The sequence below is a fragment of the Undibacterium sp. SXout20W genome (assembly GCF_049340285.1).
Lineage (GTDB): Bacteria > Pseudomonadota > Gammaproteobacteria > Burkholderiales > Burkholderiaceae_D > Undibacterium.
In genome coordinates this window covers 1-57,671 of the sequence record NZ_JBMPPH010000014.1, presented here as the reverse complement: position 1 = coordinate 57,671, position 57,671 = coordinate 1, and the positions used below count along the sequence as shown (strand labels likewise).

Sequence of the window (57,671 nt, the reverse complement as noted above, 5' to 3'; positions counted from 1 at the left end):
GCCTATTATCGGTATGACGATATTGTTTGGTTTGAAAAAAAATGGTGATGAATATACGGGTGGCAAAATTCTTGACCCCGCCAACGGCAAACTCTACAGTAGCAAAATCACTCCTGTAGAAAATTACAAAAAACTCAACGTTCGGGGCTATATCGGCACCCCATTTTTGGGACGTTCGCAAGTTTGGGTTCGTGAGCAATAAATATTGCTCATTGCTAATGCCTTGGTTTATATCCCAGGTCATCCGCTTTAACTTTTCTCCCGCGAGCGGGAGAAAAGCTGGGATGAGCGCGTTTGATAAACTGTGATAACACAATCCCGCAATCTCGCAATCTCGCAATCTCGCAATCTCATATTAAGATTGCAAAAGAATGTCGTTCAACATCCAAGACGTTATTAGACTGATTAATCCAAGTCTCTTTACGCACAGCCTTGATGCGCAACAGGATTCTTCGGCGTCAGACATAGTGTCCTTATTGTCTATATGTAATACGCCGTCGTTGTCATGATCTTTGCCATGCATTGCATACCTACCCGTACGGGTAACGGTAGTTTGCTGGCGCCAAGTGCCTGCGCTGCCGCACCGTGAGCGATTTCATCGACGCGCATTTGCTCGACGATTGCTCGTGACTTACTGTCATTCAAAGGCAGTGCTTGCAAATGACTGGCGAGGTGCGCTTCCACCTGACGTTCGGTTTCAACCACAAAGCCGAGACTTGCTGCGTCGCCGCATTTTGCTGCAATGACGCCACAAGCATAGGCACCTGCATACCAAAGAGGATTCATGAAGCTGGTGTGCGAGTTGAGTTCCTTTAGCCTATGGGCTGTCCAGGCCAGATGGTCTTCTTCCTCGATGCACGAATGCTGTAGCTGATGTGTGACCACGGGCGTGTGCGAAAAGCTGCTTTGCGCATCGTATAGTGCCTGTGCGCAAATTTCGCCAACATGATTCACACGCATGAGACCTGCACTGTGCTGCTGCTCTTTTTCAGTCAAATTTTCAGTCGTGATGTGCGCAGCGGGATTCGGGCGTGAACTTTTTGCCTGTGCAGAAACGGTACGCAGAGCACGATCAAATGCCAATAGCAGGCGATCAGGATGAGGTAAAGGCATAGTGAGACTTGAAATGGCTGTAATTCTTGCTATTGTAGAACAGTTCGCTGCTTGTCATAGTGGGCTTGAAATTGAGCTACCTTAAGGTGATGCTAAATTTTGTGTAAATATTTTTTACCTTGATTTTGAAATTTTAAGTTTGTTGTGGGTTCGCCACATTTTATTCGTTTAAATACGATCGTTCGTAAATTTGCTTTGCTCAAATTCAACTAGTTTGATTCAATCAGCACTAGCTTCAGAATCGATAGGTTTCGAAGTTTTGCTTGATTGCTACACCTAATGAAAATGAACCACCTAGAGTTCCTTCCATAAACGGCTTACCTGAAAAATTTGGAGACTGACACAATGAAAAAATCACTGATCGCATTTGCTGTACTGAGTGCATTTGCTGCTAGCGCATCCGCACAATCGAACGTTACCGTCTACGGCATTATTGATGCTGCGGTGATGTATAACACCAATCAAACTGCGACTGGCGGTAACAAACTGACTCTCGATGCAGGTCAATTGTTGACATCGCGCTGGGGTATCAAAGGTAGCGAAGATCTTGGCGGCGGTACAAAAGCCATCTTCAATTTGGAAGGTACACTCGCGAATGATACTGGCGCTGCTGGTGCTGGGTTTGGCGGGAATTCATTCACGCAGGCTGGTAGCGGCACATCATTGTTCGATCGTTTGTCATGGGTAGGTCTCTCTGGTGACTTCGGTACGGTAACTGCTGGTCGTAACAACATCCTTGGTGTGGACTCCGTTGGTCTGGCTGATCCTATGGGTCTGGCACATGCCGGTAGTAACCCGAACGTGATGTTTAGTGCATTGAATGCGGGTTCTTTGTTTGGTGGCTTCGGTACCAACCAGGGTGGTACTGCATTGCGTCAGGACAACTCCATTAAATATGTATCGCCTTTCCAAAACATGAACGGTTTTGGTGTGGGTCTGATGTATGGTGCGGGTGAACAGGCCGGTAATGTTGCCGCTAGCCGTTATATGGGCGCTTCAGCATTCTTCACTGATGGCAAAAATGGTGCGGCCGTTTCTTACGCTAAATTGAATGACTCAACCAGCAATGCAACTTTGTCAGGCCTCGCATTAGGTTTGAAATACTATGTAACACCAGAAGTCAAACTGAACTTTACCTATGCGCAAACCCAAGTCGACGGTAAGATTTTGATCCCTGTTTCAGCGACTTTAGCCTTAAATGCAGATCAACGTAAGATCGTCGTGATTGGTGCAGGTGTCGATTATTCACTGTCTCAGCAATCAACGATCACTGCCGCTTACTATGATACGAAGCGTTCCGGTGATGTCGGTGGTTTGTTGGATGGTAAGGCTGATCAATATGTTCTGTTAGGAAAATATGCGTTGAGTAAGCGCACAACAGCCTATGCATCATTGACTTATGCAAAAGCTGGATCTGCTAATTCGCAAGATACAAGCTTAGCTTTAGGTATCATCGCCGCCGGTAATTCCTCAGCTGTTCGCTCCGCAGTGGGTGTTTTGCACTCATTCTAAGTTAAATTTAATTTGCCGAAACGAGAGTTTCGCAATATATAAAAGCCTCAATATTGAGGCTTTTATTTTTTTATTTTCCATGATTACTTTTTTTGAATTCTTTTAAAAAATATCGGGAAAGCTGCTTTTGGACAAAATGCACAAAAAAATTACTTTTTTGATAATTTTCGTTGCGAATGCGAGACATTTTTAGCCCAACCTCTGTCATTAAGCGCGATTTTGCTTGGCTGAGGGCGGTCATATTTGGTCAAATACGTTAACTTCTTATTTGCTGAATTAGTAGTTTTAAGTATTAGCACGACCCGTCGTAGTTTTGTTTGCATAGACCGTCTCGTGCTTCATGTAGTTGTTTTGTATTCAAATCCTTTGGAGAAAAAAATGAAAAAATCACTAATCGCTCTGTCAGTATTGGCAGCTATCTCTGGCGCAGCTCAAGCGCAATCTAACGTAACTATCTACGGTGTTGTAGATATGGCTTTCCAAGCTGAAAGCAACGGCGCTGGTAAAAAATACGCAATCGACAGCGGTGAGCAATCTGGTTCACGTCTGGGTTTCAAAGGTACTGAAGATCTGGGCGGCGGTTTGAAAGCAATTTTTGATATCGAAGCTGGTATCCTTGCTGACAGCGGCGCATCCCAAGGTGGCCTGACATTCGGTCGTCAATCATGGGTTGGTTTGACTGGTGACTTCGGTACAGTTAAAGCTGGTCGTCAATACACACCACAATTCTACTTCTTCGACGCAGTTGACCCATTTGATCTGGGATTCACTTCCGGTCACGCTGGTGCATCCACATCTACTGGTGGTGTATTTGGTTTCTTGTCCGCTAGTGCATGGCGCGTAAACAACAGCGTTAGCTATCAATCTAACGACATCTCTGGCTTCAGCGCAATGGCATTGTACGGCGCTGGTGAAGTTGCTGGCGATAACGCAGCTAACCGCTCTTTAGGCGTTAGCGCTCAATACGCAGCTGGTCCATTGTTCGTTGGTGGTGTTTATTACACAGCTAACGATGCTAAGGACGTAGCATTGAAATCTATTTTGGTTGGCGCAACTTACGACTTCGGCGTAGCTAAAGGTGCATTTGGTTACTCCAAAGACAAAAAAGACGACGGCAGTATCGATCAAAAAGGTTTCACATTTGGCGTAACAGTGCCAGTGACACCAGCTGACGCAATTTTGGCAACAGCTGCACGTTTGACTGACAACGTTGCTAACGGTAACAGCACACAATACGCTATCGGTGCAACTCATGCATTGTCCAAGCGTACTAACCTGTACGGTTCTTTGTCTAAAGTATCTAACGACGCAAACGTTAATGGTGGCGGTCTGGCTGCTTCTAAAGGCGCAAGCGACTACTTGGCAAACTTCGGTATTCGTCATACATTCTAATCATTCGCAGGCGTAAGCCTGTTGATGTGAAGAACGAGAAAAAAGCACCTTCGGGTGCTTTTTTCTTGGGCAATCAATTCGCGAAGAGCCTGAAGCAGGGGAGAAATAAATTCGAAAAGCGAACGTAATTACCTGCCGAATTTACAAAGGACGGGCGCATATTCTTGGCTTATGCCTCTCTTATTCCTTGCTAATTTCGCGCTTCTTCCTCGCTTCTTTCGCGAATATTACAAGTTAGAAGTGTTATTCGGCGCACTGATGCCAAAATGCTCATAGGCCAATGTGGTTGCTATCCGCCCACGCGGCGTACGTTGCAGGTAGCCTTGTTGTATGAGGTACGGTTCGAGCACGTCCTCAATTGTGTCGCGCTCTTCGCCAATTGCCGCGGCGACGTTGTCCAGACCGACTGGGCCACCACCAAATTTGAATAAAATCGCTTCTAGCAGTTTTCTATCCATCAGATCAAAGCCTACTGTATCCACATCCAGCATTTTTAGTGCCGCATCAGCGATATCTTTGGTAATGTCGCCATTACCTTTGACCTCAGCGTAATCACGGACGCGCCGCAATAGGCGATTGGCGATACGCGGTGTTCCTCGCGCTCGATTGGCAATTTCGCGGGCGCCGTCTTCGTGGATGGGCGCGTTGAGTAATGAAGCGGAGCGGGTGACGATACGGGTTAATTGTTCTGGAGTGTAGAATTCGAGACGGGCCACGATACCAAAACGATCCCGTAGTGGATTAGTGAGCATACCAGCCCGCGTTGTCGCTCCTACTAGCGTGAATGGCTGCAAATCAAGTTTGACTGAGCGTGCAGCCGGGCCTTCGCCGATCATAATATCGATTTGATAGTCTTCAAGCGCCGGATATAAAATTTCTTCAACGACGGGTGACAGGCGATGAATTTCGTCAATAAATAAGACGTCGTTGGCTTCCAGATTGGTGAGCAGGGCGGCCAAATCGCCAGCACGTTCTAATACAGGGCCGGAAGTTTGGCGTAAATTAACCCCCATTTCGCGGGCAATAATATGTGCCAGCGTCGTTTTACCTAAACCTGGCGGTCCAAACAGTAAGGTGTGATCGAGTGCTTCTTTGCGTTGGCGTGCGGCGGTGATGAAAATTTCGAGCTGGGCGCGAATTTTTTCCTGGCCGACATATTCGTCAAGTTGCTTCGGGCGGAGGGCTCGCTCAATCGCTTCTTCATTAGAAGAGACTGGTGTTGCCGAAATGATTCGAGTCTCAGTTGGTTCAGAAAACAGATTATCGGTTTGTATGCTCATCGCTTAACCTTTGGAGAGCGCTTTTAAAGCCAATTTGATACCGTCTGAAACGCCAGTCCCAGCCGGTACGGATTTCATTGCAATCGTCGCTTCTTTATCGGAGTAACCAAGCGCTAACAAGGCATTTAAAATATCGCCGCTATGATCACCAGCGGCCACCGCAACACCGCCGCTAAAGAGATCTGCGCCTAATTTGCCCTTGAGCTCAAGCAGCAAGCGTTCTGCGGTTTTTTTACCGATACCTGGTACGCGCGTTAGTCTGCCTGCTTCTTGCAGGGTAATGGCTTGCGACAAGTCTGCTACCGACATACCAGACAGGATTGCCAGAGCGGTGCGTGAACCAACACCACTGATTTTGATTAATTGACGAAATGTCGAACGTTCTTCAGCGCTACCAAATCCGAACAAGACATGAGCATCTTCGCGGATCGCTAAATGTGTCAGCAGTGCGACTTTTTCACCGAGTGCCGGTAAATTGTAGAAAGTACTCATGGGAACATCAACCTCGTAGCCTACCCCTTGGCAATCAATGAGCAATTGAGGTGGATTTTTTTCTATCAGCGTGCCTGCGATGCGACCTATCATGAGACGGCTTTCGTACTGTATGAATAAACAGTGATAATAAACGATTCTGACTGACTTGACGAGGAGGATTGTAAGGCAATGGATGCGGCAACAAAGGTTCAAACGAAAAAATGATGCATTGTTATGACGCAACCCTCCATCAGCCTATTAGTCGCCCACCTTTGACCCGTAAACCTTTTTTCGCCAGTTCCGGTGCGATTGCACTTAACGTCGCTAATGCCTCGCCACTATGCGCATGGCAAATTGCTACGCCTAAGGCATCGGCCGCATCGGGGCTGGGTTTGCCGGATAGTTTTAGAAGACGTTGCACCATATCTTGTACTTGCTCTTTTTTTGCACGACCATGCCCCACGACGCCTTGTTTGACTTGCAGAGCGGTATATTCGGCCACTGCCAGATCTGCCGCCACCAATGCGCAAATTGCGGCACCGCGTGCCTGACCCAGGAGTAAAGTTGATTGCGGATTGACGTTAACAAAGACGATTTCTATCGCAGCGCAGTCGGGTTGGTAGGTATTGACTACTTCAGAAACACTGGCAAGGATGGTTTTAAGGCGCTGAGGTAAAGAGCCTTCTGTGGTTTTGATGGTGCCAGAGGCGACGTAGGTAAGTTGGTTACCTTGCTTTTGTATGACCCCGAAACCGGTGGTGCGTAAGCCGGGGTCTATGCCTAATATTCTCATTGGAAGTTATTTTTTCTGGGCGAGCTGGATGGGTGGGTGTAATTAGATCGGCTAATGATATCTGAATCCTATGTCGCTACGGCAAATCTTCATTCAAAGCACAAAAAAATGGCCTCCAGTTTGCGCCGGAGGCCATGTCTTTCAATTTATTTGAAGCCTATTTGAAGCTGATTTGAAGCTGATATGAAGCCTGATTAATGACGGAAATGACGTGTTCCTGTATAAACCATGACCACACCTCGCTCATCCGCTGCATCAATAACTTCCTGATCGCGCATGGAACCACCTGGGTGGATGACGCATGTTGCACCTGCATCGACGACGACGTCCAAACCATCACGGAACGGGAAGAAAGCGTCAGACGCGACGGCAGAACCAGTCAGGCTCAGACCCGCATTTTGTGCTTTGATCGAAGCGATACGGGCAGAATCAATGCGACTCATCTGACCCGCGCCAACACCAAGTGTCATGCCATTGCCGCAGAAGACAATCGCATTGGATTTGACGTATTTCGCAACGCGCCATGCAAACATCATGTCGGCCATTTGTTGTGGACTTGGTTGCAGTCTGGAAACGACGCGCAGCTCTTCTTGCAACACGTTCTTGGCATCCGGTGCCTGTACTAACAACCCACCACCAACACGTTTGACATCGTATTGATTGACAGCATTACCCAAAGCAATTTCCAGGAGACGAACGTTTTGTTTTGCCGCGAAAATCGCTTTTGCTTCAGCAGTGAATGACGGTGCAATCAACACTTCAACAAATTGCTTCGCCACGATTTCTGCTGCTTTGCCATCAAGTTCGCGGTTGAATGCGATGATGCCGCCGAACGCAGAAGTCGGATCTGTTTGCAGTGCTTTGGTGTAAGCCTCAAATGGTGTCAGGCCTAAGGCTACGCCACAAGGATTGGCATGTTTAACGATCACGCATGCAGATTCATTGAATGATTTAACGCATTCCCAGGCTGCGTCGGCATCCGCAATATTGTTGTAAGACAGTTCTTTGCCTTGTAATTGCTTGTAGTTCGCTAATGCACCATCAACCGTTTTCAGATCGCGATAAAACGCTGCGGATTGATGTGGGTTTTCACCGTAACGCATTTCTTGAACTTTATCGAAATGCAGATTCAATGTTTGTGGATACGCGCTACGTGTTGTATGTGCTTTATCTTCACCAAGGCTGGTCAGGTAGTTGGTGATCGCACCATCGTATTGCGCAGTGTGCGCGAAGACTTTTTTCGCCAAAGTAAATTTGGTATCGTAGCTGACAACGTTTTGATTCGACTTCATTTCCGCCAAGACGATCGCGTAATCGCTAGGATCGACGATGACAGTCACGTCTTTATGGTTTTTTGCTGAAGACCGCAACATCGTTGGGCCGCCGATATCGATATTTTCAATTGCATCTTCGAGCGAGCATTCTGCTTTTGCGACTGTTTGCTGGAACGGATACAAATTCACGACCACCATATCGATCGTTGGGATGCCATGTTTCTCTAAGGCGGCAACGTGCTCAGGAAAATCACGACGCGCCAGAATGCCGCCATGGACTTTCGGATGCAAGGTCTTGACGCGACCATCAAGCATTTCCGGAAAACCAGTGTAATCAGCGACTTCAGTCACGGGCAGGCCGTTGTCGGCTAGCAGTTTTGCAGTACCACCGGTGGAGAGTAGCTTGACACCGAGTGCCGACAACTCACGTGCAAATTCGAGCACACCGGTCTTGTCTGAGACGGATATGAGGGCTTGTTTGATCATGATGAGAATGAAAGAGTAAGGAAATCGGTGTCAGAAACTGACATAGTGTTTTTACAGTAAACCGTGATGCTGCAATTTTTTACGTAAAGTATTGCGGTTAATGCCTAACATGTCTGCGGCTTGTGATTGATTGCTATCGGCACGTGTCATGACCATTTCAAGCATCGGTTTTTCTACGGCTAATACAACCATGTCGTAAATATTGGAGGCGGGTTGTTCACCCAAGTCACGGAAATACTTTTCCAGGTTTTTGTGGACGGCGTCTTGAATGCTATCTTTGCTCATATTTTTTTGTCACTGTTTGGTTATGCCGGGCGGCGAAAAAGTCCATGTTCGGTGGACGATCAGGCTACGCTTTTATTACTGTGTGGCTTGGCTATCGCAGCGGTATTGCCAGGTGTTTGCCAGGTGTTTATCTTAAGCGGCCATTTTTTCTTGAAAGGGGCGGTATTGTAACCGTTCTCCAGCCATACGATCAAAAAAATGGCTGACGGCAGCTAATTGTTCATCACAATCGGTGAGCAAATTCATTTGTTGTCGGAATTCCTCACCATCAACTAAGTCTTGTACGTACCACCCTATGTGCTTTCGTGCCGTTCGTACACCAAGATAATCGCCATAAAAAGCATAATGTTCTTTTAAATGACTATCCATCAGATGTCTGACTTCACTAATCAATGGAGGTGGTAAGTGCTGACCTGTGCGTAAGTAATGCTCAATTTCTCGAAAAATCCACGGTCGGCCTTGTGCTGCGCGGCCTATCATTATGGCGTCCGCTCCGGTTACCTCTAAGACGTATTTGGCTTTTTCTGGCGTCGTGATATCGCCATTTGCAACGACAGGAATCGTCACGGATGCCTTGACGGCAGCGATCGTCTCGTATTCCGCGTCGCCTTTGTAACCATCGGCACGCGTACGTCCGTGCAAAGTCAACATCTGAATGCCTGCAGCTTGCGCCATGCGAGCGATATTTAAAGCATTTTTATTCGCTCTGTCCCATCCCGTCCGGAACTTCAACGTCACTGGCACATCAACTGCTTTAACTACGGCATCCAGAATTTGTCCTACCAGACTTTCGTGCTGCAATAACGCTGAACCACACCACGCGTTACAGACTTTTTTAACCGGACAGCCCATATTGATGTCGATGATTTGCGCACCTTTATCAACATTAAATTTGGCACAATCGGCCAGCATCACAGGATCTGCACCGGCGATCTGTACTGCCTTCGGTTCCATTTCACCTTCGTGATTGGTACGACGTGTTGATTTTTCGGTTTCCCATAACTTTGGATTTGAGGCTGCCATTTCAGAAACAGCGTAGCCTGCACCTAATTCTTTGCATAATTGCCGGAATGGCCTATCCGTTACTCCAGCCATAGGAGCAACAAAAATGTTGTTACGCAAGACGTAGGGACCGATTTGCACGATGAGGCTTAGGGGAAATTTGGAGAAGCGCTATTCTACCTGAAACCTGCCTAAATATTTGGCAAAATTATGTTGTTTTGTAGAAATATATGTTTCTATGAGCAGCGCATTTTCGATAGATTTTGACGGAAAATTCTAAACATCTTCAACTATGGGGGTAAATTGCTTGCTTCTGATGATATTTTGCGGGAATTTTTGTCAATACCTATTTGCTGATTTTTTTTTGCAACCAGACACTTTGTCGGAAGCATAAAATAATCGTCAAAATAAGCCATAACATTTCGGCAAAAAAGATACTTTGAAGATACTTTTGAGCTTGATGTTGAAGCCGTATTGATCGGATTTTCTCGTCAATTATCTGGTATTGCTGGTCAGTCATTGCAAAACCGAGCTGAATGGCTGCACGTGCCGCAGCCATATCAGTATCAGTTCTGGCAGATGTAATTTTACGTGAAGCCCACGTCAATTAATGCTTTTGGGGATTGCTTGACGCCGCATTAATTTCATCAATCGCAGCCGCATCCAGATGAGCGATGTCACCCCATGAAATTAGTTGTAATTGAGCCAGATCATAGCTAAAACGATTAATGCTGGCGTTATAGATAGTCACTTCTCGTGGCGCATCCAACGGCAAATTTTTAGCGGCGCGGTAAGCGCATTCCAATACCCCACCATGGGCGACGATGGCAATTTTTTTGCCTTCAAATTGTTTTGCGTAGTGGGTGATGTGCGTCATGATGCGCTGATGAAATTGACGGATCGTTTCACCTTTGTTTTCACCGGGTGGAAATTCTGCGTCAGGATCATGTGCTCGCCAGGCGGCGTGTTCGACCGGAAACAGGTGTGGCAAGTCACAATAAAGTTGTCCTTCAAAACCACCAAAACAACGCTCACGTAAACCTGCATCGAGGCGTGTGCTGAGACCCTGCAAGCGGGCAATTTCTCCCGCAGTTTGCACCGCTCTTTGCAAGTCGCTGGAAATAATTGCGTCTAATTTTTCATTTTGCAATGCATAGGCTAAGGCTTTCGCTTGTCGTGTGCCTTCCGCATTGAGTGGAATATCAAGATGACCTTGTAAGCGTTTGATGGCATTCCAGGCGGTTTCGCCGTGGCGGATTAAGAGTATTTCGGTCATTGTGTTCTGATTGTTAATTCTTATAGTTAATTACGGTGCGTTCTGGGATACGGGTCGTTTCGTTTCTAACCAAAACGTGACCGGACCATCATTGGTCAAGGAGACTTTCATATCAGCGCCAAATCGACCGCTTGCCACAACCGGATGCTGGCGCTGGGCTTGTCTTAGAAAATAGCCGAATAATTCTCTGGCGACATCGGGTGGTGCTGCAGGAGTGAATGATGGGCGGGTGCCGGAATTGGTATCTGCCGCGAGGGTAAATTGTGGTACCAGCAATAAACCGCCACCACTATCTTTTACGCTCAGATTCATCTTGCCAGCAGCGTCAGAAAACACGCGATAGCCAAGTAATTTGGTCAGTAAAGCATCGGCTTCTTTTTCTGTATCACCGCGCTCTGCACATACTAAAACCATCAAGCCAGCGTCAATCTCACCAATGGTTTCTCCATCGACAACGACACTGGCTTGGGATACACGTTGCAGTAAAGCGATCATGCTGCCAAGGTTACACGCGCAAATTTACGTTTGCCGACTTGCAGTACAAAGGTACCGGCATCAAGCTTTAAGCTTTTATCGCTGATGACATTGCCATCAACACGCACACCGCCTTGTTCTACCATGCGCAATGCTTCTGAGGTCGATGCACACAAATTAGCTTGCTTGAGTAATTGCGCAATTCCTACAGGTGCACCGTTCAGGCTGACTTCTGGAATATCGTCAGGGATACCGCCTTTGGAGCGATTCACAAAATCCGCCAGTGCGTCTTCACCTGCTTGTTTGCTATGGAAGCGGGCCACAATTTCTTGCGCCAGAGCGACCTTGATATCGCGCGGATTCTGACCTTCGGCAACCGCTTTTTTGTAGCCTGCGATTTGATCGATCGACGTAAATGACAATAAGTCGTAGTACTTCCACATCATCTCATCAGAGATACTCATGACTTTTGCAAACATGGTATTTGCTGGTTCAGTGATGGCGATGTAATTGTTTTTGGACTTGGACATTTTTTCAACACCGTCCAGACCTTCCAGCAAAGGCATGGTCAGAATACATTGTTGTTCTTGTCCATAATCTTTTTGCAATTCACGACCGACCAAGAGATTGAATTTCTGGTCCGTACCACCAAGTTCCAGATCGGCATGTAAAGCGACGGAATCGTAACCTTGCATTAACGGATACAAAAATTCATGCACTGAAATGGGCGTACCCGCTTTAAAACGTTTAGTAAAATCGTCACGCTCCATCATACGGGCAACCGTGTATTTGGATGACAATTGGATCATGCCGCGTGCTCCAAGCGGATCGCACCATTCTGAGTTGTAGCGGATTTCAGTTTTCGCTGCATCCAATACCAGACTCGCTTGCTTGAAATACGTCTGCGCATTCGCTTCAATCTGCTCGCGTGTCAATGGTGGACGCGTTGCATTGCGGCCAGACGGGTCACCGATCATCGATGTGAAATCGCCGATCAAAAAAATCACGGTATGGCCTAGATCTTGCAACTGACGCATTTTGTTGAGCACGACAGTGTGGCCTAAGTGCAAATCTGGTGCAGTGGGATCGAGACCGAGTTTGATCCGCAAAGGCTTGCCAGATTGTTCACTACGTGCCAATTTTTGCGCAAATTCGGATTCAATTAATAATTCATCAACACCGCGTTTTGTCACCGCAAGGGCGTGTTGTACAGCATCTGAAAGTGGCAATAATACAGGGGAGGAGTTGGTATTTTGTACAGAAGTCATAGTTAATTTACATCACATTTTTTGTAACAGCGCTGGTCAGGATTTATATTCTGAATCCATAATCAGCGTTTGCCAAATTCTGGTGTTGGTTTAATTGATGGGACGCGCCTAACTTGCTTTATAATCCCGTCTTTGTTTGTCGTTGATATGTACGTAAGCGCACCATGAACTCGCAATAATTTGCAGCTTGTGGACGCCAACGAGTTCATACGGGGTCATACGGTTATTGTAATGCTTCAAAACCGCATCTCATCACGACAGCGACCACGAATTTTCGATAACAACAGTTAATTTTAACTTATTGCATGCGTCCAATAGATAAATTCCTTCATATCGCTACTGGCAAAAGGCAGTTGTTCGGGTCTAGTCGCGTTTCCCGTGCCGTATCAATCTCTGCGTTATTTTTTGCTGTCTGTGCTATCGGTGCTGCAGCGGTTGCTCCTTTAGCACCGGATGCGGCCGATTTGCCAGTTAAAAAATTAATGCAAGAATTGCCATTGCCAAAGCTTGACGAGCAAATTGCTGCTATTGAAGCAAATGAACAACACTTTGTGCGTGAAGAAACGGTACGTCGCGGCGATACCTTGAGCGCCTTATTGTTGCGTCTTGGCGTTGAAGACGACGATGCAGATAAATTTATCAAAACTGACAGCATCGCCCGCAGTTTGTTGCAATTGCGCACTGATAAAGCGGTACGCGTTAAAACGAATGAAGAAGGTGAACTGGAATGGCTGCAAACTACCATTGTTGAAAGCAGCGATAAGCCTGCCCGCAATATAGAAATCACTCGTGATGCTACCGGCCATTTCAAGGCGGTCGATACTGCTGCAGCTCTGGAGCGTCGCGTAGAAATGGCATCAGGAAATATTACTTCTTCGCTGTTTGCTGCAACCGACGATGCCAATATCCCAGATAGTGTTGCATCACAAATCATTAGCATGTTTGAGACCAATATTGATTTCCGGAAATTGCAACGTGGTGATCAATTTAATGTTGTTTATGAAACTTTTTGGCAAAATGGTCAAAAAGTTAAAACCGGACGCGTTTTAGCAGGTGAATTCACAAATGCTGGTAAGCCTTATCAAGCGGTGTGGTTCGATGAAGCCGGTGGTCAGGGTGGCTATTATACGTTTGACGGTAAGTCACTTAAAAAAGCCTTTTTGAAATCACCCCTCGCATTTACGCGTATTTCTTCTGGTTTTTCTATGCGTGTTCATCCTATTTCCGGTCAATGGAAGCAGCACAAAGGCGTTGATTTTGCAGCAGGAATTGGCACGCCAATCCGCGCTACCGCAGACGGTGTCGTTGATTCAGCAGCGATGAGTGGTGGGTACGGAAACTTGGTCGTGATTAAACATTGGGGTGGCTACAGCACTGCCTATGCCCATATGCAGCGTTTTGCGCCGGGAATTCGCAAAGGTAGCCACGTTTCTCAAGGTGAGATCATCGGCTTTGTCGGGTCAACAGGTTGGTCTACCGGCCCGCATGTGCACTATGAGTTCCGCGTCAACAATGATGCGCGTGATCCATTATCTATCGTTGTGCCAAACGTACAGGCATTGTCGAATACAGATTTGCCACGTTTTAAATCCGTTGCCAGCGATATGCATCACCGTTTTGATTTGCTGCGTCCTGAGCGTTTGGCACAAAACAGCAAGTCGACTGCCAGCTGAGATTTGACATATTCTTCAGGCCGAACATAACGTTCGGCCTTTTTTGTTTGAGCGACGAGATGACGATAATCGATATGCATACAGATCAGAATTTGAATGGTGCTTCTGTGTATATAGGCATGATGTCTGGCACTAGTCTGGACGGGGTTGATGGTGTTTTAGTGCGTCTACCTGCGACGGACAAAGATCACATGGAACTCCTTGGATCTGCGTATATTCCGTTCAGTGAAGAACTGCGGCAACAAGCATCGCAATTACAGCAGCCCGGCGCCAACGAAATACATCGTGAAGCTTTATTGGCGAATGACTTAGCTCAAAGCTACTTTACGTGTGTCCACAGCTTATTGGCGCATCATCCAGAGCTTGGTGTTAAAGCGATCGGTGTGCACGGGCAAACGATACGCCACCGACCCGAATTGGGGTTTACGCGTCAAACCAATAATCCTGCACTTCTTGCCGAATTGACTGGCATTGATGTCATCGCTGATTTTCGGAGTCGTGATGTGGCAGCTGGAGGACAGGGAGCACCATTAGTTCCCGCTTTTCATCGTGCTATTTTCGCGCAGAAAGGGGAATGCCGTGTCGTCGCAAATATTGGCGGAATCAGCAATATCAGCGTACTTGCGGCTGATGGCAAAACGACCGGTTTTGATACCGGACCTGGCAATGTGCTCATGGATTATTGGATTAAGCAACATCAAGGCGTCAGCTACGATGCTGATGGCGCGTGGGCGGCGCAAGGAGCTGTGAATGATGCATTGCTGGCACGTCTGATGGATGAACCGTATTTACAACAAGCACCTCCGAAAAGTACCGGACGTGATTTATTTCATGCGGATTGGTTACTCTCGCATTTGCATGCGCTGCCGACGATGGCGGCAGTCAATATTCAGGCAACCTTATGCGCTTTCACTGCGCATAGCCTGGCTCAGGCTATCCTGAAAAATGCCGCGCAAACGCAGACCGTGTATGTGTGCGGCGGTGGTGCTTATAACTCGACTTTGATGAAGATGCTGGCAGTTGCCTTGAAAGATGCTGGGGCAAACACCGAAGTGCAAAGTACGGCACAATTAGGGGTAGCTCCGGAGCACGTAGAAGCATTAGCATTCGCATGGCTTGCGCAGCAATTTTGCTTACGTCAGGCTGGTAATTTGCCAGAAGTCACAGGTGCGAAAGGTTTAAGGGTGCTCGGCGCTTTATACCCGGCATAGTGCGAAAAAATTGTGCACTGACAATATATCGTATAGTGGGGTCTAACCAACCATGTCAGGCAATCAAGGAATTCGTGCAGATGACAATGGCCCTTTGGGCATCCCCAGGGCAAAGTCTCCGCGTCGCCTTTTTTGGCTTACGTTTCCTGGCGACGCAATAAGGGCTAGTGGCTGACGACCCGCGCCCTGCTTGGCTCTACAACCTGCGTTCGTTTTACGTTCGTTTTACATATTAAAAATGACGTAAAAGTGATGCAATAAGTCAGACGTGAGGATCGCCTTGGATAACAGTATCTACCAAAAATTATAAGCAAGGAAATTTATGCCCCATTTTATTTATATCGCCGATCCTATGTGTTCATGGTGTTATGGTTTCGGTCCGGAATTGCAGGCGCTGCTGAATGACATCCCTGATGCCAGTCTGGAAATCGTCGTTGGTGGTTTGCGTGCTTACAATCAGGAGATCATGGGCGAATCACAACGAACAACGATACGCGGCCATTGGCACCATGTTGCAGAAGCAAGCGGCTTGCCATTTTCTGACGTTGGTATGACACAAGCTGGTTTTAAATATGATACCGAACCAGCTTGTCGAGCCGTTGTTGCTACAAAAATTGTCGCCGATCATTTGAATGGTATTCAATTATTGCAAGTTTTTCATGCGATTCAATCTGCTTTTTATGCAGAAGGCCAGGATGTGACGCAGTCAACAGTATTGGCTGAAACAGTGGTTGCTACACTCAATAAAATAGATGGCCATGAAAGTTTTGACGTTGACAGTTTTACCGAAACGTTCCTGTCACTTCACTGTTTGGCAGATACGCGCGCTGAATTTGAGCAATGTCAGCGGTGGGGAATACGTGGGTTCCCCGGTTTATTGATCGTCCATAATCAGGCGCTGCATATGATTGCAGCTGGCTACACCAAAACGGCACAATTGCGTGCCGCAATCGCTGAAGTACTAGCGACATAAATTTCATTATTCAAATGCATATGACTCATTCAACGACAGTGCCACGTATTCAAATTGCCCCACAAGGACCAGAATTTTCTCGCATCGTACTCGGACTCTGGCGTCTTGCAGACTGGAAGATGACGCCACAGGCTCGTGTAGATTTTTTGGAGCAAGCACTAGCATTAGGTGTCACAACGATCGATCAAGCAGATATTTATGGGGATTATCAAAGTGAAACTTTGCTAGGTGAAGCATTAAAGTTGGCGCCATCGCTGCGACAACAATTTCAATTCGTCAGTAAATGCGGTATAAAACTTGTTTCAGCTGCACGACCTGCGCATGGACTACAGCATTACGATACGAGCCGGGCACATATCATCGCTTCGGCGGAAAATTCTTTGCGTGCAATGCAGATAGAACAATTGGATGTTTTGCTCATTCATCGCCCCGATCCTTTAATGGATGCCGATGAAATGGCGGAAGCATTTCGCCACTTACAAGACACAGGCAAAGTGAAACATTTTGGCGTTTCAAACTTTACGCCATCACAATTTGAACTGCTTGCATCACGCTTTCCGTTAGTGACGAATCAAGTCGAACTTTCTCTGTTGCATTTGCCACCATTGCATGATGGTACTTTAGATTTATGTCAAAAGTTACGCATTGCGCCGATGATTTGGTCAGCATTGGGTGGTGGTAATTTGTTACGTGAATCGACGACAGCCAGTCCGCAAATTTTGCGCGTCAGGCAGGTCCTTGATGTGTTGTCCAAAGAACTCGATCTGCCCGCCAGTACGATTGCCTTAGCATGGGTATTGCAACATCCATCCCGACCTTTGGTGCTTACCGGATCGGGAAGAATAGAGGCGTTGCACGATGCGGTTTTAGCATGTCAGCAAACGCTCAATCGTGAGCAATGGTTTAGTCTCTGGTGCGCATCGGCAGGTAAAGGGGTTGATTAAGAGTTAACCCCTATTGCTCATGAATGATCAATAATGAAAAAAAAGTAACAGTAATCGTGACTGTTATATTGACTGTTACAGTGACTGTCATACTGACAGCGATCGCAACTAAATGAGCAAAAGATGGGTGACTGGCACACTAGCTAGTCGCTCATCAGCGACTATAACCGCCTTTACGCCACGTAAAACAAGACTGAGAAATATTGGCACATGCTCCCAGCCAATACAAATAGGTGCCAGATTCCATGCCCGTGCTTTAGTTTTTCATCCGTGGCATAAAAAATGATACCTACGGTATAAAATAATCCACCTAATGCCAGCCAGATAAAGCCGGTTTGCAAGATGCTGATTAAAGGAACGATGGCCGCGATTGCTAACCAACCCATAACGACATAAATCGCAAGTGACAGCCAGCGCGCGCCTTTGGCAAATAGCAATTCTTGAATGATACCAATCACAGCAAGACTCCATTCAAGCCCAAACAATACCCACCCTGAATGTTCACGCAACGTCACTAATGTAAACGGCGTATAACTGCCGGCAATAAGCAAATAAATCGCGCAGTGGTCAAGCTTTTGAAATACTTCTTTCGCTTTGCCACGCAAGCTGTGATAGAGCGCGGAAATTGTATAAAGAAGAAAAAGCATTGCACCATAAATACTGAAGCTGACGATTTTCCATGGATCACCAAGGCGCGCACTAACAGTGATTAAGACCGCTGCACCACCCATTGCTAAGGCTGCCCCGGCAATATGGCTGATGCTATTAAATTTTTCTCCGTAATACATAATTGAAAAGCTTCCTTCGAGTGCTGGCTTGATGCGTATTGTGCACTATCTATGACATTGCCGTTTAAATTGGCATTTAAATTGGCATTTAATTTGGCGTTGATGATCGCCGCCAACTTAAGTACTACGACAGAAAGGAGCGAAAAAGCTGGCGCAGTCCTATTCCTTGTTCGCATTTTTGTACAAGGAATAGAGCGGCCCTATTTCAATTTTCGTATTCAGGTGACAGGATACATTTTTTGAAAAGTCGATTGCATCCAGTTGATAAAGATTTCGACTTCTGGTCGCAGACTTGGTTGTGCTTCGTGAACCAAGTGATAGGCGTGCGGCGGTGTTGCAAGTTGTGTATCGAACAGTCGGACAACTTCACCCGATTTAATCATATCCTCGGCAAAGTGTTGTCGCGTCAGTCCTATTCCATGACCATGTTTGATGGCTTCTAAGAGTAACCCCAGATCGTCTATCCGCAAGCCATTTCCGGGCTCTGGCCAATCAAGACCTGCCACTTCAAACCAGGGTTGCCACGGCTCTAACGCCGAGCGTAGCAATTTGGCATGACGTAAATCTGCTGGCGTTTTAATTGGTGGAATTGTTTTTAAGTAGGCTGGGCTGGCGACGGCAAAGCTGGGTTCAACAAACAGCTTTTTGGTCACCAGATTCGGATACTCGCCCGCACCAAAACGAACTTCAACATCACTTTCGGAGAGGCTTAAATCGTAGAGCGGTACGAAGAGATAGACTTCGATTTCGATGTCTGGATATTGTGCTGAAAAATCTGCCAGCCTCGGCATAAACATGTATCGGGCAAAAGTCGGTGGTACAGTGACTTTGACTCGCATCTGGTTTTGCGTGACCTTATTTGGCAAAGGAAAATCGGATAAAGTTCTCAATGCGCCTCGGACCACATCCAGGTAACGGCGGCCGAACTCCGTTAAAGTGACACTACGACCTTCACGCACAAATACCCGTTCACATAAATGCTCTTCCAGCAGGCGAATGCGGTGTGACAGCGCCGATGGCGTAATACAGAGTTCTTCAGCTGCAACTGCAAAAGAGCCAAAGCGTGCTGCTGCTTCAAAGGCTGAGAGCGCATGTACCGGGGGAAGTCTTGTTGCCATTCTATATCCTGAATTTAACCTTCATTACAAGCAATCAATTGCCGAGAATTGTTTATTTTTGCCTGAGCAAACTAATTTTACAGGCTACTGCGTCCAGAAAATGTATCGTTGACTCAGAATTTTTATCAGAAAGTCATCTTTTGGATGACGCGATCAATGCCACAACGTATTGGTTTATTTTTGAGCATGATGAGGGATAGTCTATGCTGGTGACATGAAGCCAGATGACCTGCAGACGCGATTCCCTCGCATATGATAGCGTGAATTTGGCTGACGATTGACGTTTCCGAACGATCGTTTGCTAAACATTCTTTGTCGGGATCGAATAATGTTGCGTGCACGCTAAGGTGTGGATGTCCAGGCTGTTCGATTGTTCGCCTCAATAGAACAATTAACTGAGGCGCGATTTTGATGAACGATCGTTTTTATACTATCGCCCATGTCTATTAATGATGCGCTCTTGCGGTTTTTGGCTTATGCTCTGCGACTTCTTTCTACGTGAGAATTGCTATGGGTAATCGACTTTCGAAAATTGCGACGCGTACTGGTGACGCAGGAACAACAGGACTTGGTGATGGTAGCCGGGTCGATAAGGATGCGTTGCGCGTCCATGCAATGGGCGATGTTGACGAGCTTAACTCGCACATTGGCGTGTTGTTATGTGAACCGCTGCCAGCTGCAATGCAACATGAACTGGTATCAATTCAACATGATTTGTTTGATATGGGCGGTGAGCTTTGTATTCCAGGTTACCGTCTGATTACTGATGCGCAAGTAGCTCGTTTGGACGCGTTATTAGAGAAGTACAATGCCGATTTGCCACCGTTGAAAGACTTTATCTTGCCAGGTGGTTCCAGAGCAGCGGCGATCGCACATGTGTGTCGCACCGTGTGTCGTCGCGCCGAGCGTGCCATTGTGAGTGTGGGTAAAAGCGAAGCAATCAATGATCATCCGCGGCAATACATGAATCGCTTGTCTGATTTATTGTTTGTGCTTTCGCGGGTTCTGAACCGGGTCGATGGTGGCAATGACGTGTTATGGGAAAAAGACCGCAGCCGTTAAGTGGTATTTTAGAAGCTTACTTTTCCGGTTTGGTATGGCGGCTCAGTAAGCGCGTTAATGCTGCGCGTAAATCGGCATTTTGCGCGGTATTTTCGATGTTTTTTTCTAACGTGCTTAAGGCTTCAAGTGCAGTTTTGGGGATAGATAATTGCTTTATCGGCAATGGTTTTTCTATGACGCGCTTAACTTGTACTTTGATGCGGATTGCGTTAATCTGCCACCCACGTTGTTGAAGATGTAATTGTAATTTGGGGCATTGTTGCTTCAATTTCGTCGCAACAGCAGCATTCGATGCGCCTAGCACCAGTTGACCATCGGCGAGTTGCATCACTTCGCAAAGTTCAAAAAGCGAAGACAAGATCGTTTCACAGTCCTTTTGTAAGGATAAATTGCGCTGGATCGCTGGTAGTAGCGACGCAATCTTGTCGTTTGAACGTAAAAAATCACTCGCACCGCTGGTCACTGAAACTGGGCGGCCACGTTTAATATTGATACGATATGGAGGTGGTAATGGGGCAGACATGGCGAACACATTACCACAAACGGCGTCACTTCATACAGCGTAAGCACGCCATCTTAGAGGGAAATGACAGATGCAGATAATTTTGATGCATTCTCGGTTTACCCAGGCTAAATCGGTGACTTTGTCCGCACGCCATGTGGTGTACGCGGTCATTGGATTGATTACTTTAATCGTGGTGAGCGGCGCATTAATGGCCGCTCTTACACTACGCCTGGCCAGTTCTGATCTGCCGATTCTTCGTAGCATCTTACCGGCTTCAACGTCTTCTCCACTCTCCGGCGATCCGAATTCTAAAGATCGTTATCTGAAAGAAAATTTGGCTGCCATGGCTGTCAAATTGGGTGAAATGCAGGCGCAAATGATGCGATTGGATGCCTTGGGTGAGCGTGTTCAAGGGTTGGCGGGGGTGAAGCCAGAAGAATTTAATTTTAAAGAGTTGCCCGCCCGTGGTGGTCCTGAAATTTCGTCGGCGCCATCGAATGAACTGAATATGTCAGATCTGCAAGCTGCCTTGGATGCGTTTCAAAAAGATGTAGAGCATCGTTCCGATTATTTGAATGTTGTTGAAACAAACCTGATGGGTTTTAAGATTCAATCGAAGCTTTTACCGACAATTCAACCCGTAAATGTTGCTTATAATGCATCAGGATTTGGCTGGCGTCTTGATCCTTTTACGGGTCGCAATGCGTTCCACGAAGGGATTGATTTTCCTGCGCCGACCGGTACGCCTATTGTTGCCGCGGCCGGTGGTGTGGTGATTGCCTCAGAATTCCATCCACAATTTGGCAATATGCTTGAGATTGATCATGGCGGGGACTTGATTACCCGTTATGCGCATACGTCCAAAATTTACGTCAAACTTGGTGATATCGTAAAACGGGGACAGCATGTCGCTGATATTGGCTCTACTGGACGATCTACCGGTTCGCATTTGCATTTTGAGGTGAGGATCAAAGATGTCCCTCAAGATCCAAATAAATTTCTTACCGCTGGTGCAAATCAGGCAAAACTTGCTTCACTCAAACAAAAATAGCCTTGTTTTTGCGTAATTAGTCACCAAATCATCAATGCTGCACGGTTTTGATCAGGGTTTTCATGGTGAAGCCCGCACAGCATGGTAAAATCGTGAGTTATCCTATATTGTTGCTGTGCAAGCAATTTTTTGCCGCGGCGTTTTTCAGAATTTAACTTTCCGTTCATAGCATGTCATTCCTGACCAAGATATTCGGCAGCCGTAATCAACGGCTTTTGAAGCAATACCAAAAGACGGTGCGTGAGATCAACGCATTGGAACCCCAGCTGGAAACTTTGTCGGACGAGGCTTTGCAAGCTAAGACGGCTGAATTTAAAGCACGTGTGGCAGAAGGAGCAACGCTCGACAGCATTTTGGTAGAAGCCTTTGCGGTGTGTCGCGAAGCCAGTAAGCGTGTCTTGAAAATGCGCCACTTTGACGTGCAGATGATCGGCGGCATGGTTTTGCACTACGGCAAAATCGCTGAAATGGGCACGGGTGAAGGTAAAACTCTGATGGGTACCTTGCCAATCTACCTTAACGCACTGTCGGGTAAGGGCGTGCACGTGGTTACGGTCAATGATTACCTCGCGCAACGTGATGCTGAATGGATGGGCCAACTTTACAACTGGTTAGGTCTGAGCACAGGTATTAACTTGTCGCAACTGGATCATGATGCCAAACAAGTCGCTTACGGTTCCGACATTACTTACGGTACCAATAATGAATTCGGTTTCGATTACCTGCGCGATAACATGGTATTTGAAGCCAAGGATCGCGTACAACGCGGCCTTAACTTTGCCGTTGTTGATGAAGTTGACTCGATTCTGATCGATGAGGCGCGTACGCCATTGATCATTTCTGGTCAGGCTGAAAATCACACAGAGTTGTATTACAAAATCAATGAAGTGCCAAAGTTGTTGACTTTGCAAATCGGTGAAGAAACACCGGATGGCTCCGGCAAGATTGAAGTCCCTGGTGATTACACCAAAGATGAAAAAGCACACCAGGTATTGTTGACCGAAGCCGGTCACGATAAAGCAGAAAAAATTCTGACGCAAATGGGTCTGTTGCCAGAAGGCGCTTCGTTGTATGACGCAGCGCATATCACGCTGATTCATCATTTGTATGCTGCTCTGCGGGCGCATGCACTGTACTTTAAAGATCAGCACTATGTGGTACTGAACGACGAAATCGTCATTGTCGATGAATTTACAGGTCGTATGATGACCGGGCGCCGATGGTCAGATGGCTTGCATCAAGCCGTTGAAGCCAAAGAAGGCGTGCGGATTCAAAACGAGAATCAAACGCTGGCATCGATCACTTTCCAGAACTACTTCCGGATGTACACGCGCTTGTCGGGTATGACAGGTACGGCAGATACTGAGGCGTACGAATTCCAGGAAATCTACGGTCTTGAAACAGTCGTCATTCCACCGAACCGTCCATCACAGCGTAAAGACCGCCAAGATCAGGTATACAAATCCGCCGAAGAAAAATATGGCGCGATGCTGAAAGATATTCAAGATTGCTACGAGCGCGGTCAACCAGTTTTGGTTGGTACAACTTCGATTGAAAATTCTGAATTGCTATCTGGTATTTTGACTAAAGCAAACTTGCCGCACAACGTATTGAATGCGAAGCAGCATGCACGTGAAGCGGAAATTATTGCGCAAGCGGGTCGTCCAAAAGCAATTACGATCGCAACAAACATGGCGGGTCGTGGTACCGATATCGTGCTGGGTGGTAACGTTGCTAAGCAAGTTCAACTGATTGAAGCAAACAGCGCGTTGACGGATGCCGATAAAGCTGCACAATCGCAAAAGTTGCGTGACGAATGGACTTCGTTGCATGAACACGTGGTCAACGCTGGTGGCTTGCATATCATCGGTACGGAACGCCATGAATCACGTCGCGTCGATAATCAATTGCGCGGTCGTTCTGGCCGTCAGGGTGATCCAGGTTCCAGCCGTTTCTATTTGTCTCTTGATGATCAATTGTTGCGAATATTCGCCGGTGACCGTGTCCGCGCGATCATGGACAGATTGAAAATGCCAGAAGGCGAACCAATCGAAGCGGGCATCGTTTCTCGCTCCATTGAATCGGCACAACGTAAAGTTGAAGCACGTAACTTTGATATTCGTAAGCAATTGCTGGAATACGATGACGTTGCTAATGATCAACGTAAAGTGATTTACCAACAGCGTAACGAGCTGCTGGAAGCGCATGATATGACAGAGCTGATGTCCTCATTGCGTCACGGCATGTTTGCTGACATCGTTCATGCGCATGTGCCATTGGAATCAGTGGAAGAACAATGGGATTTGCCAGGGTTGGAAGCCGTGTTGTCTGCGGAATGGGCAATTGATCTGCCATTGGTAAAAATGGCGGCGTCCGAGCCTAGCCTGACCGGTGAAGATATTCTTGACCGCGTTCAGCAGGCCGTGAATCAAGCCTATGATGCCAAAGTAGCGATTGTCGGCAAAGAGTCGTTCGCTGGATTTGAGCGTAGTGTGATGCTGCAAAGCATTGATACGCATTGGCGCGAACATCTGGCGGCATTGGATCATTTGCGTCAAGGTATCCATCTGCGCGGTTATGCACAGAAAAATCCTAAGCAAGAATACAAACGCGAAGCGTTTGAATTGTTTGCCCAAATGTTGGATATGATCAAAAACGACGTCGTGCGCACAGTGGTTACTGTCCGGATTCAATCACGTGAAGAAATTGAAGCCGTAGAAGAGCAAATGGCTTTACCGCAAGTTGAGAACGTTCATTTCCAACATGCTGATTTTGAGGCTGGTGCATCCCCTGAAGAAATCCTGGCACCGTTGGCTTTTGCTGCCGGTGACGAGCCAGAGTTGAACTACGCCTTGAAAGTCGGTCGAAATGACCCTTGCCCTTGCGGTAGTGGTAAAAAATTCAAACAATGCCACGGCAAACTTGCCTGAGCATGATCGAATTGACATTGAAATTGACAATGAATTTGAAATGAAGCAAAAATAAAAAGGGTGATGTATTTCACCCTTTTTTTATGGTGAAAAAGCAAAATACGCGGGACTGACTCGTTTGGGTTGAGAATGAGGAACGTGCGCTTTTTGCATGAGCACCGATAATTTGCGTTGCATTATTGCAATCGAAAACATCTTTTTGAAAATAAAATGTACATTTTTCCGAATAAGCTTTGGAAAATTGCTACAAATTCCTTCCATTGCCGTACAAACTTCAAGGCTGTTCCCGCGTGGTGCATCGCAATACGCTAGAATGTGCCTTTAAATCCAAGACTGATATCACACTGACTCAGTAAGCTGCGGTTTACTGGCGTTTTCGGTATCGGTCTGCAATCCGTCTAACCACGCCTCTGATGAACGCTCCAGCCCAAATTCAGGCCTTGCTTGCAGATTCGCCGCAAGGTGCAACTCCGACCCGTGTCCGGGAAATTCCGTACAACTACACCTCGTTTTCTGATCGTGAAATTGTCATCCGCTTGCTAGGCGAAGACGCCTGGCGTCTGCTGGATCAATTGCGCGGCAAACGTCAGACAGGCCGTTCCGCACGGATGCTGTATGAAGTTTTGGGTGACATCTGGGTGGTACGCCGCAATCCGTATCTGCAAGACGACATGCTGGATAATCCTAAGCGTCGTCAAGATCTGATTGATGCGTTGAATCACCGCTTAGCGGAAGTCGAGAAACGTCGTGTCAATACGGCAAACGACGATGATGCTGAGCGTAGCAATAGCGTCGAGACTTTGGTGCAAGCGGCGCGTAAAGCGGTGGCGGATTTCTCGAAAGAATTCAGAGATACCTACGATTTACGTAAAAAGGCCAATCGTCTGTTAGCGCGCTTCACCGCTAAAGACAACATTAAATTCGATGGTCTAAGCCGTGTTTCACACGTTACCGATGCGACTGACTGGCGTGTGGAATATCCGTTTGTCGTCCTGACACCGGATACCGAAGATGAAATGGCCGGACTGGTGAAGAGCTGTATTGAGCTCGGTCTGACGATTATTCCGCGCGGAGGTGGTACGGGATACACTGGTGGTGCGATTCCGTTGACACCGTTATCCGCTGTCATCAATACCGAAAAACTGGAACAACTTGGCGAAGTGGAAATGACACGCTTGCCAGGTGTGGACCGCGATTACGCGACCATTTATTCCGGTGCAGGCGTCGTTACCAAACGTGTTTCTGACGCCGCCGAAAAAGCGGGCTTTGTCTTCGCTGTAGATCCGACCTCCGCAGAGGCATCGTGTATCGGTGGTAACGTTGCGATGAATGCTGGTGGTAAAAAGGCAGTTTTGTGGGGCACGGCGCTGGATAATCTGGCTTCATGGAAAATGGTTGACCCGAACGGCGACTGGTTGGAAGTAACACGCCTTGAGCATAACCTTGGCAAGATTCACGATGTTGAACTGGCAAAGTTCCGTCTTGACTGGACGCATCCTGGTGAAAAGCAACCGTTCAAAATAGAACAGCTGGAAATTAAAGGTCGCGTGTTCCGTAAAGAAGGTTTAGGTAAAGACGTCACCGATAAATTTCTCGCCGGTTTGCCTGGCGTGCAAAAAGAAGGTTGCGATGGCTTGATTACGTCAGCACGCTGGATTTTGCACAAGATGCCAAAATTTGCACGGACAGTTTGTCTGGAATTTTTTGGGCAAGCACGCGACGCAATTCCAAGTATTGTTGAAATCAAAGATTACCTCGACGGCGAAACCAAAAAAGGCGGCGCGATTCTGGCTGGCTTGGAGCATCTCGATGAGCGTTATTTGCGTGCTGTCGGTTACACCACCAAGTCCAAGCGTGGTGTGTTACCGAAAATGGCTTTGTTTGGTGACATCGTTGGTGACGACGAAAACGCCGTGGCACAAGCGGCTTCCGAAGTCATTCGCATAGCGAATACACGTGTTGGTGAAGGCTTCGTTGCCGTCAGCCCTGAAGCACGTAAAAAATTCTGGCTTGATCGCGCCAAAACAGCAGCGATTTCTAAGCATACTAACGCCTTCAAAATTAATGAAGACGTCGTTATCCCGCTCAATCGCATGGGTGAATACACCGACGGTATCGAGCGTATCAATATCGAATTGTCAGTTCAGAATAAGCTGGCGCTGTTAGATAAACTGATCCCATTCTTTGCTAATGGCAATCTGCCTTTAGGTAAAAGCGAAGATGCGGATGGGGATGATATTCCGGCAGCTGAGTTGCTGGAAGACCGCGTCCATCAGGCTGAAACACTATTGCAACAAGCGCAGGCGCGCTGGACCTATCTACTCAACAATCTCGATAAGCCATTGATTGAAGCGAAAGCGGATTTGATGGAATTGGGACTGGATAAACTGGCGTTTGTTTTTGACGAACGCTTGCAGCGTCAGCCAGATGCGACTGTGTTCTCAGTCGTGCAAGACAGAACGGTCAGAATTTCATGGAAGACCGAAGTCCGCGCCCATTTGCGTCAAATATTTAATGGCGCAGCGTTTAAACTCATTCTCGATGAATGTGTTGCCTTGCATAAAAAAGTGCTGCGTAGCCGCGTTTTTGTCGCCTTACATATGCATGCTGGTGACGGCAACGTCCATACCAACTTGCCGGTGAACTCGGATGACTACGACATGCTGCAAGTCGCGCATCACGCAGTGGCGCGCATCATGGTGTTGGCACGCTCGCTCAATGGCGTGATCTCGGGTGAGCATGGTATTGGCATCACCAAGTTAGAATTTTTGACGGAAGATGAGATCAAAGATTTCCGTTCCTACAAATTGCGTATCGATCCAGAAGGGCGCTTCAACAAAGGCAAATTGCTGAATTTGCCTGAGTTTGCCGCCGATTTACGCAATGCCTATACGCCGTCGTTTGGTTTGATGGGACATGAATCCCTAATCATGCAGCAAAGCGATATTGGCGCGATTGCCAATAGCGTGAAAGATTGCTTACGTTGCGGCAAATGTAAGCCTGTTTGTGCGACGCATGTACCGCGGGCTAACCTGCTGTATTCGCCACGGAATAAAATTCTGGCGACCTCCTTACTGGTGGAAGCATTTTTGTACGAAGAACAGACCCGTCGTGGTGTGTCTATCAAACATTGGGATGAATTTTCTGATGTGGCTGACCACTGCACGGTCTGCCATAAATGTGTGAATCCCTGCCCGGTCGATATTGACTTCGGTGATGTCTCAATGAACATGCGCAATCTGCTGCGTAAAATGGGACAGAAGAAATTTAACCCGGGCACCGCAGCATCGATGTTCTTCTTGAACGCAACCGATCCGGCTACTATCAACATGACTCGTCAAGTCATGATAGGCTGGGGTTACAAAGCCCAGCGTTTCGGTCATGATTTGTTGAAGAAATTTGCAAGAAAACAGACTAAGGCACCACCAGCCAGCGTCGGTAAAGCGCCGATTAAAGAACAGGTTATTCACTTCATTAACAAGAAGATGCCGGGTAACCTGCCGAAGAAAACGGCGCGTGCATTGCTCGATATTGAGGACGATAAAGTCGTCCCAATTATCCGTAATCCACAAACCACCAATGCGGATACCGAAGCCGTGTTTTATTTCCCAGGCTGCGGTTCAGAACGCTTGTTCTCACAGGTCGGCTTAGCGACACAAGCAATGTTGTGGAATGTCGGTGTTCAGACCGTGCTGCCGCCAGGCTATCTGTGCTGCGGTTATCCGCAACGGGGTAGCGGTCAGTTTGATAAAGCGGAAAAAATGATGACCGATAACCGGGTCTTGTTCCATCGCATGGCAAACACGCTGAACTATCTGGATATCAAAACCGTCATCGTGTCGTGTGGCACGTGCTACGATCAATTATCAACCTATGAGTTTGATAAGATTTTCCCAGGGTGCCGTATCGTCGATATCCATGAATATCTGATGGAGAAAAACGTCAAACTCGAAGGCGTAACCGGTACGCGTTACATGTATCACGACCCGTGTCATACACCGATGAAATTGCAAGATCCATTGAAGACAGTGAATGCGCTGATTACCGGCAGCAATGGTGACGTGAAAATTGAGAAAAATGATCGTTGCTGTGGTGAATCAGGAACGTTGGCAGTCACCCGTCCGGATATTTCTACGCAGATTCGTTTCCGTAAAGAGATTGAGATGAACAAAGGCGCAGATAAATTGCGTGCTGATGGCTTCACCGGTGATATCAAAATTCTGACTTCCTGCCCATCTTGTCTGCAAGGTTTGTCGCGTTACAACGATGATAGCAATACGGATGCCGATTACATCGTCGTCGAGATGGCGAAACATATTCTGGGTGAAAATTGGATGCCAGAATACGTTGCCAATGCCAATAACGGTGGTATCGAGCGGGTATTGGTGTAACCATGAGTCACATCACGCAGAATCAAGTAAGCTGTGAATTATGTGATGTCACTCGCGGTGATGTTGTTGTTAGTAATGCCCAGTGGCGCGTTATTTTGGTGGATGATGCGAACTACCCAGGGTTTTGTCGTGTGATCTGGAATGACCATGTCAAAGAGATGACTGATCTCAGCGAGGCCGATAGAAACGGATTTATGCAGACGGTGTGGACGACGGAATCGGTGATTCGGGCTGTCATGCAGCCGCATAAAATGAATCTTGCGAGCCTTGGCAATATGGTTCCGCATCTGCACTGGCACCTTATCCCACGTTACACGGATGATGCCCATTTCCCTCATCCAGTGTGGGCGGCAGCCAATGCAGAAGCGCCTGAACAGTCCATTATTGATGCACGTCGCAATTTGTTGCCGCAACTACGCAGTGAATTGATTGCCCGTCTGAGCTGACTGACATAATAGTAAAAATTGAATTGATCGAAATAAAAATATGAGCTCCAATAAAGTCCAGCCAACCGCACTCAATGCCCGCACCCAGTCACGGGTATTGGACATCAGTTTTGATGATGGCAAGGTCTTTTCTATTCCGTTTGAACTGATGCGCGTATATTCGCCATCAGCGGAAGTTAAAGGTCACGGACCAGGACAAGAAACGCTGCAGACAGGCAAGCGCGACGTTGGTTTAGTTGGTATCGAACCTGTTGGTAATTACGCCGTCAAGCCTTTATTTTCTGATGCGCACGACTCGGGAATTTTTACTTGGGAATATCTGTACTGGCTAGGCGATAATCAGACGCAGCTATGGCAGGATTATTTGCAGCGTTTGCAGGAAGCTGGGTTTGCGGACGAAACAGGGCGGGATGTGGCGATGCCAGGTAAAGCGGCTGGATGTGGGCATTCACACTAAGGTAGCGGCCTTGGCCAAGTGAATTTCTTTGTTTTGAGCCGGATAGGACTAAGTAGCGCGGGTACCACCCGCCAATCTCTCTCTAAAATCACGCCAGTTTTGCTCATCTATCGCAAGCTGGAATGAGGGGAATTCTGTCTTTGAACTTACCCTTCCGAACCACGTCCGGAAATCAAACGACCTCCATACTTTGCGTTACCAGACAAGACGAAATCGAGGTCAGCGTAACGCTGATGTGCTGCGTTAACCGTTTGCCCCCCCGGTCAGCTAGGTGATATTAAAAAATCAGCTTTTTTTGGAGACGAACATGAAAAAGCGTTCTATTTGCTTTGTGCTGTTCATTTCAATGAACGGTTGCGTCAATCATTACCCGAATGATTTTTATACCAAACAGACACCGGCTGCGCCAGCCACTGATGGGCGATCCGTACAACAAAATAGCAATGTCGGTTCGTCATCAGCGTCGTCGATCGATAGTTATAAGTCGGAGATTGCAGCCCGGATATCGCAAATCAATGCCAATCTGGTCTATCAAGACAACCCACAAGCGATGTTACGGGCGGTGATTGTGGTTCACTATGTGTTGGGTGCTGATGGGCGGTTGTTAAAAGCAGATATCGTCCGAAGCAATCAGGATAAAGTGGCTGAAAATACCGCACTTGCCAGTTTAAAAAATAGCGCGCCATTTCCTTCGCCGAGCCCGAGGTTACTCAAGGGAGGGCGATTTGATGCGTCTTAAACCTGGTTGTTTGATGATGATGGGCGGTTTCAGTTACGCAGCATAGCGTTGCCGCAAAGAACGGAATAGAGTTGACATTAACGACAGGGCTCTGGTGATTCGGTGTCGCAAGCAACAATATGCGCAGCCCGTACCGTAAATGCAAAGATAAGTTGCAATAATAGTAATTTATACAGCGCCAACAGATGCCTTTCATGACGACATCCCCTATAATGCGGCATCCCATAGGAGTCTTGAGATCATGAGCAATACTACCCATTTCGGTTATACCACCGTAGAAGAAGATCAGAAAGTACATAAAGTTGCTGAGGTATTTCATTCAGTGGCTGCCAAATACGACATCATGAATGACGTGATGTCCGGCGGACTACATCGCATCTGGAAGATTTTCACGGTGGCACAGGCAGGTGTGCGTCCAGGCTTCAAAGTATTGGATATCGCCGGTGGTACTGGCGATCTGACCAAAGAATTTGTGAAACAAGCTGGTACGACTGGCGAGGTCTGGCATACGGATATTAATGAATCCATGTTGCGCGTTGGCCGTGATCGCCTCTTGAATAAAGGCCTGATTACCCCCACCTTGCTCTGTGATGCAGAAAAGTTACCTTTTCCCGATAATTACTTTGACCGCGTCACCGTGGCTTTTGGTTTGCGCAATATGACGCATAAGGATCAAGCCTTAGCGGAAATGCAGCGCGTCTTAAAACCAGGGGGGAAATTATTAGTGTTGGAATTTTCTAAGGTTCCTGAGGTCTTACAAAAACCGTATGACTTGTACTCATTCAAAATTTTGCCTTGGATGGGACAAAAAATTGCAGGAGACGCCGAAAGCTATCGCTATCTGGCTGAATCCATACGCATGCATCCGGATCAGGAAACCCTGAAAACTATGATGGAAACTGCTGGCCTGGATAAGGTGCAGTATTTCAATTTAACGGCTGGTGTTGCGGCTTTGCACACCGGAATTAAGCTGTAGCAGCGAATATTTTTTGTTGCTGCGCTTATGTAATATCAAGGAGTGAATGCAATGAAAAAGTTTTTAATCGCCATGGTTATGGTAGCAAGTACACTGGCCTTGACTATGCATGATGCCGATGCCAAACGCATGGGTGGTGGTGGTTCTGTTGGCCGTCAGTCGAATAACGTTTCACGTCAGGCAGCGCCTGCGACGCCAGCCAATAATGGCTTTAATCAACCGCGACCAGCTGCGCCGGCCGCTGCACCTGCCGCCCCCGTTCCTCCTGCCATTCCACCAAAGCCAGCCAGCCCATGGAAGGGGATTGTTGGTGGCTTGGTCGGTGGCGCATTGCTCGGTGCTGCGTTGTCACACTTTGGGTTCGGTGGCGCCGCTGCGGGCATGTTAGGTTCGTTGCTGACGTTCGCACTCATAGGATTTGCCATTTTCTTTGTCATTCGTTTATTCCGTGGCTCCAATTCCAATAATGCGGCAAGTTCGGTGTCTCGCTTTGAACAACCTTCTTATGCGGGCATGAATAGCGTTGCGACGCCAGAAATTCGTTCACGAATTGATGCTCAACCAGCATCGACAAGCTCTGCAGCTCCGGCAGCACCGGCAGCAACGTGGAATATTCCTGCAGATTTCGATGTGCCAGGTTTTTTACGGAATTCAAAAGCCTATTTCATCCGTCTGCAAGCCGCGTGGGATAAAGCTGACATTAACGATCTGCGTGAATTTACTACGCCAGAAATGTATGCCGAATTGAAATTAGAAATTCAGGAGCGCGGTGCAAGCGTAAATGTGACTGATGTTGTATCGATTGATGCTGAGCTGCTGGGGATAGAAAATACTGGTAATGATCATGTGGCGAGCGTCAAATTTACCGGCATGATCAAAGAAGCCCAAAATGCGCCAGCTGAAGCATTTGCCGAAGTCTGGAATCTGTCTAAACCTGCGAATGGACAAGGCGGTTGGGTTTTAGCCGGTATTCAGCAACTTTGATGAATCAATGTTGTTAGCATGTATTAATAATATTGAAATAATATTGAAATAATATTGAAATAATATTGAAATAATATTGAAAAAACCGTGAAATGTTATTGATATTATCTTGCATCAAACCTGTTACAGATCGAAGACCATAAACGGGATTAGCTGTTAAACTTGAGACCGCCCGCAGAATTGTCGGGCGGTTTTTTATAGCAGTGACGAAATAGCCGTTCTGGAGAGCACTTGGCCTTGGTGAAATAGGCTTGATATTCATCGTCGAGTCGTTTTACTGACATAATGTGACGTCACTCACGCTTCATCAGAAAATAAGCAAAACCGTCACATCGGAAAGCACGCACAGCACGTACAAGTCAGTACAGGCATATACATACAAGTGCAGCCAGATATATTGAGCTTACCCTTTGGAACTATTTTGCCTTCGCCTTTTCAAAACGATATGATCTCAATCGCAGCCTTTATCAATCATCTGCTGGCGCAAGAAAAATGGGCCAGGGACAAATTAATGTCCCACTCCGGAAAAATCGCCTGTATCGATGTTCAAATAATGCAAATACGTCTCAAAGTTGGTGCAGATGGCTTGCTGGAAAATGCAGATGCCGACCTGACATCGGATGTAACCATCCGCGTCAAACCGAGTGACTTACCGTTGATGGCTCAGAATCGTGACAAAGCTTTTTCATTCGTAAAAATTGAGGGTGACGCTGATTTTGCGAATACCTTATCATTTCTAAGTCAGAATTTACGATGGGAGGCTGAGGCTGATTTGAGTAAGTTGTTTGGTGACATCGCTGCAACGCGCTTGGTTTCTGCCACGAAGTCTGCAGTGAAAACTGCACAGGAAACCCATCAAAAAATTCAGGAAAATTTGGCTGAATATTTTTTAGAAGAAAACCCAATGCTAGTGCGTCCTGCCGAAGTTGCGGCATTTGGATCGCAAATTAATAAAAATCGTGATGATGTTGAGCGTTTGATTAAGCGTATCGAGAAACTGGAAAGGATGCGTGGATGATTTTAAAATTCTTGCGCTTAGTAAAAATTGTGCGCGTTACGCTTCGTTATGGCATTGATGAAATTGCCATTTCTGGCCTCAAAATTCCACGTACGGCCAAACTTGTCGAGACTTTACTTTTCTGGCGCGATTTATCTGCTCCTCGCGGCGAGCGCTTGCGTAAGGCCTTAGAAGATCTGGGGCCGATTTTTGTGAAATTTGGACAAGTCTTGTCGACGCGGCGTGACTTGATGCCGCCAGATATTGCTGACGAATTATCCAAGTTGCAAGATCGTGTTCCATCGTTTGACCCTGATCTTGCGATTGCACAAATCAAGAAATCTCTGGGTGCGCATCCTGATGAATTGTTTGCTAGTTTTGAGCGTATTCCAGTTGCTTCGGCTTCGATCGCGCAGGTGCATTTTGCGACTCTCAAAGATGGTCGCGAAGTCGCAGTCAAAGTGTTACGTCCCGGAATGAAAGAAACAATCGATCAGGACGTCGCATTGATGCACGTGGCTGCGGGTTGGCTGGAAACTCTTTGGACTGATGGGAAACGTCTTAAACCACGTGAAGTTGTTGGTGAGTTTGATAAATATTTACACGATGAACTTGATTTGATGCGTGAAGCCGCGAATGGCAGCCAGTTGCGTCGTAATTTTCTGGATTCAGACTTATTGCTTGTACCTGAAATGCACTGGGATTTTTGCTCATCTTCCGTGATTGTGATGGAGCGCATGAAGGGCATCCCAATTTCGCAAACAGAACGATTGCGTGAAGCCGGCGTTGATATGTCAAAATTGTCACGTGATGGCGTGACGATTTTTTTTACGCAGATTTTCCGCGATGGTTTTTTCCACGCCGATATGCATCCCGGGAACATTTTAGTATCGACCGATCCAGCCACATTTGGCCGATATATTGCGCTTGATTTCGGCATCGTCGGAACTCTTAATGATTTTGACAAAGATTATTTGTCGCAAAACTTTCTGGCATTTTTCCGGCGCGATTATAAACGTGTGGCGGAAGCGCATATTGAGTCTGGTTGGGCGCCTAAAGACACACGCGTCGATGAATTGGAAGCGGCCGTTCGCGCCTGTTGTGAACCTATCTTTGATCGTCCTTTGAAAGATATTTCATTCGGACAAATATTGCTGCGTTTGTTTCAGACATCGCGTCGTTTTAATGTTGAAGTGCAACCGCAATTGGTGCTTTTGCAAAAAACCTTATTGAATATTGAAGGTTTGGGACGTCAGTTGGACCCTGATCTGGATTTATGGAAAACGGCCAAGCCTTATCTTGAGCGCTGGATGAACGAACAAGTTGGCTGGCGCGGTTTGTTGGATAAATTAAAAGCAGAAGCGCCGCGTTATAGCAGTATTTTTCCGCAGTTACCACGCTTAGCGCATCAGGCCTTGACCCGCGCAGGAGAGTCAAATAATCAAAGCGAGGTGCTGACCGCATTATTGATTGAACAGCGCCGTACCAATAATTTACTGCGCATTGTCGTGTATTTTGGTGGCGGATTATTTGCTGGTATTTTGGTAGCCCAATTTTTAATGCATTTTTATTTTATAGATTGACCTTGTACCATGGCTGAATTTATTCTTCGTGACCCGACGCAAGCAAAATTTTGGGACGAGCGTTTTGAGAAAAATTTCATTCCATGGGATAAGGGGTGCGTGCCGAAAAATTTTAGCGATTTCGTGCGTGCAAAACCGCCTTTACGTTGCTTGATACCTGGTTGTGGAAATGCTTATGAAGTGGCGTTATTGGCTGAAGCTGGGTGGGATGTCACTGCGATTGATTTTTCGGCTTCAGCCGTACAAACAGCAAAACTTACCTTAGGCGAATGGGGTAGGTATGTCGTTCAGGCAGATTTTTTTTCCTTTGAGCCTGAAGCTACTCTGGATGTTATTTACGAACGCGCCTTCTTTTGTGCGTTGCCGCCAGATTTACGTCAGCGTATTGTCCAGCGATGGAGCGAGCTGCTACCGTCTGGCGCATTACTCGCAGGATATTTTTTCTTCGACGATGATGAAAATGCCAGCAAAAAAGGACCGCCATTTTCGATTCAAAGACAATTATGGGAGGCGTTGATGGCAACTGAATTTGAAAAAATTGAAGATCTGCAGGTGTTCGACTCGATCCCCGTTTTTGCGTCAAAGGAGCGTTGGCAGATTTGGCAACGCCGTTGAATCTTTCCAGTTAAAAAGTCGAACATCCTTAGCTCGTTATTCGGATTGAGGCTTTTTTGTAGGCATTCCCAATGCTATTATTGCTCTGTTTCCAACGAACTGGATCGCTATGCGCTTTCTACGTACACGTTCTTCCCTCGAGCAACTGCCATCGATTCCACTGGACGCTGGTTCGGTAACGACCTTGTTAAGTGCAACCGCTTATCGTGAAGCTTTATTGGAGCAAATTTTTCATGCGAGGCACAGAATCTATTTGTGCAGTCTATACTTGCAAGAAGATGAGGCTGGCGCTGAGATTCTGAACGCTTTGTATGCTGCGAAAACTGCGCGACCTTCCTTGGATATTGCCATTCTGGTCGACTGGCACCGCGCACAGCGAGGCTTGATAGGCCAAGCCAAACAACCGGGTAAGGTGATAGGCAATGCCGCCTGGTATCAACAGCAAAGCAGCTTCCATCAAGGTAGCATCCCTATTTATGGCATTCCAGTGCAGACCAGCGAGTTATTTGGTGTTCTGCATTTAAAGGGATTTGTGATTGATGATTGCGTCATCTACAGCGGTGCAAGTATCAACAACGTGTATTTGCATAAGCAAGAAAAATATCGTCACGATCGCTATCTGCTGATACAGAATGCGACCTTGGCAAACTCAATGGTAGATTTTATCCGCCGGCATTTATTATGTTCGGCGGCAGTGCATCGGCTTGATCGCGCAGACATGCCTACGACCCGCAATATTCGTGCAGAGATTCGAGATTTTCGAGCACATTTAAAAAAAGCGCACTACAGTTTTAGTTCAGAGCAACAATACGACAATCGCCGCTTAAGTGTTGCGCCTCTTGTTGGCGTTGGAAAAAATAATCCACTGAATCGTGCTATCTGTCAGTTGCTTGCGGCAAGTAAAAAGAAAATTACGATTTGCACGCCGTATTTCAATTTTCCGCTTGCCGTAACACGTGAAATTAATCGGGCATTAAAACGCGGTGTGAAGGTTAGTATTATTGTCGGTGATAAAGCTGCCAATGATTTTTACATACCGCCAGATCAGCCATTCAAAGTCATCGCCGCCTTACCATACCTCTACGAGGCCAATCTGCGGCGTTTTGCCAAGTTACATCAATCAGAGATTGCGGATCATCAATTGAATTTGCATTTGTGGAAAGATGGCGATAATACCTATCACTTGAAGGGTATGTGGATTGACGATGACTATGCCTTGATGACTGGAAATAATTTGAATCCGCGAGCTTTCCGCCTGGATTTAGAAAATGCCTTGTTAATTCACGATCCGCAGCTTGAATTGCTCGCTCAAAGGAATAGCGAATTGGCTAGTATTTTGTGCCATACCTCGTTAATTTCGAACTATAAGCACCTACAAAAAGTGCGCGATTATCCTGACGACGTGCGCAAACTCCTGGCACGTTTGAGTACAGTAAGGTTGGATCGTTTGGCCTATCGCGTTTTGTGATTCTTTTCAGGATTTCTACGGCGGCGTAAGTCGTATCAGAGTGAGAGGGGCGATTTCGTTTGGCAGCCATTTGTTATAAATTTTAGTAAAGGTACCGTCGCGCTTGATCGCTCGAAATGCCTCTTCCCATGCTTTAATTGTACTGTCGCGGGTTTGTGTTGAAAATGCGAGATACAGTTCCAGACTATCTAACACTTTCACTTTTTCCACTTCATCAGGGGAATGTCCTATTTCTTTAAGGACTGACGACACAACGAAACTACCTTCGACCCATAAATCAAAACGCTTTGCTAATAGCATGTTGGCAACGATCTGAGGGGTAGGGGCTTGTTCAATGTCGGTATAGCCTTTTTTGCGGGCTGTGTCCGCAAATATACTGGAACGGTAGGCTCCCACTTTGAGTTTTAGAATCTCATCGCCGAGACTTTCCAGATACGCAAAATTGCCTCTACGGGTATAGAGTGAGGTACTGGAAATAGCAATAGGTCCAAGTAGTACCATTAATTTTTCACGCTCCTCAGAACGTCCTACCGTGAATAACATGGTATTCGGTTCTTCTAATAGAGCCTTGTAACCACGCGCCCAAGGTACCACTTGAATCGCGCTGGAACCACCAGCCGTACTACTGATACGAGCCTGTATTGCTCGCACAACCTCGACTGCCATACCATCGACCTTGTTATTGTTACCAAAAGTGATTGGTGGCCAGTCTTCAGTAAAAATTTGCAAATCTTGCGCACAGGCAGCCGCTGCAGACATGATCAAAGATGTCGCAAAGCAGTGGACTATTAGCTTTCGCCATGCACTAGCCAGTTTCCGAAATAATGTCTTTAATCGAATCATGTAGAAATACCATTCTCTATAAAAACGATCGGTAGTACCATTTTTGATTTATTGACGCTTGGTTTATCGGCTGCTAGCCGGTAACGCGTATTGAAAAAATTACTTCAATCTTTTCAATAAAAAATAGTAATATTGAACAATGCTAAATGAATAATTTTTTTAAAAATACTCTCAAAAAAGGTAAATAAAGCCAGTTTTAGCTCCTGCACTCTCGATCTCTTTATTCCAGTATAGTTGCTTTCATTTTTCTTGCTTGCCTTTATTATTCGGGTGAATTATGCGTTTTGCCTTTGCTGGATGTGACAGGAATTTAGCGATCTTCGAAGCGCTCGTTGCCGCAGGTTGGCAGCCAGTGAAAATATTCTCGGTGCCCGAGCAAGACAAAATGGCATTTCATAGTACGCTTTTGAACTGTGCTCAAAGTAAGGGCATTCCATTTCAGCTTGAGCATCTACGCCACGCAGATTTATTAGCGCTGGAAGGACTTGCTTGTGACATTTTAGTGGTCGGAAGTTACAACTATAAAATCCCCGACTGGCGAGAACATCTACCTTACGCGATCAATTTTCACCCCTCGCCATTGCCAATGGGTCGTGGTCCTTATCCCTTAGTCGGCGCCATCCTTCATAAACACCGCCTTTGGGCTGTCACATGTCATCAGATCGATGCACATTATGACACTGGCGCGATTCTCGCTGATGAGTCGTTTGCTTTAGATCAGTTTGATACGCACGAAACTTTGAATCTCAAGGTGCAGATGGCAGCGGCGCGTCTTGCCAGCCGTATAGGAAAAGAGTTTGGGGCATTATGGTGTGCCGCAAAAACGCAATCCGAAGGCGAATATTGGCCGCTGTTTTCAGTCGCCGACAGAAGCATTGATTTTGCGTCACCCGTTCGGCATATCCGCTTGCAATTGCGGGCGCTGGGACGACTGGAATGCTATGCCACATTAAATCATGCTCACGTGCGGGTAAGAAGTGGTTTCGCCTGGCCAGAGGTGCATCGTTACGCGATAGGTCAAATTGTACATGAGTATGCCGCACAGATTGTCATTGCCTGCAAAGACGGTTTTGTTGTTTTTAGTGATTGGTATTTTGTATCTGAGTAATCGTGGATGCATGCTGTTCAGTCTCTTGCAATGGCAATGTATTGACCTTAAAAATTTTCTCCGTCTTTCCTCTATGTTTCTCCCAAGTGTTTCACCTTTATGTTTCACCTTTATGTTTGCAGCCGTCTCCATCCTCCGCATCTTGCTCTCTTCCTTAGGTAAAAACCATACATGACGATCCAAAAAGATACAAAGGTACAAGTTTAATGTTGCATTATATTAATCTAATTAATCCCTGAAAAATGCTTGGATTGGGTAGTGAATTCCCGTCATAAGGGTTTTGTTTATGCCAATTTAAAAGAGAAAATTATGCATTTCGCGTTTGCCGGATGTGACAGAAATCTAAAGCTCTTCGAAGCGTTGATTCAGGCTGGTTGGCATCCGGTTAAATTGTTTTCTGTGCCAGAAATTAATCAATTAAGCGGTAATAAAGCATTGTTGGCATTGGCGCAGCTAAAAAAGATACCGATTCAGTTATCGCAATTAAATTCACAAGATTTAGAAGGGCTGGCCGTTTTGGGTTGTGAGTTGCTGGTTGTCGGGAGCTACAATTGGCGTATTCCTGATTGGCGTCCACATCTACCATTTGCTATCAATTTTCATCCCGCGCCTTTGCCTTTGGGGCGTGGCCCGTATCCCCAAGTCAACGCGATTTTGAATGATTACTCAACTTGGGGCGTCACCTGTCACAAAATCGAAGCGGAATTTGATACCGGTGCCGTGCTTGACGGCGAAAATTTTGCATTAGACGAATATGACACGCACGAAAGCCTTAATCTCAAATTGCAGATGGCCGCTGGCCGACTAGGAACCCGTATTGCGCTTGATTTCAGTCATTACTGGCAGTCAGCAAAATCGCAAACTGGCGGAGAATATTGGCCCTTATTTACCGAGGATGAACGGACACTGGATTTTGATCAATCGGTCATCACGATAAGTAAGCAACTACGGGCTTTCGGTTTGTTGGAGTGCATCGCGGTTGTCAATCAAAAACGCCTGCATGTTAAATCAGGACACGCATGGCCAGAACAGCATAGTCACATTGTCGGCCAGGTCATCCACGTGAGTGGTTCAACGATTGTCGTTGCTTGTCTCGATGGCTATGTCGCGCTGACCGATTGGTACGTTGGCGAGCAAATTTGACTTATGTAGCCCAGATCAGGTTTGGCGCTTGACTAATAACGTTGGTAACATTTCTGATTCAACATCCTCTCCACGTACCAGTGCAAGAATTTTTTTTGCCAATAAAACCCCACCATCATGCAAATACTGATGCACACTTGTCAATGCAGGTACAAAACTCGCGGCGCTAGGAATATCGTCATACCCAACCACCGAGACTTGTCTTGGCACCTCTAAACCCTGCTCAGTCAGTGCACGTAATGCACCCATCGCCAGCAAATCGCTGGCAGCAAACACCCCATCGTAGTTGAAAGGTGTTTGCTTTAGTTTTTGCATCAGGCAATCGTACCCCGCTTCAAACGTAAAAGCGGTTGGCTGTAGCCGATCAACCTCGTAATTTGACTTCATTAAGTTCTCGGTAAAACCCAGATAGCGTTGCTCAATTTCTGCATGATTCGTGTCACCAATAAAAAGAAATTTCTTACGATCCAGTGTCAGAAAATGTTCCGCGACGCTCGCGCCACCAGCATAATTATCACTACCCACCACAATGCACGAAAAGTCCTTATGTGGCGCGCCCCATACCAATAATGGCAAGCCACAAGTCTGAATTTCTTTCAAAGCTTCACCATGTGAGCCTTGACCCAACAAAATGATACCGTCAGCACCCTGCACAGGCGACGTGTTGATCAATTGTTTGGAAGTTAGCACCGCGCTATAGCCTGCCGATGTTAATTCCTGCGTAATACCTCCTAACAACTCCAACGGATATGAGCCAGACATCGGGCGATCTTTAGCTGGCGTCATCTCTACCACCACTGCAATTGAGTAACTGCTTCTGAGGCGTAAATTACGCGCACTCAAATTCAAACGATATCCCTGAGCTTCCGCAATTTTTTGAATCTTTTCACGCGTCTTTTCTGTGACCAAGGGGCTATTCCGCAACGCTCGTGATACCGTAATCGTCGACACGCCGGCGATTTCCGCCAGATCTTCCATCGTGCGTCCAGTGTCAATTTTTTTTATGGCTTTTTGCTGTTGTGACATTCCGAGTCTTTCTGTGTTGCGTGGGGATGTTAAGAGGGATTGCAGTGGGGCTGATTATGGCAGATTCTTTTCCCCAACACCAAGAGGACTTACGCAAAACCGCCCCAACTGCGTTATGGCTCCTAGCCGTACTAGCGTACTGTCTTCGTCGCCATGCCTTGTTGGGACAATTTTGCGTAAGTCCTCTTTGCGGACGAGCGAAACCGGCCCAACTGCGTTATGGCTCCTAGCCGTACTAGCGTACTGTCTTCGTCGCCATGCCTTGTTGGGACAATTTTGCGTAAGTCCTCTTTGCGGACGAGCGAAACCGGCCCAACTGCGTTATGGCTCCTAGCCGTACTAGCGTACTGTCTTCGTCGCCATGCCTTGTTGGGACAATTTTGCGTAAATCCTCTTTACGGATGAGCAAAACCGCCCCAACTGCGTAAGGCTCCTAGCTTTGAGCCGGGCAGCTGTACTGACTTCGTTGATTTGCTTTGTCTGAAATTAAAAAATGTCTTAAATACAATTTAAAAAGATATTTTTTGTTTCATTTAATCTAAATTGACATCGATAACATTTTTGTGTTTCAATGAATGTAATTTCAAACACACAGACCATGACCGTGTCACCAACTGTTCCTTTTCATCACACGTTTCCACTCGATGCCTGGCGTATTTGCGAGCCAGGCTACGATGTAAATACTAACTACTTATCAGAAAGTTTATTTGCACTTGGAAATGGCACCATAGGTTTGCGTGGAACGCATGAAGAGTCTTATCTTGGACCAGAGGGGAGTTCGCAGGAAGGTAATTATCTGAACGGCTTTTATGAGTCTGAGCCAATTACCTATCCAGAAAATGCATATGGTCTGGCCAGAAATAATCATTTCATGCTTAATTTGCCCAATGGAAAAGGCATGGAACTGTGGTTGGCTGATGAGAAATTTAATCTGGCAAACGGTCGCATCATTAACTACCAGCGTCAACTCGATTTCCGTACTGGCATTCTGTCTCGTACCGTGCAATGGGAGTCACCGCAAGGACGTCAGGTTGAAGTGGTTTCTGAGCGATTGGTCAGTTTTACTGATCGACATTTATATGCGATCCGTTATCGGGTTACCGCGATCAATTTCAGCGCAAGCTTGCGCCTGGTTTCGACCTTGAATGCCAACGTCTCCAATTTGCAGACCGCGGACGATCCTCGCGTCGGCTCGAAAATAACTGCGCCACCATTACAAGTGCTCGCCCAACAAAATAAGCCTGACTTCCTGGGGTTTGAGCACAAGACATTACATAGCCAATTTCATGTCGTTAGTTCTATTGCGCATACGACAAATGATTGGGTTGCTGATGAGCTTGTTGGTGGTGATGACGAACAGGATCAGCATCAAACCCAGGTATTGGCGCGTCATTTCATTGCCGACATTGAGCAAGGTCATAGCGTTACTTTGTGTAAATTCGGGTGTTACTTTTCATCTCGTGATTATCCAGCCAAAGAATTAATGCTACTAAGCGCTGATTATCTCTCGCGTGCACGGCAGCAAGGGTTTGACCATTTTGCTGAGCGACAGCGGGAATATTTACAGGCTTTCTGGCAACAGGCCGATGTAGAGATCGCTGGCGACCTTGCACTTCAACAGGGAATACACTTTAATCAATTCCACTTATTACAATCTGTCGGGCGCGATGGGCAAACCAATATCGCCGCAAAGGGATTAAGTGGAGAAGGTTACGAAGGCCATTATTTTTGGGATACTGAAATCTATATCCTGCCATTTTTCCTTTACAGCAAACCGGAAATTGCGCGAACGTTACTGGATTATCGTTATCTAGGCTTGCAGCAAGCCCGTCAACGTGCGCGCGAAATGGGACACAAGCAAGGGGCACTTTATCCCTGGCGGACGATTGGTGGCGAAGAGTGCTCTGCATATTTTCCTGCTGGCTCTGCGCAATACCACATTAATGCCGATATCGCCTATGCCGTAAAACAATATCTTGAAGCGCGCGATGATCAGGAATTTTTGTTGAACTGTGCCGCTGAAATGGTGTGGGAAACCGCACGTATCTGGCTCGATTTAGGTCATTTTTCGGGTACGACACCAGAAGTTTTTCGTATTAATGAAGTGACTGGCCCCGACGAATATACCGCCTTGGTGAATAATAATTACTACACCAATGCAATGGCTAAATTGCACATGTTATTTGCCTTGACGTTGGTCGAAAAACTGCGGCGGGATCACAACGAAGATTATCGGCGTATTATTGATAAAATCATGCTGACGGAAGCAGAAATATCAGCATGGAAGAGCGCCGCGCACAGCATGCTGCTACCGTATGATAAAGCCCTGCAGATACATGCACAGGATGACAGCTTTCTGACCAAAAAAATCTGGGACTTTGCCAATACGCCAGATGAACAATATCCATTGCTATTGCATTTCCATCCGCTTGTGATTTATCGGCATCAAGTCTGTAAACAAGCAGATTTATTGCTTGCTATGCTGCTATTACCTGACCAATTTACACTGGAAGAAAAGCGTAGAAATTTTGATTACTACGAAAAAATAACGACGCACGACTCGTCCTTATCCAGCTGTATCTTTAGTATTATTGCCGCGGAGATTGGTGATCATGAGAAGGCATATCGCTATTTCATGGAAACCGCACGTCTCGATCTTGATGATACGCACCACAACACCAAACATGGCATTCATACAGCGGCGATGGCGGGTACCTGGATGTGTATATCGTATGGTTTTGGAGGCATGCGCATCATCAATGGACAACTGCACTTCTCACCGACATTGCCACGGCAATGGCAGCATTATCAATTTCAGATCAATATCAATCATGCCACGCTCAATATTCGTATCGATAGTGAGGCCACTGAGTATCGATTGACCGCTGGGTCTGAATTGAAATTTTTCCATCGGCAACAAATAGTCACGCTGAATCAGCAGGAAAAGAATCACCGTATTTTGAATCGGATCACAGACTATGAATAAAAATAAGCAAGTGTTTGAAGCGGTCATCTTTGACTTAGATGGTGTGCTCGCCGATACTGCGCACTTCCATTTCTTAGCGTGGCAGCATTTGGCGCAGACCCAAGGTATTGCGTTTGACGAAGTTTTTAATGAACGCCTGAAGGGCATTGACCGTATGGCTTCATTGGAACTGATTCTTAGCCAATCTAATCGTGTCTATAGCCAACAAGAAAAGATAGAATTGGCGCGAGAAAAAAATCAGCATTATCTGCAATTTACCGGCACAATCACGCCTGCTGATCTATTACCCGGTGCGCGTGATGCTTTAAATCTGGTGCGTGCCGCTGGTTTAAAAACAGGACTTGCATCAGTCAGCAAGAATGCCTTTTTTATTCTGGAAAAATTAGGTATTCGCGATTGCTTTGATGATGTGATTGATGCGGCATTATTAACGCATACTAAACCGCATCCCGAAATATTTTTAACCTCCGCATCCCATTTGGGTGTCGCGCCGGCCGCTTGTATCGGTGTCGAGGATTCATTGGCCGGTATCAGTTCGATCAAGTCAGCAGGAATGTTCGCTATAGGCATTGGATCGCCAACAGTGTTGACGTTTGCCGATCACGTTATTCCAGATTTGCGTCATTTTATGCTGAGTACATATGCCTTAAATTAATTATTTGACTATGCATACAAAGAGATGCAAGCGAATAAAAATAAATATAAATATATATATAACGTTAGAGACAAGAGCTTTCAAATGAAAAATTCACGTATCGGCATTGCGCTTTTTTTGATCTATTTTGTGTTTGCCATGCTGCTCAATAGTGTTGGTACGGTTATTTTGCAAGTGATCAATAGCTTTCAAGTCAGCAAACCCGATGCGAGCGTCCTGGAAGCCTTTAAAGATTTATCGATTGCTGCCGCCTCTTTTCTTGGTGCTGCTTTTCTGCCGCGCATTGGTTACAAAAAATCGATTTTGATTGCTCTTGGAATTATGTTCATTGCGTGCATTGCCATGCCCTTATGGCCGGGCTTTATGTGTACGCGGATTTTCTTCATGTGTTGCGGTATTTCATTTGCGCTGATCAAGGTGTCTATCTATTCAACAATAGGCCTGATTACTAACGGAGCACAGGGACACGCACAGTTTATGAATATGCTGGAAGGCATTTTCATGCTCGGTGTTTTGAGTGGCTATTGGTTGTTTTCTTATTTTATAGATTCGAATAATTTGACATCGCGACATTGGTTGCAAGTGTATTGGGTATTGGCAGGTCTCTGCCTCGCGGCCATGGTGTTGCTTGCGGCTACGCCATTGGATGAAAGTGCGGCGCACCCAGATACTAAAACAGAGGGGATCACCGAAGTACAAGGCTTTTCATTAATGTGGGTATTAACTCGAAAGTCCATCGTCTATTTATTTTTAACCGCCGCATTTTTATCAGTATTGGTTGAGCAGGGAATCACATCCTGGTTACCAACTTTTAATAATGAAATCATGAAGCTCCCACTGAGCTTGTCTGTGCAAATGACGAGCATTCTTGCTGCATCAAGCGCGGTAGGGCGGATGGGATTTGGATTGCTTCTTAAAAAGATACATTGGTACACGATGTTAAGTGGCTGCTTGTGTTTGATGGCGGGTTTGATCTTGCTCACGTTGCCACTGACCCGCGAAATAAATATGTCTGCGGTCACAGGTTGGGGAAATGCTCCATTGGCGGCATTTATTTTCCCGTTGATCGGGCTTTTTATGGCGCCTATTTATCCGGTGATTAATTCTTTGATTCTGAGTGCCTTGCCAACCTATCAACATGCCGCGATGACGGGTTTGATTGTGATTTTTTCTGCTTTGGGTGGGACAACAGGGTCGTTGATTACCGGGCTGGTGTTTGCCCATTTTAGTGGGCAAACGGCGTTCTATCTGACCTTAATACCGTTGAGTGTAATGGTGCCTGCCTTACTATTTTTTAAGCGAGCATTAGACGTTAGGAAAACATCTTCTGCTATGGTATTTGGCACGACGTGAGTGTGTGAATGGGAAATAAATACAAATTATTCAGAGTCTTTTTCTATACGATGTAATTGTGCCCATGAAACTATTCAGCATCAAAGCAACATCATTGTGATTAAAATTGTTATCGATAACAATTTATGATTGACATCGATAACATTGGCTGTTTCAATATGCTTACCGTCAATAGATTATTTATTTGGCCGCCATTGAAACCAGTACTAAACCTTGATGAATAAAACACAGTCTGCCGCATGAAACTTGCACTGTGATGAGAAATCTTCAAGACAAAGCAGATCGAAATAAATGCACCATCAGTAAAGAGTCAAAGCAGAGTCAAAGCAGAGTCGAAGCAGAGTTAAGCAGAATCAAAGCAGAATCAAAGCAAAGTAAGAACAAAACAAGAACACAGTAAGAACGAAGCAAGAGCAGTGAGCGCTTTGCTTTTTGCATCACAATGAGAATGCGTCATGTGACGTTTTTCTTAGTACTACCAAGGCTCAGTATAGAGCCGCCTTTTTTAAATATATGGAGACTTCACATGCAAGTACATCGTCCCTTTTTACTTTCGAGCATTACACTAGCTGTGCTCAGTCTGATTAATCAGGCCAGTGCCGCTGATGCTTCAGTCAACCCTACCGCCAATGCAATAAGCACGAACGACGTCAGTAGCGCGGTTGTTGCTACCGATAATAAGCCAACTGAAGCACAACAAGTGGTCGTCACCGGCAGCGCGCTTGGACGCGGTCTGCGTAAAGTGGATGCACCATACTCAATTACGACTGCGACGGAAGAGCAAATTAAAGAAGCCGCACCATTGTCGACTGCTGATCTCTTTAAGATTGTTCCAGGCGTGTATGCCGAAACCTCTGGCGGACAAACAGGGCCAAATATTGAAGTAGCGGGATTCCCTGGCGGCGGTGATGCGAACTATGTAACCATACAACTGAATGGTGCGCCGATTTTCCCTGCGCCTACGTTATCATTCATGGATAACTCCTCCATGTTTCGTCTCGACGACACGATTGATCACATGGAAGCATTGGTCAGTGGCCCTAATACCGTTCTCTCAAATGGGCAACCCGGCGCTACCATGAACTTCATCCTTAAAACAGGCGAAGGTGGCGATGAAGGTTTATTCCGTACCTCGTTTGGGACAGGGAATTCACGCCGTTACGATGCTTACTACGGTGGCAAAATTTCTGAAGGCTGGTTTGCGACTATCGGTGGCTTTTATCGCACCGATAATGGTGTCCGTGACAGCCAATTTCCAACGGATGATGGCTATCAACTGACAGGCACTTTGACGCATTTGCTGGATGACGGCAAGGTCACGTTGTATGCGCGGACATTAAATGATAAAAATTTATTTTTTACGGCAATCCCAGTGAGTGCGACTGCCAGCGGTGTTCCTACCGGCGCATTTCCTGGATTTAATCCATTGACAGGTTCCTTGTATGGGAATGAGACAAGATTCTTCATGATACAAACCGCACCAGGGCAGACGCAAAATATCGATATGGCCAACGGCCGCGGTGCTGATGTCCATACTTTTGGTATCGACTTCAATCAGAAGGTTCATGATTGGGAAGTCAGCAATAAATTGAATTATGTGGCTGGTGATATGCAGACCAACGCATTCTTTACGGGCAGTGTTCCACAAACGATGAGCAATTATCTGACGTCCGCAATTAGCAAAGCGAATGGCAATAGTGGCGCAGTGACTGCCGCAGGTAAAGCGACGACTGGTCTTGCCACTTATACAGATGGTAGTGGCGCCGTCGACCCAAATCAGCAGGTACTTGACGCAGGTGCCTGGTATGTCGACAAGAAGATCAAATCGGTGACTGACGAGCTCAAATTTAGTAAAGAATTGATCAAAGATCACACATTCACTTTTGGTGCGTTCCTGGCCGATTATTCTTCAGATGATTTGTGGTATCTCGGAAATAGCGTATTGATGACGGCAACCACCAATCCAAAACCTATTAATGTGACCTTGAATAATGGCGCTGTTATTTCTAATAACGGTATCGATGGTCCGGTGGGCTATGCGCAGCACGATAGTTATACTGGCCAAAAAACCGCCTTATTCATTGCTGATCAATGGAAGGCAACGTCGCAGTTGACTTTAGATGCTGGCTTACGCTACGAGACGCAAAAGGTGAACGCTACGCTAGGTAATATCACCAGCGGAAATATCGATAACAATCCATTGCATCTGTATAACCAAGGCGCAAGCATGTTGACAGGTACCTATCAGTCTGTGACACAGACGGATCACGCAACCTCGTTGACGTTGGGAGGTGGATATAAGCTTGCTTCCAATGTGAATCTGTATGCGCGGTTTAATTCCGGGCACCTGATGCCGCAATTTGACGATATTCGTGGTGACGCCGGTAGTAGCGCGACAGCGCCTGTACAAGGAATTAAGACCTATGAATTTGGTATTAAGGCCGTGACATCTGAATATTCTATCTATGCATCGATATTCCACAAGGACTTTACCGGCATTCAACAAAGCCAGATACTGAGTAATAATTCGACGGTGTGGTACAACTATGGGTCACGCACTAACGGTGTCCTGTTTGAAGGCGCATGGCGTCCGTTCACTAATTTCCAATTGGCATTCTCTGGAGACTATGAAGACGGTAAATATACCGGTTTTCAAGGTGTTGATAGTGCAACAGGTACCAGCGATAACGGTAATCAATTGCAACGCCAACCTAAGTTTCAATCACGATTGACGCCAAGTTACCGTGTTCCGACTTCATGGGGCTCGATCAAAATGTACGGTACCTATAGCTATATCGGTAAGCGCTATTCGGATATCCAAAATCAGCAAGTATTACCGTCCTACAATACATTAGATGCCGGTATTCTGGCCGTGGTTGGTGATAAGTTGGAATTCCGCTTAACCGGTACGAACTTAAACAATACTTTAGGTTTGACGGAAGGCGATTCCCGCGTTCTTGGCACGACTTCTGGCGTGATCATGGCGCGGCCTATTTTTGGTCGCGCTATCGAAGCGTCAGTAACGTATCGCTTCTAATCGGTATTACTGACTTTTTTTCATTTTTTAATTTTTTGTTTCTTTTTTTTTGGTTTTACCCGTTTCCCGGATCAACTGATTAGTTGATCCGGTTTTTTTATTTTTCGCTGTAAGTTGTTCATTGCTCGATAGTTGCTTCCAGTGCTTGACAAGCGCCGCCCATCCGTTACATCATCGCGCGGTTCAGGTCCCCCGACCTTCATGGTGGGGAGAATCGGGAAGGCGGTGTAAATCCGCCACGTGCCCAACGCTGTAAAGAGGATGACATTGGTGAATTGCCACTGCGACCATCGGGTTGCGGGAAGGTGCCAATGTCAAATGAATCTGAGTCAGAAGACCGGCCTGACATCTTTTCCAGGGAGCTTGGTCAGGCTCCCCCATTCATTTGCATTAGGGGAATTCATGCAAACAAACCCAATTTCTAAGGGCGTGGAAGCTCACGCCTTTTCGCAAGAAGCACGAGACGCGATTTATCATACTATTTTTTCCAGACGTGACGTCCGTAGTCAATTTCTGCCAGACGCTGTCGATGATGCGGTTCTCAGCCGTATTTTAAGCGCGGCACATTTTGCACCCTCTGTTGGCTTTATGCAGCCATGGAATTTCTTATTGGTGAAATCAGATGAAGTCAAACAACGTGTTCAGCAAGCATATAAATCGGCGAATGCCGAAGCCTTGACCATGTTTGAGGGGGATAAACGTAATAGCTATCAACATCTCAAGCTCGAAGGTATAAGGGAGGCACCGCTTGGAATTTGCATTACCTGTGATCGTGAGCGTACTGGCAGCGTGGTACTTGGTCGTACCCACATGAAAACCATGGATTTATACAGTAGCGTATGCGCTGTACAAAATCTCTGGCTAGCCGCTCGCGCTGAAGGTTTAGGTGTAGGGTGGGTGAGTATTTTTCATGAGCATGAGTTACAAGCTGCGCTTGGCATTCCACAGCATATTGTACCAATTGCTTATTTGTGTGTTGGCTATGTCAGTCATTTTTATCCTAAACCTGAACTAGAAAGCAAAGGTTGGTTGCCACGTCTTCCGATTGAAGATTTAGTATATTTCGATCAATGGGGGCATAGAGATCCTGGCCAGCCGTTGATTGCCCATCTGCAACGAGAACAGCTTGTTGCCCAAGAAATCGCCAGCCGGGCCGCTAGACCTGCTGTGAAATAAAAATACCATACCATGGTGCTTACGCATATTAAACGGGATGTTAAATAAATTCGATATTAAATAAACGCGATGTTAAATAAACGCGATGTTAAATAAATGCAATTTTGAAGAACTGCAGGTAGAAAATATTTTTAATGTCTAATAAGGAATCTTCGCATCATGCTGACTATTTTAGGAAAATCACCGTCGATCAACGTTCGCAAAGTGTTGTGGACGTGCGCTGAACTTAAGCTACCTTTTAATCAAGAGGAATTTGGGGCGGGTGCAATGGCAGTCAACACGCCAGAATTTATGGCATTAAATCCGAATGCAATGGTACCTGTGATTCGGGATGGCGACTTTGTACTGTGGGAGTCGAATACGATTTGCCGCTATTTGGCGGGTAAATATGGACGCAGCGATTTGCTTCCAGTTGATCCTCAAGCGCGTGCCAAAGTGGAGCAATGGATGGATTGGCAAGCGACAGAACTCAATAATTCCTGGCGCTACGCGTTTATGGCATTAGTGAGAAAAAGTCCGGCACACGCCGATGCCCAAGCGATTGCCGCCAGCATACAGAACTGGAATCGGCATATGGAAATTCTCGAAGCGCAGTTACAAAAAAGTGCCGCATTCGTCACTGGTACTGAATTTACACTTGCGGATATCGTGTTGGGATTATCGACACATCGGTGGTTTTCTATGGACATGGAGCGGCCAGAACTACCCGCGGTGAAGGCGTATTATGAGTGCCTAAGTTTGCGCGCCGCTTTTATGCAGCACGGACGTAACGGCCTGCCGTAATTCTGAAGGTTTCTGAGACTAACTTCATGCAGGCGTATGAATGATTCCATGCATCCATTAAAAACTGCAACATGGTGATGTCGCAGGAATTGATGTCCGCTTCATGACATCAAGCTCAAGAGGTCATGAGCGTGGATTTCTCCATGTGGCAGATTTTTAGTGGCATCACTGGCCGCATGTTGTTCGTTGGAACCAGGTGTACTGCGAACGATTTCTAACTCATCTAAACTCGCCGGAATGTTGAATAAAATCTCTGGTGTGACGTTTTCTGGTCTGGGTATGAGTTTATTAGCAACCAGAGTCAACGAAAAATAAATTGATGGTCGGCACACGAGTATCTAAGATAACGCGACATCGCAATTATTCAAAATCCGTTTCGCGCGTTGGTAAATGTGTGCTCATCACCACATGGGCAATCAGATCAATAGCGGGTCTGGCTTTACCTTGCTTATCGATCCAGACTTTGGGTGTTAAAGCACCTGATAGCGAAATGCTTTCACCATCTTCTAAGTCTAAGAGCGTACTACGCGCTTTGTCGTTGAAAGCAATCACGTTGCATATCAGCGTATCACCCTCGTCCGTCATCGCCTTTACTTTGCACGTAACATAAAGTGAGCCTCCTTGGCCGCTACGTTCATCAGCACGGCCGTAAATGCGTCCAGAAATTAATGCGTCTATCATTGTTTGTCAGTTAAATAAGTAGAAAAATAAGTAGAAAAATAAGTAGAAAAATAAGTAGAAAAAATAAGCAGAAAATATTGCATTTTAATAAGCCAGCGAATTAGACGCTGTATCGCGAAATAATGCAATGAATCTCCGCTCGATAGAGCGTAAATCTCAGCATAAACGGTCAGTATGCTTTATTCTTTTATTTTTCCATCGTCGTCAGCCGCTGCTTTTTGTTGCGTTGCTAAAATTTTTTGTGAAGTGAAAAAGAATGAATATTAATCAAATCGCTGAAGCCTATGTCAAATTAGTGCTTGCAACCGGGCAACACGACGATAGTTATGTGGATGCCTACATTGGTCCCGCTGAATGGCGTAATAACGTACAAAAGCAGCCCCTTGCCGAGTTGTTGGTGTCCGCTGACGAGCTTCTGAAAAATGCTAAAGCATTACCTGCAGCGCCGCCGAGTGAAGTCGAACGGCAAGCTTTCCTGTTGCTGCAAGTTGACGCAGTTCGTGCGCATTTAGGTCATCTTGCAGGACATACTTTGGCTTTTGATGATGAATCGCAAGTTTTGTATGATGCCGTATCACCAGCGCTAACCCCGGCTGATTTGGACGTCACCTTGACCGAGCTTGAAAATTTGTTACCCGGTGGTGGCGAGTTGAACCAACGGCTGTCAAGCTATAACAAGCAATTCGAGATTCCACGAGAAAAATTAGACGCGGTATTTACTGCTGCAATTAACGAGGCGCGCGCGCGTACCCGCAAGTACATTGTCTTGCCGGAAAACGAAAGTTTTCAGATTGCTTATGTTACAGATAAAGTCTGGAGCGCATACAACTGGTATAAGGGTAACAGCCATAGCCTGATCGAGGTTAATACAGATTTCCCGATGTTTATTAGTCGTGCGATTGATCTGGCCAGTCACGAGGCATATCCGGGACACCATGTGTTTAACGTGTTGATAGAAAATGAACTGGTCAAACAAAAAGGCTGGATTGAATACGCGATTTATCCTTTATATTCACCCATGTCATTTTTGGCCGAAGGGAGTGCTAATTACGGCATCGAAGTCGCATTCCCTCATGCCGAGCGGATGAAATTCGAGAAAGAAATTTTGTTTCCCTTAGCCGGTATTGATCCTGACAAAGCGGAACGCTATTACCAAATACAGGCGGTGCTGCAAAAGTTATCCTATGTGGGCAATATGGTAGCCAAGCAGTATCTCGATGGTGAGATTAATCGTGAGACTGCGATAGCGATGTTGATGAAATATAGTTTGTCAGATGCCGATCGTTCTGCACAACGTATTCGATTTATCGAAAATTTACGCTCTTATGTCATTAACTATAATCTCGGGCAAGATGTGGTGCAAGCCTACATAGAACGACGTGCAGGAACACAGGATCAGGATTTACGCTGGAAAGTATTGACCGATTTGTTGCGCAGCCCCAAGAGTGCGTCGATGATGGTGTAGAGGATGTTTGTCGTTAAGCTGCTTTTTTACGGCACAATATAATTTTGATGCAAACATTGTTATGCAAATATTGATTTGTAAACATTGTCAGGCTTGTCAGCACAGGGTTGCGTCGCTTACCAGTGAATATGTCTATTTTCAATTTACGCCATGAAAAATTTCGCTAAACGTCTGCTTGTCGCGGTTGCCCTATTCAGTGCAACAATGCACAGTTTTGCCCATGAGAAAAAATCGCATGGTTCACAAGAATCCCATGAATCTCATCAAGCGCATGGTGATAAAAAAGGCGTAGGACTGGTAGAAAAAGAAGGGCGCGGTGAAAAACAACTCCAGGCCTTAAACGTCCATTGGTTCTACAACTGGGGCGCGAGTACTGACATTAAAACGCCTATCAAATTTGTGCCGATGATTTTTTCTTTGCGCACTCTGGATAAATCAGTGCATAGCGATGAAGTACTCGGCTTTAATGAACCAGACAATTCCAAACAATCGGATATTTCTGTTCAACAAGCTTTGCGCAACTGGCCAGAGTTGACAAAAAAATCGAGGTTGATCGGAGGTCCGGCAATGGCAGGTAACCCCGTCAGTGGTTCTTGGTTGCCAGAATTTATGAAGGGGGCGCCTAAAGTGGATTTTGTCACCGTACATTGGTATAAAGGTGCGGACGCCAAAAAATTCATCAAAGATATCCAAGCCGTCTGCAGTGCCTACGGCAAACCGGTCTGGGTCACAGAATTCGCTCCCTCGACTGCGGGTAACGGTCGCAAAGATCCGGATAAATTCACGCAGTCGGAAGTCAATCAATTTATCCAAGACGCAGTCTCCTGGATGAATCAAGAACCGTGTGTGCAAGCATTTGCATGGCATGACGCCAAAGAGGGCACTTCTGCTTTGTTTGATAAAAACGGAAGCTTGACTGAGACCGGGAAAACGTACGCGAATGCGAAATAAAGGCGCATCGTGGATACAGCTATCCAAGCCAGATCTAACGTCTTCTTTATTGCGTCTTTTCAATCTCTAAACAATAGCTAAAGCGACCGCTCATTGTAGAGTCAAGCCTGAGATGGCCCGGCAGCCATTTACCTTTCTTGCTTCGTCAGGAAAGGTAAGCCAAAGATGGCGACACTGAGACTTTGCCCTGCGGATGCCGTCACTTTGTATCAGCACAATTTGTACGTCACACAAAATGGGAAAGCGTCGAAACTCACTTCGCTCAGACAGCGACGCCTTCTTTTGCATTTAGCGTGAAGCACAAATTGCTTTGTCTAAAGCGGTGAAGGGAAAAAGCGATATTGCAACGATCATGAGTGATCTGTGGGGTGAGTGTGACCAGCCAATTTCTGCTAAACCTAGGCGCAGCGCGGGTTTCATCCACTCTAAAAATTACACTTGTTTTAAAGGAATAAGCTTCACTGTCCATTGCTGATCCTTTTCCATGCTCAGCAAGCGGTCGATGTTCGGATGCTTTCCCGGAAACGCAATCGCGTCAGCGGTATGCTCCGCGTACAAGATCAACCCCTTCGCTGCCGCAGCAGCATTGATCACTTCAAACTCCTGCGCTAAGGCATGATAGACACGCACACTTCCTGCCGAGCCTGGTTTGTTGTCGATTCTCGCTATTAAAGTGTCGCCATCAAATAATTCGATCGCCGCCACATGGTTGATGTCTGGCAGGGCGGATAAAATTTCATTAAATTGCATGCTGGGTTCCTTAAAAATTTAAGCGATGAGTATTCTAAAGCTGACCGGTGTTTTAAAGATTTAATGACAATTTGCATAATTTTTAAATTTCCGGAGCAATATACCAATTAGTTTTTCTATTCTTTAAAAGTTAACGCACCATCGTGGGCAAAAGATCGTTCAACCTTATGGAATGCCGTCGAGGTTTCTGAGAAAAGAAAAGATGCCTGTGTTGCGCGTGAAATTGTCCTCGCCTTTCTTTTGGAAAATTTTACTGGTACCGCACAGACATGAGGATAAAAACTTTAGCGCGCTAAAGTTCTTTTTTTTTGTTTATTTAATACACAATTTATGGTGTTAAAAAAACCACAAAAAAATCTTATCGATAACATTTTTATCATTTAATTGTTATTATTAACGTTAATTTTTAGTTACTTTCTTACTTTTTTAAAATTAAACCGTTACCCAAAACAAACAATCTTTGGTTTGGGCTTAAAAACTGTCGTTCTATTAATGCGAGGTCACCAATGAATAATCATAAATTTAAGTTCAAGGTTTCTCATGCATTGTTTTTTTGTTTTGTACAATTATTACTTCTTTCTTCAAGCACCTTTGCTGATGATGGTGATATTCCCTCTGTGCCTATCACCGGCTATAGATAACTCCTGACCCTAGCGGTGGTTTTTTCGATACCGGCTGTAATGGCAGATCATCATGTGGCGGATATACTGCTCCCTCCGAGGCTCAAGAGGCAATTATTGAGGCTGCTTTAGATAAAAAGGCAAAGCTTACTGATGTTCGATGTGCAGATAGTGGTGGTTTAGAAACCATAACATCACGGTCTGATGAGACATCAAGATTTTTAGCAGCTAACCAAGCGGTTGCAATGTTAAAGGCTCAGACGTCATTTGTGAGTGCAATAAATTCGATTATAAAAGGAATTTTTGTAAATAAGTCTGGAGTAGGTCAAAGAATTGAGATTACTTATGCAGACGGTGGCACTGAAACATGGACAATAAATGCAGCACTCTCAAGTGTTTCTGTTGTGCCTAATTCAAATGGCAATTCTTTGCAGCCTGGTGATGGTAAAGTAAAACCGAGCGATAATTGTCCTAAACAAGGCTAAATCATGGAAACTATTTTTAATAAAAAAATAATTTACTCTTTAGCTTGTTTTGTTGCTTGCTTAACTTTGTTTTTGTACTTGAACCGAGGTAGCGACAATCAGCCATTTTTAAAAAAAGATGCTTCGATTCCTGCGGCGCAATCAAATTGCCCACCTCCTCTTTTAGAAAGAAATAGTGAAGCCGTTACCGAAAATCAACCAAATGCTAAGAAGACTGTAGCGATAGCAAAGGCATTTTACGAAAGTAAAGATTTGCATGCTTTTGCGGAAATGGCAAAAAAACGACCTGAAGAAGGTGGTATTAGTTATGCATTTAATGCTGCATATAATTGTGGTTTAGTAAGAAATATTCCAGAAGTTAAAGCTGATTCTAGTACATATACAAAAAGTGTCGTGGCGCTAAACAATTTAAGAGATCGATGTAAAAATTTTTCAGATAAAGAAATATCTACTGAAGGATTAGGAGAATTAGCTAAATTAAAGAAAGAGAAAAAAGATATTCTCTTGCTCGTGGAAGGGGATTACTTACGTTTTTCTAGTGAAATAAAAAAAGGAGAAAATACCGTTTCTGATGGTAAGAGGATGCAACTTCTTGATCAAACGGCGCAATTACAAGACTCTCAAAATTTTCAAGAACAAGGTTTATCTTTGACTCTTTTTAAAAATGGCGATAAAAAATCAGGATATTGGATTGATGGGCAACCTTATTTTACAGAAAGCAAAAAAGAAATCGTTAGCGATGCTTGGGCGTTGGCATCTTGTACCATCGGTAATGATTGCACTGGTGCTTCTATTTTTTTACAAGCCAGTTGTGCATTGAATGGGCAATGCTTTGATAATCTCGCTGACTATTTAAAGCAAGTCGATTACGCAAACAATCCACAAGGTTATGCAGATTTAATTTCAGTAAAAGACAAAATCGTTAATGCAATTCAGAATAAAGATTGGCGGATTCAATTTCGAAGTGCAACCACATGTTGATGCGATTGTAACTGCTTCATAAATACTTGGTGCGGCGTTTTGAAGCCGAGACATTTTCTGGGACGATGATTTAAGCTGTTCATCGCCC

51 protein-coding genes, 2 pseudogenes and 1 riboswitch (1 of these 54 running past the window's edge) are annotated in these 57,671 nt (G+C 45.9%); of the genes and pseudogenes, 34 read left to right on the top strand and 19 right to left on the bottom strand.

The window, feature by feature from the left end; genetic code table 11:
• A protein-coding gene (locus ACO0K1_RS09600) for a DUF2147 domain-containing protein (protein WP_423025073.1) crosses the window boundary here: on the top strand, positions 1–202 show its 3' end. The gene continues 242 nt to the left of window position 1, outside the view; only the last 202 of its 444 coding nucleotides appear in the window; its start codon lies beyond the left edge, outside the window; the stop codon is at positions 200–202.
• 278 nt (positions 203–480) lie between these two features.
• Here the strand turns inward: ACO0K1_RS09600 and coq7 are convergent, their stop codons facing one another.
• Positions 481–1,113, bottom strand: a complete 633-nt coding sequence (gene coq7, locus ACO0K1_RS09595; protein ID WP_423025071.1) for a 2-polyprenyl-3-methyl-6-methoxy-1,4-benzoquinone monooxygenase — start codon at positions 1,111–1,113, stop codon at positions 481–483.
• A 345-nt stretch (positions 1,114–1,458) separates the two neighbouring features.
• On the opposite strand from coq7, the gene ACO0K1_RS09590 reads away from it, so the two are divergent.
• Both ACO0K1_RS09590 and ACO0K1_RS09585 read left to right on the top strand, forming a co-directional pair.
• Positions 1,459–2,625 (top strand): porin, encoded by a 1,167-nt coding sequence (locus tag ACO0K1_RS09590; protein WP_423025069.1) that lies wholly within the window; start codon positions 1,459–1,461, stop codon positions 2,623–2,625.
• Positions 2,626–3,003: 378 nt separating this feature from the next.
• Complete coding sequence (locus ACO0K1_RS09585; protein WP_423025067.1) at positions 3,004–4,017, top strand: porin; 1,014 nt, start codon at positions 3,004–3,006, stop codon at positions 4,015–4,017.
• A gap of 227 nt (positions 4,018–4,244) precedes the next feature.
• Here ACO0K1_RS09585 and ruvB read toward each other — a convergent pair whose 3' ends face one another.
• From ruvB to tyrS, 9 genes are all read right to left on the bottom strand, one after another.
• On the bottom strand, positions 4,245–5,297 hold the full coding sequence (ruvB, locus tag ACO0K1_RS09580; protein ID WP_423025065.1) for a Holliday junction branch migration DNA helicase RuvB: 1,053 nt from the start codon (positions 5,295–5,297) through the stop codon (positions 4,245–4,247).
• Positions 5,298–5,300: 3 nt separating this feature from the next.
• Positions 5,301–5,882 (bottom strand): Holliday junction branch migration protein RuvA, encoded by a 582-nt coding sequence (gene ruvA, locus ACO0K1_RS09575; protein WP_423025063.1) that lies wholly within the window; start codon positions 5,880–5,882, stop codon positions 5,301–5,303.
• A gap of 139 nt (positions 5,883–6,021) precedes the next feature.
• Positions 6,022–6,564, bottom strand: a complete 543-nt coding sequence (gene ruvC / locus ACO0K1_RS09570; protein ID WP_423025061.1) for a crossover junction endodeoxyribonuclease RuvC — start codon at positions 6,562–6,564, stop codon at positions 6,022–6,024.
• Positions 6,565–6,758: 194 nt separating this feature from the next.
• Complete coding sequence (gene purH / locus ACO0K1_RS09565; RefSeq protein WP_423025059.1) at positions 6,759–8,324, bottom strand: bifunctional phosphoribosylaminoimidazolecarboxamide formyltransferase/IMP cyclohydrolase; 1,566 nt, start codon at positions 8,322–8,324, stop codon at positions 6,759–6,761.
• A gap of 51 nt (positions 8,325–8,375) precedes the next feature.
• Positions 8,376–8,609: a helix-turn-helix domain-containing protein gene (locus ACO0K1_RS09560; protein ID WP_423014534.1), complete on the bottom strand. Its 234-nt coding sequence runs from the start codon at positions 8,607–8,609 to the stop codon at positions 8,376–8,378.
• 132 nt (positions 8,610–8,741) lie between these two features.
• Positions 8,742–9,752 carry a tRNA dihydrouridine synthase DusB gene (gene dusB, locus ACO0K1_RS09555; RefSeq protein WP_423025057.1) on the bottom strand — a complete coding sequence of 337 codons (1,011 nt, stop codon included), beginning with the start codon at positions 9,750–9,752 and terminating at the stop codon, positions 8,742–8,744.
• Between the two features lie 466 nt (positions 9,753–10,218).
• Positions 10,219–10,887 (bottom strand): histidine phosphatase family protein, encoded by a 669-nt coding sequence (locus tag ACO0K1_RS09550; RefSeq protein WP_423025055.1) that lies wholly within the window; start codon positions 10,885–10,887, stop codon positions 10,219–10,221.
• 30 nt (positions 10,888–10,917) lie between these two features.
• Positions 10,918–11,382 carry a D-aminoacyl-tRNA deacylase gene (dtd, locus tag ACO0K1_RS09545; protein WP_423025053.1) on the bottom strand — a complete coding sequence of 155 codons (465 nt, stop codon included), beginning with the start codon at positions 11,380–11,382 and terminating at the stop codon, positions 10,918–10,920.
• Positions 11,379–12,629 (bottom strand): tyrosine--tRNA ligase, encoded by a 1,251-nt coding sequence (gene tyrS / locus ACO0K1_RS09540; protein WP_423025051.1) that lies wholly within the window; start codon positions 12,627–12,629, stop codon positions 11,379–11,381. The genes dtd and tyrS overlap by 4 nt, the downstream gene beginning before the upstream one ends.
• A 305-nt stretch (positions 12,630–12,934) precedes the next feature.
• Between tyrS and ACO0K1_RS09535 the strand changes: the two genes are divergently transcribed.
• From ACO0K1_RS09535 to ACO0K1_RS09520, 4 genes are all read left to right on the top strand, one after another.
• Positions 12,935–14,302: a peptidoglycan DD-metalloendopeptidase family protein gene (locus ACO0K1_RS09535; RefSeq protein ID WP_423025049.1), complete on the top strand. Its 1,368-nt coding sequence runs from the start codon at positions 12,935–12,937 to the stop codon at positions 14,300–14,302.
• 59 nt (positions 14,303–14,361) lie between these two features.
• Entirely contained in the window at positions 14,362–15,513 is a 1,152-nt protein-coding gene (locus tag ACO0K1_RS09530; protein WP_423025047.1) for an anhydro-N-acetylmuramic acid kinase, read from the top strand.
• A 322-nt stretch (positions 15,514–15,835) separates the two neighbouring features.
• On the top strand, positions 15,836–16,486 hold the full coding sequence (locus ACO0K1_RS09525) for a DsbA family protein (protein ID WP_423025045.1): 651 nt from the start codon (positions 15,836–15,838) through the stop codon (positions 16,484–16,486).
• Positions 16,487–16,506: 20 nt separating this feature from the next.
• Positions 16,507–17,430 carry an aldo/keto reductase gene (locus tag ACO0K1_RS09520; RefSeq protein WP_423025043.1) on the top strand — a complete coding sequence of 308 codons (924 nt, stop codon included), beginning with the start codon at positions 16,507–16,509 and terminating at the stop codon, positions 17,428–17,430.
• A 173-nt stretch (positions 17,431–17,603) separates the two neighbouring features.
• Here ACO0K1_RS09520 and trhA read toward each other — a convergent pair whose 3' ends face one another.
• Positions 17,604–18,218: a PAQR family membrane homeostasis protein TrhA gene (gene trhA / locus ACO0K1_RS09515; RefSeq protein WP_423025041.1), complete on the bottom strand. Its 615-nt coding sequence runs from the start codon at positions 18,216–18,218 to the stop codon at positions 17,604–17,606.
• 218 nt (positions 18,219–18,436) lie between these two features.
• Positions 18,437–19,336, bottom strand: a complete 900-nt coding sequence (locus ACO0K1_RS09510; protein WP_423025039.1) for a LysR substrate-binding domain-containing protein — start codon at positions 19,334–19,336, stop codon at positions 18,437–18,439.
• Positions 19,337–19,846: 510 nt separating this feature from the next.
• On the opposite strand from ACO0K1_RS09510, the gene ACO0K1_RS09505 reads away from it, so the two are divergent.
• Positions 19,847–20,398 carry a cob(I)yrinic acid a,c-diamide adenosyltransferase gene (locus ACO0K1_RS09505; protein WP_423025037.1) on the top strand — a complete coding sequence of 184 codons (552 nt, stop codon included), beginning with the start codon at positions 19,847–19,849 and terminating at the stop codon, positions 20,396–20,398.
• Between the two features lie 16 nt (positions 20,399–20,414).
• Here the strand turns inward: ACO0K1_RS09505 and ACO0K1_RS09500 are convergent, their stop codons facing one another.
• Positions 20,415–20,921, bottom strand: coding sequence for a DciA family protein (locus ACO0K1_RS09500; RefSeq protein WP_423025035.1), 507 nt, complete (start codon positions 20,919–20,921; stop codon positions 20,415–20,417).
• 70 nt (positions 20,922–20,991) lie between these two features.
• On the opposite strand from ACO0K1_RS09500, the gene ACO0K1_RS09495 reads away from it, so the two are divergent.
• On the top strand, positions 20,992–21,954 hold the full coding sequence (locus ACO0K1_RS09495; protein ID WP_423025033.1) for a M23 family metallopeptidase: 963 nt from the start codon (positions 20,992–20,994) through the stop codon (positions 21,952–21,954).
• A 20-nt stretch (positions 21,955–21,974) separates the two neighbouring features.
• On the opposite strand, the gene ACO0K1_RS09490 is transcribed toward ACO0K1_RS09495, so the two are convergent.
• A complete protein-coding gene (locus ACO0K1_RS09490; RefSeq protein WP_423025031.1) occupies positions 21,975–22,121 on the bottom strand; it encodes a hypothetical protein in 147 nt (48 codons plus the stop codon).
• A 3-nt stretch (positions 22,122–22,124) separates the two neighbouring features.
• Between ACO0K1_RS09490 and secA the strand changes: the two genes are divergently transcribed.
• The 11 genes from secA (at position 22,125) to pssA (ending at position 37,540) form a co-directional block, all read left to right on the top strand.
• Positions 22,125–24,884 (top strand): preprotein translocase subunit SecA, encoded by a 2,760-nt coding sequence (gene secA, locus ACO0K1_RS09485; protein ID WP_423025029.1) that lies wholly within the window; start codon positions 22,125–22,127, stop codon positions 24,882–24,884.
• A gap of 413 nt (positions 24,885–25,297) precedes the next feature.
• Positions 25,298–29,275 (top strand): DUF3683 domain-containing protein, encoded by a 3,978-nt coding sequence (locus ACO0K1_RS09480; protein ID WP_423025027.1) that lies wholly within the window; start codon positions 25,298–25,300, stop codon positions 29,273–29,275.
• Between the two features lie 2 nt (positions 29,276–29,277).
• Entirely contained in the window at positions 29,278–29,721 is a 444-nt protein-coding gene (locus tag ACO0K1_RS09475; RefSeq protein WP_423025025.1) for an HIT family protein, read from the top strand.
• A gap of 40 nt (positions 29,722–29,761) precedes the next feature.
• Entirely contained in the window at positions 29,762–30,178 is a 417-nt protein-coding gene (locus ACO0K1_RS09470; RefSeq protein ID WP_423025023.1) for a gamma-butyrobetaine hydroxylase-like domain-containing protein, read from the top strand.
• Between the two features lie 307 nt (positions 30,179–30,485).
• Positions 30,486–30,917 (top strand): energy transducer TonB, encoded by a 432-nt coding sequence (locus ACO0K1_RS09465; protein ID WP_423025021.1) that lies wholly within the window; start codon positions 30,486–30,488, stop codon positions 30,915–30,917.
• Positions 30,918–31,158: 241 nt separating this feature from the next.
• Positions 31,159–31,893: a bifunctional demethylmenaquinone methyltransferase/2-methoxy-6-polyprenyl-1,4-benzoquinol methylase UbiE gene (ubiE, locus tag ACO0K1_RS09460; RefSeq protein WP_423025019.1), complete on the top strand. Its 735-nt coding sequence runs from the start codon at positions 31,159–31,161 to the stop codon at positions 31,891–31,893.
• Positions 31,894–31,944: 51 nt separating this feature from the next.
• Entirely contained in the window at positions 31,945–32,877 is a 933-nt protein-coding gene (locus ACO0K1_RS09455; protein ID WP_423025017.1) for a Tim44 domain-containing protein, read from the top strand.
• Between the two features lie 445 nt (positions 32,878–33,322).
• Positions 33,323–33,895: a ubiquinone biosynthesis accessory factor UbiJ gene (locus ACO0K1_RS09450; protein WP_423025015.1), complete on the top strand. Its 573-nt coding sequence runs from the start codon at positions 33,323–33,325 to the stop codon at positions 33,893–33,895.
• Positions 33,892–35,457: a ubiquinone biosynthesis regulatory protein kinase UbiB gene (gene ubiB / locus ACO0K1_RS09445; RefSeq protein WP_423025013.1), complete on the top strand. Its 1,566-nt coding sequence runs from the start codon at positions 33,892–33,894 to the stop codon at positions 35,455–35,457. Before ACO0K1_RS09450 ends, ubiB begins: the two co-directional genes overlap by 4 nt.
• A gap of 9 nt (positions 35,458–35,466) precedes the next feature.
• The gene (locus tag ACO0K1_RS09440) at positions 35,467–36,072 is read left to right on the top strand and encodes a methyltransferase (RefSeq protein WP_423025011.1); all 606 of its coding nucleotides are present in this window, start codon (positions 35,467–35,469) and stop codon (positions 36,070–36,072) included.
• 109 nt (positions 36,073–36,181) lie between these two features.
• Positions 36,182–37,540, top strand: coding sequence for a CDP-diacylglycerol--serine O-phosphatidyltransferase (pssA, locus tag ACO0K1_RS09435; protein WP_423025009.1), 1,359 nt, complete (start codon positions 36,182–36,184; stop codon positions 37,538–37,540).
• Between the two features lie 15 nt (positions 37,541–37,555).
• Here the strand turns inward: pssA and ACO0K1_RS09430 are convergent, their stop codons facing one another.
• Positions 37,556–38,299 carry a substrate-binding periplasmic protein gene (locus ACO0K1_RS09430; RefSeq protein WP_423025007.1) on the bottom strand — a complete coding sequence of 248 codons (744 nt, stop codon included), beginning with the start codon at positions 38,297–38,299 and terminating at the stop codon, positions 37,556–37,558.
• A gap of 361 nt (positions 38,300–38,660) precedes the next feature.
• On the opposite strand from ACO0K1_RS09430, the gene ACO0K1_RS09425 reads away from it, so the two are divergent.
• Together ACO0K1_RS09425 and ACO0K1_RS09420 are read left to right on the top strand one after the other, a co-directional pair.
• Positions 38,661–39,491 carry a formyltransferase family protein gene (locus ACO0K1_RS09425; protein ID WP_423025005.1) on the top strand — a complete coding sequence of 277 codons (831 nt, stop codon included), beginning with the start codon at positions 38,661–38,663 and terminating at the stop codon, positions 39,489–39,491.
• A 309-nt stretch (positions 39,492–39,800) separates the two neighbouring features.
• Positions 39,801–40,634: a formyltransferase family protein gene (locus tag ACO0K1_RS09420; RefSeq protein ID WP_423025003.1), complete on the top strand. Its 834-nt coding sequence runs from the start codon at positions 39,801–39,803 to the stop codon at positions 40,632–40,634.
• Positions 40,635–40,649: 15 nt separating this feature from the next.
• Here the strand turns inward: ACO0K1_RS09420 and ACO0K1_RS09415 are convergent, their stop codons facing one another.
• A complete protein-coding gene (locus ACO0K1_RS09415; RefSeq protein ID WP_423025001.1) occupies positions 40,650–41,660 on the bottom strand; it encodes a LacI family DNA-binding transcriptional regulator in 1,011 nt (336 codons plus the stop codon).
• Between the two features lie 571 nt (positions 41,661–42,231).
• Between ACO0K1_RS09415 and ACO0K1_RS09410 the strand changes: the two genes are divergently transcribed.
• From ACO0K1_RS09410 to ACO0K1_RS09380, 7 genes are all read left to right on the top strand, one after another.
• Positions 42,232–44,646: a glycoside hydrolase family 65 protein gene (locus ACO0K1_RS09410; RefSeq protein ID WP_423024999.1), complete on the top strand. Its 2,415-nt coding sequence runs from the start codon at positions 42,232–42,234 to the stop codon at positions 44,644–44,646.
• Positions 44,639–45,301, top strand: coding sequence for a beta-phosphoglucomutase (pgmB, locus tag ACO0K1_RS09405; protein ID WP_423024997.1), 663 nt, complete (start codon positions 44,639–44,641; stop codon positions 45,299–45,301). Before ACO0K1_RS09410 ends, pgmB begins: the two co-directional genes overlap by 8 nt.
• An 84-nt stretch (positions 45,302–45,385) precedes the next feature.
• Positions 45,386–46,654, top strand: a complete 1,269-nt coding sequence (locus tag ACO0K1_RS09400; protein ID WP_423024995.1) for an MFS transporter — start codon at positions 45,386–45,388, stop codon at positions 46,652–46,654.
• 526 nt (positions 46,655–47,180) lie between these two features.
• The gene (locus tag ACO0K1_RS09395; RefSeq protein WP_423024993.1) at positions 47,181–49,691 is read left to right on the top strand and encodes a TonB-dependent receptor domain-containing protein; all 2,511 of its coding nucleotides are present in this window, start codon (positions 47,181–47,183) and stop codon (positions 49,689–49,691) included.
• A 168-nt stretch (positions 49,692–49,859) separates the two neighbouring features.
• Positions 49,860–50,051: riboswitch (cobalamin riboswitch) on the top strand.
• A gap of 42 nt (positions 50,052–50,093) precedes the next feature.
• The gene (bluB, locus tag ACO0K1_RS09390; RefSeq protein ID WP_423024991.1) at positions 50,094–50,867 is read left to right on the top strand and encodes a 5,6-dimethylbenzimidazole synthase; all 774 of its coding nucleotides are present in this window, start codon (positions 50,094–50,096) and stop codon (positions 50,865–50,867) included.
• A 159-nt stretch (positions 50,868–51,026) separates the two neighbouring features.
• Complete coding sequence (locus ACO0K1_RS09385; protein WP_423024989.1) at positions 51,027–51,650, top strand: glutathione S-transferase family protein; 624 nt, start codon at positions 51,027–51,029, stop codon at positions 51,648–51,650.
• Between the two features lie 159 nt (positions 51,651–51,809).
• The gene (locus ACO0K1_RS09380; RefSeq protein WP_423024987.1) at positions 51,810–51,965 is read left to right on the top strand and encodes a hypothetical protein; all 156 of its coding nucleotides are present in this window, start codon (positions 51,810–51,812) and stop codon (positions 51,963–51,965) included.
• Positions 51,966–52,010: 45 nt separating this feature from the next.
• On the opposite strand, the gene ACO0K1_RS09375 is transcribed toward ACO0K1_RS09380, so the two are convergent.
• Complete coding sequence (locus ACO0K1_RS09375) at positions 52,011–52,331, bottom strand: single-stranded DNA-binding protein (RefSeq protein ID WP_423024985.1); 321 nt, start codon at positions 52,329–52,331, stop codon at positions 52,011–52,013.
• 256 nt (positions 52,332–52,587) lie between these two features.
• Here ACO0K1_RS09375 and ACO0K1_RS09370 point away from each other — a divergent pair, with 256 nt between their 5' ends.
• Positions 52,588–53,796 carry a hypothetical protein gene (locus ACO0K1_RS09370; protein WP_423024983.1) on the top strand — a complete coding sequence of 403 codons (1,209 nt, stop codon included), beginning with the start codon at positions 52,588–52,590 and terminating at the stop codon, positions 53,794–53,796.
• Between the two features lie 150 nt (positions 53,797–53,946).
• Positions 53,947–54,747 (top strand): glycosyl hydrolase, encoded by an 801-nt coding sequence (locus tag ACO0K1_RS09365; RefSeq protein WP_423024981.1) that lies wholly within the window; start codon positions 53,947–53,949, stop codon positions 54,745–54,747.
• A 432-nt stretch (positions 54,748–55,179) separates the two neighbouring features.
• On the opposite strand, the gene ACO0K1_RS09360 is transcribed toward ACO0K1_RS09365, so the two are convergent.
• Positions 55,180–55,497, bottom strand: coding sequence for a DUF2322 family protein (locus tag ACO0K1_RS09360; RefSeq protein WP_423024979.1), 318 nt, complete (start codon positions 55,495–55,497; stop codon positions 55,180–55,182).
• 141 nt (positions 55,498–55,638) lie between these two features.
• Here ACO0K1_RS09360 and ACO0K1_RS09355 point away from each other — a divergent pair.
• The 3 genes and pseudogenes from ACO0K1_RS09355 to ACO0K1_RS09345 form a co-directional block, all read left to right on the top strand.
• Positions 55,639–55,770 (top strand): annotated as a pseudogene (locus ACO0K1_RS09355) (MobA/MobL family protein); the annotation flags it as partial.
• 592 nt (positions 55,771–56,362) lie between these two features.
• Positions 56,363–56,602, top strand: a complete 240-nt coding sequence (locus ACO0K1_RS09350; RefSeq protein ID WP_423024977.1) for a hypothetical protein — start codon at positions 56,363–56,365, stop codon at positions 56,600–56,602.
• A gap of 3 nt (positions 56,603–56,605) precedes the next feature.
• Positions 56,606–57,583, top strand: a complete 978-nt coding sequence (locus ACO0K1_RS09345) for a hypothetical protein (RefSeq protein ID WP_423024975.1) — start codon at positions 56,606–56,608, stop codon at positions 57,581–57,583.
• Here the strand turns inward: ACO0K1_RS09345 and ACO0K1_RS09340 are convergent.
• A pseudogene (locus ACO0K1_RS09340) lies at positions 57,556–57,671 on the bottom strand (IS30 family transposase); the annotation flags it as partial. The gene ACO0K1_RS09345 and the pseudogene ACO0K1_RS09340 sit on opposite strands and share 28 nt — an antisense overlap.

Bases quoted from the DNA above. Each gene is read 5' to 3' on its own strand.
- ACO0K1_RS09525 (WP_423025045.1), top strand. From the start codon at position 15,836: ATGCCCCATTTTATTTATATCGCCGATCCTATGTGTTCATGGTGTTAT.
- trhA (WP_423025041.1), bottom strand. From the start codon at position 18,218: ATGTATTACGGAGAAAAATTTAATAGCATCAGCCATATTGCCGGGGCA.
- ACO0K1_RS09410 (WP_423024999.1), top strand. From the start codon at position 42,232: ATGAATGTAATTTCAAACACACAGACCATGACCGTGTCACCAACTGTT.
- ACO0K1_RS09560 (WP_423014534.1), bottom strand. From the start codon at position 8,609: ATGAGCAAAGATAGCATTCAAGACGCCGTCCACAAAAACCTGGAAAAG.
- pssA (WP_423025009.1), top strand. From the start codon at position 36,182: ATGCGCTTTCTACGTACACGTTCTTCCCTCGAGCAACTGCCATCGATT.
- ubiE (WP_423025019.1), top strand. From the start codon at position 31,159: ATGAGCAATACTACCCATTTCGGTTATACCACCGTAGAAGAAGATCAG.
- ACO0K1_RS09520 (WP_423025043.1), top strand. From the start codon at position 16,507: ATGACTCATTCAACGACAGTGCCACGTATTCAAATTGCCCCACAAGGA.
- ACO0K1_RS09345 (WP_423024975.1), top strand. From the start codon at position 56,606: ATGGAAACTATTTTTAATAAAAAAATAATTTACTCTTTAGCTTGTTTT.
- ACO0K1_RS09375 (WP_423024985.1), bottom strand. From the start codon at position 52,331: ATGATAGACGCATTAATTTCTGGACGCATTTACGGCCGTGCTGATGAA.
- ACO0K1_RS09420 (WP_423025003.1), top strand. From the start codon at position 39,801: ATGCATTTCGCGTTTGCCGGATGTGACAGAAATCTAAAGCTCTTCGAA.
- secA (WP_423025029.1), top strand. From the start codon at position 22,125: ATGTCATTCCTGACCAAGATATTCGGCAGCCGTAATCAACGGCTTTTG.
- ACO0K1_RS09505 (WP_423025037.1), top strand. From the start codon at position 19,847: ATGGGTAATCGACTTTCGAAAATTGCGACGCGTACTGGTGACGCAGGA.
- ACO0K1_RS09425 (WP_423025005.1), top strand. From the start codon at position 38,661: ATGCGTTTTGCCTTTGCTGGATGTGACAGGAATTTAGCGATCTTCGAA.
- ACO0K1_RS09475 (WP_423025025.1), top strand. From the start codon at position 29,278: ATGAGTCACATCACGCAGAATCAAGTAAGCTGTGAATTATGTGATGTC.
- ACO0K1_RS09400 (WP_423024995.1), top strand. From the start codon at position 45,386: ATGAAAAATTCACGTATCGGCATTGCGCTTTTTTTGATCTATTTTGTG.
- ACO0K1_RS09470 (WP_423025023.1), top strand. From the start codon at position 29,762: ATGAGCTCCAATAAAGTCCAGCCAACCGCACTCAATGCCCGCACCCAG.
- ACO0K1_RS09490 (WP_423025031.1), bottom strand. From the start codon at position 22,121: ATGAACGGAAAGTTAAATTCTGAAAAACGCCGCGGCAAAAAATTGCTT.
- ACO0K1_RS09430 (WP_423025007.1), bottom strand. From the start codon at position 38,299: ATGTCTGCAGCGGCTGCCTGTGCGCAAGATTTGCAAATTTTTACTGAA.
- dtd (WP_423025053.1), bottom strand. From the start codon at position 11,382: ATGATCGCTTTACTGCAACGTGTATCCCAAGCCAGTGTCGTTGTCGAT.
- ruvA (WP_423025063.1), bottom strand. From the start codon at position 5,882: ATGATAGGTCGCATCGCAGGCACGCTGATAGAAAAAAATCCACCTCAA.
- ACO0K1_RS09360 (WP_423024979.1), bottom strand. From the start codon at position 55,497: ATGCAATTTAATGAAATTTTATCCGCCCTGCCAGACATCAACCATGTG.
- ACO0K1_RS09530 (WP_423025047.1), top strand. From the start codon at position 14,362: ATGACGATAATCGATATGCATACAGATCAGAATTTGAATGGTGCTTCT.
- ubiB (WP_423025013.1), top strand. From the start codon at position 33,892: ATGATTTTAAAATTCTTGCGCTTAGTAAAAATTGTGCGCGTTACGCTT.
- ACO0K1_RS09590 (WP_423025069.1), top strand. From the start codon at position 1,459: ATGAAAAAATCACTGATCGCATTTGCTGTACTGAGTGCATTTGCTGCT.
- ACO0K1_RS09535 (WP_423025049.1), top strand. From the start codon at position 12,935: ATGCGTCCAATAGATAAATTCCTTCATATCGCTACTGGCAAAAGGCAG.
- coq7 (WP_423025071.1), bottom strand. From the start codon at position 1,113: ATGCCTTTACCTCATCCTGATCGCCTGCTATTGGCATTTGATCGTGCT.
- ruvB (WP_423025065.1), bottom strand. From the start codon at position 5,297: ATGAGCATACAAACCGATAATCTGTTTTCTGAACCAACTGAGACTCGA.
- ACO0K1_RS09550 (WP_423025055.1), bottom strand. From the start codon at position 10,887: ATGACCGAAATACTCTTAATCCGCCACGGCGAAACCGCCTGGAATGCC.
- ACO0K1_RS09415 (WP_423025001.1), bottom strand. From the start codon at position 41,660: ATGTCACAACAGCAAAAAGCCATAAAAAAAATTGACACTGGACGCACG.
- ruvC (WP_423025061.1), bottom strand. From the start codon at position 6,564: ATGAGAATATTAGGCATAGACCCCGGCTTACGCACCACCGGTTTCGGG.
- ACO0K1_RS09440 (WP_423025011.1), top strand. From the start codon at position 35,467: ATGGCTGAATTTATTCTTCGTGACCCGACGCAAGCAAAATTTTGGGAC.
- ACO0K1_RS09500 (WP_423025035.1), bottom strand. From the start codon at position 20,921: ATGTCTGCCCCATTACCACCTCCATATCGTATCAATATTAAACGTGGC.
- ACO0K1_RS09480 (WP_423025027.1), top strand. From the start codon at position 25,298: ATGAACGCTCCAGCCCAAATTCAGGCCTTGCTTGCAGATTCGCCGCAA.
- ACO0K1_RS09365 (WP_423024981.1), top strand. From the start codon at position 53,947: ATGAAAAATTTCGCTAAACGTCTGCTTGTCGCGGTTGCCCTATTCAGT.
- ACO0K1_RS09455 (WP_423025017.1), top strand. From the start codon at position 31,945: ATGAAAAAGTTTTTAATCGCCATGGTTATGGTAGCAAGTACACTGGCC.
- purH (WP_423025059.1), bottom strand. From the start codon at position 8,324: ATGATCAAACAAGCCCTCATATCCGTCTCAGACAAGACCGGTGTGCTC.
- ACO0K1_RS09495 (WP_423025033.1), top strand. From the start codon at position 20,992: ATGCAGATAATTTTGATGCATTCTCGGTTTACCCAGGCTAAATCGGTG.
- ACO0K1_RS09510 (WP_423025039.1), bottom strand. From the start codon at position 19,336: ATGGCAACAAGACTTCCCCCGGTACATGCGCTCTCAGCCTTTGAAGCA.
- ACO0K1_RS09350 (WP_423024977.1), top strand. From the start codon at position 56,363: ATGTTAAAGGCTCAGACGTCATTTGTGAGTGCAATAAATTCGATTATA.
- ACO0K1_RS09585 (WP_423025067.1), top strand. From the start codon at position 3,004: ATGAAAAAATCACTAATCGCTCTGTCAGTATTGGCAGCTATCTCTGGC.
- pgmB (WP_423024997.1), top strand. From the start codon at position 44,639: ATGAATAAAAATAAGCAAGTGTTTGAAGCGGTCATCTTTGACTTAGAT.
- ACO0K1_RS09465 (WP_423025021.1), top strand. From the start codon at position 30,486: ATGAAAAAGCGTTCTATTTGCTTTGTGCTGTTCATTTCAATGAACGGT.
- ACO0K1_RS09370 (WP_423024983.1), top strand. From the start codon at position 52,588: ATGAATATTAATCAAATCGCTGAAGCCTATGTCAAATTAGTGCTTGCA.
- ACO0K1_RS09450 (WP_423025015.1), top strand. From the start codon at position 33,323: ATGATCTCAATCGCAGCCTTTATCAATCATCTGCTGGCGCAAGAAAAA.
- ACO0K1_RS09395 (WP_423024993.1), top strand. From the start codon at position 47,181: ATGCAAGTACATCGTCCCTTTTTACTTTCGAGCATTACACTAGCTGTG.
- bluB (WP_423024991.1), top strand. From the start codon at position 50,094: ATGCAAACAAACCCAATTTCTAAGGGCGTGGAAGCTCACGCCTTTTCG.
- tyrS (WP_423025051.1), bottom strand. From the start codon at position 12,629: ATGACTTCTGTACAAAATACCAACTCCTCCCCTGTATTATTGCCACTT.
- ACO0K1_RS09385 (WP_423024989.1), top strand. From the start codon at position 51,027: ATGCTGACTATTTTAGGAAAATCACCGTCGATCAACGTTCGCAAAGTG.